Here is a 57,671-nt window from a genome sequence, read left to right on the forward strand (position 1 = left end):
TGGTGTCCCCAAGGGGATTCGAACCCCTGTACTCACCGTGAAAGGGTGATGTCCTAGGCCTCTAGACGATGGGGACATAAACTGTCCGTACTGGCCGTTACTGCTTACTACCTGACTACTCTGTGCGCTGACCCGACATCATCAAGATGCTGGTGGAGGTAAACGGGATCGAACCGATGACCTCTTGCATGCCATGCAAGCGCTCTCCCAGCTGAGCTATACCCCCGTACGACAGAGGCCGAATTATAGCCGAGGAATTCGGCACCTGTAAATCCCATTCGGGAAATTATTCCAAGCCATTCAGAAGCCGCTTTTGCACCAGCGACCGACCAAACAATTCGATCACGGCGTCGATCGCCGGCGTCTGCAACTGACCGGTCAGCAACAGACGCAATGGCATCGCCAGTTGCGGCATCTTCAAGCCATGGCTGGTCAGGACTTCCTTGATCATGGCGGCAATCGCTGCCTTGCTCCATTCAACCGTCTCGCACCGGGTAGCAAACTCCGCCAACGCCGGCTTGACTGCCTCTGTCAGGTGCTGCGTCAGCAACGCTGCATCCGGTTGCGGCTGACGATAGAACAGCATCGTCGCACTGGCTACTTCAATGAGCGTGTTCGCACGTTCCTTCATCAGACCAATGGCGCGCGCCAGATCGGGACTGCCGTCGAATTGCGCGTCGACCATCAGCGGACGCACCAGCCCGGCCAGTTGCGCGTCGTCGGTGTGCTTGATGTAATGGTTGTTGACCCAGGCCAGTTTTTCGGGATTGAACTGGGCCGGCGATTTCGACAGGTGATCGAGGTCGAACCATTCGATGAATTGCGCCATCGAAAAAATCTCTTCGTCGCCATGACTCCAGCCCAGCCGCGCCAGATAGTTCAGCATCGCTTCAGGCAAAAATCCCTGCGCCGGATAATCCATCACGCTGACCGCGCCATGGCGCTTCGAGAGCTTCTCGCCGTCGGTGCCAAGAATCATCGGCAAGTGGCCGTATTCCGGCAACTTGGCACCGAGCGCGTGCAGGATGTTGATCTGGCGCGGCGTGTTGTTGACATGGTCGTCGCCACGAATGACGTGGGTGATTTCCATGTCCGAATCATCGACGGCCACGCAAAAATTGTAGGTCGGCGTGCCGTCCGGACGGGCGATGACGAGGTCATCCATTTCGCGGTTGGCGATCGTGATCGGCCCCTTGACCAGATCGATCCAGGTCACTTCGCCATCGAGCGGATTGCAAAAGCGGACCACCGGCTGACGGTCGGCCGGTACAGGCGGCAAGGTCTTGCCGGGCGCGGGCCGCCAGGCGCCGTCGTAGCGCGGCTTGTCCCCGGCCAGACGCTGGCGTTCACGCATCGCCTCGACTTCGGCCGGCGATGAATAACAGTGATAGGCGCTACCATTGGCAAGCAACTGGGCCACCACTTCGCGATAGCGATCCATGCGCTGCATCTGATAGAACGGGCCTTCGTCGTGCTGCAACCCCAGCCAGGCCATGCCGTCGAGAATGGCTTGCACTGCTTGCGGCGTCGAGCGTTCGAGATCGGTATCTTCGATGCGCAGGATGAAGGTGCCACCAAAGTGGCGCGCATAGGCCCAGGCGAACAAGGCAGTGCGGGCACCACCGAGATGAAGGTAACCGGTCGGGCTGGGAGCAAAGCGGGTGCGAACAATCATGGCGAGCAGGGTCGACGCCGGGCTGCGGCGTCGCCAATGAGGGAAAGACGCATTTTACCGCGCCGGCTTCACCGGGCAATGCGCAGCAGAAGCGACGGTGATCGCAACGGAAGCAATTGGTCAAGCAGCAAGAGGTGCACAACCGTCGCATTGACGTACGCAACTGTCCGGTGTATTTCGGTGCGACACGATAAAAGGCATATGCCAGACACACCGAATTCGACTAAGATAATTTGATGAACAGCACTGACTTGTCTGCCCAGCCGACCGTTCGCCAGCAACTTGATGCCATCAACGAGCGCAGGCGCACCAAACACTTGCCGGTCGCGCGCGCACTGCGCGACCCTGCCTCGGCACAGGCAGTAATCGTCGCAGCCAAAATACAAATCCATCTTTGGCGCGAAAAAAATCTGTGCAGCAATGACTACATTTCAGCATGGGAATGTCTTTTACTACATCCCGAACAAGCGGCCGACATGCTCGAAGCATGCTCTCTCGAGGCCATCCAGTTACGCCAGAACTCGCCCTTTGTGGCATCCGTTCGCTATTTCAGAGAGATAGACAATGCGGCTTGAAGAAATTCAGGTGGCGCTCGAAGCTGCAGCGGACATCAGTAATCATCACGAGTTTGTGATTGCTGGCAGCCTGTCCGTACTTGGCTATGTTGACCCACCGCCAGAAATGATGTCGATGTCGATCGATATCGATTTCTACCCGCTTCGGGACCCGGGGCGGGCACTGGAAATCTCCACTGCACTGGGTGAAGACTCCGACTTTCACGAACGCAATGGGTACTACCTCGATCCGATTCATCCGGAACTTCCGGTTTTGCCGCAAGGCTGGCGCGAGAGACTGGTAGAAGTCCGGCTTGGCAAAGTCACCGCCTATTTCCTCAACGTCAATGACACCGCCATTTCCAAGTACGCACGTAGCGCTGATCACGACTTCCGTTGGCTGGAAGCAGGCTATGACGCCGGCATTCTGCGTATCGATATGATCGAGGCCAGTGCACGCTTTACCGTCGACTATCCCGAGGAAAAAGACAAGAAGAAAATAATAGCCGGCATTGCACTACATCGTGCCGCGATGAAGCCGGATGGAAAATTAGCCAAAGAGTTGCTAGCTTTCTTGCACCACGCGAAACCTGAAGAAATTGTTTCTGCAGATATCGATGACACGATTTATTCCGGCAAGATCATATGGACTGGCGAACAGCGCGCCGTCCAACGCATGGACAACGGCACTTTGGTCATTCACGCCACAGAAGCATGGACGACGATGCCTGAATTATCGCAGTACCACCACATTCGCTACACAGATGGCGAGATGACGCTGGAATAAAGCATCGCTCCGGAAAGATCGACCCATCAGTCATGGTGGGTGCAATAACCAAAGGGCATTGCACCGATTCACCCCACGGTTAGCCGCCACAAGGCCGCACTGCTAGAATCACGACTTTACTTATTTCACTGTGCATTGCTCATGAGCGCCACTTCGCCCCGCCAGCTGTTCGTCACCACCGCTCTGCCCTACGCCAATGCCGCCTTTCACATCGGCCACATCATGGAATACATCCAGGCCGATATCTGGGTCCGCTTTCAGCGCATGCAGGGCCATGAAGTGCATTTTGTCTGCGCCGACGATGCGCATGGCGCGCCGATCATGATCGCGGCCGACAATGCCGGCGTGACGCCGCAGGAATTTGTGGCCCGCATCGCGGCTGGCCGGCAGGCTCCGCTCGAAGGTTTCCATATCGCCTTCGATAACTGGCATTCGACCGATGGCGCAGAAAACCACGAACTGTCCAAGGAAATTTATTGCAGCCTGCGCGACAACGCCGAGCTGATCACGACCAAGACCATCGAGCAGTTTTTCGATCCGGTCAAGAACATGTTCCTGGCCGACCGCTACATCAAGGGCGAATGTCCGAAATGCGGTGCCAAGGACCAGTACGGCGATTCCTGCGAAGTCTGCGGTGCGGTGTATGCCCCGACCGAACTGAAGAATCCGTATTCGGCCTTGTCAGGCGCGGTACCGGTGATGAAATCGTCGGAGCATTTTTTCTTCAAGCTATCCGACCAGAAATGCGTCGACTTCCTGCGCGAATGGGCCTTCAAGGAAGGTCGCTTGCAACCCGAAGTCGCCAACAAGGCGCGCGAGTGGCTCGAAGGCAAGGACGACAAGGAAAGCGGACTGGGCGACTGGGATATCAGCCGCGACGCACCGTATTTCGGCATCGAAATTCCTGACGCGCCCGGCAAATATTTTTATGTCTGGCTGGACGCACCGATCGGCTACCTGGCCTCGCTGAAAAATTACTTCGACAATACCGGCCGCGACTTCGATGCCTTCATGGCCAATCCCGCGACCGAGCAGTATCACTTCATCGGCAAGGACATCACCTATTTCCATACGCTGTTCTGGCCGGCGATGCTTCACTTTGCCGGACGCAAGGTGCCCAACAATGTGTTCGTACACGGCTTCATCACGGTCAGCGGCGAGAAGATGTCGAAGTCGCGCGGCACCGGCATTTCACCATTGCGCTACCTCGACATCGGCATGAACCCGGAATGGATGCGCTATTACATCGCCGCCAAACTGAGCGCCAAGGTCGAGGACGTCGACTTCAATCCGGATGACTTTGTCGCCCGCGTCAACAGCGACCTGATCGGCAAATACGTCAATATCGCCAGCCGTTCGGCCGGCTTCATTGCCAAGCGTTTCGACGGTCATGTGGTGACCGACTGGGCCACCACGTCCGACACGTTCCTGTTCAGTCTGCGTGATGTGGCCGACGAGATTCACGCGCTCTACGACGGCCGCGAATACGGCAAGGCGCTGCGCCTGATCATGGAACAAGCCGACCGCATCAATGCGTATGTCGATGCCAACAAGCCGTGGGAACTGGCCAAGAACACGGACAACGATGACCGCTTGCAGGAAGTCTGCAGTCGCCTGCTCGAAGCCTTCCGGCTCCTGACGCTGTATTTGAAACCGGTGCTGCCTGCGCTGGCAAAACAAGTCGAGGCCATGCTCAATATCGCGCCGCTCACCTGGTCCGATGTCAGCACGTCGCTGCCGCATCAGCACCAGATCAATCCGTTCGTGCACCTGATGCAGCGGGTCGATCCGAAGATGCTCGATGCACTGTTCGAGCCGCCGGTACCGCTGACCGTCGCCGCGCCGGTGACGACACCGGCTCCCGTCGTCGCCGCCACTGCGGACGTCACCGGTAATGAAATCAAGATCGACGACTTTGCCAAGGTCGACCTGCGCATTGCCCGCATCGTCCATTGTGAAGCCGTCGATGGTTCCGACAAACTGCTGCGACTGACACTCGATGTCGGCGAAGGCCGCCTGCGCAATGTCTTTTCCGGCATCAAATCGTCGTACCAGCCCGAAGAATTGATCGGCAAGCTGACTGTGATGGTGGCCAACCTTGCGCCACGCAAAATGAAGTTCGGCATTTCCGAAGGCATGGTACTGGCCGCGTCGGCTGCCGACGAAAAAGCCAGCCCCGGCATTTACATCCTGCAGCCGTGGCCGGGTGCCGAACCGGGCATGCGTGTGAGCTAAAGCGTCAACGTCAACATCAACGACGCGATCCGATTGTGCACAATTGGATCGCGTTGCACGCTACTTTTCGACCTTTCTCTTGAACCCAGGCACAACTCCCGTGCACAATGGCCTGACCTGCAGGCACCACCTGTCGCCTGCTTTTCAAGGGACATGGCATGGCATCCTTCCACTTCCGGTTTCATCCTGTCCTGCTCGATACCCTCGCCGACTATAGCCCGCAGCGCCTGCGCAATGACATTCTTGCCGGCATCGCTGTCAGCGTTGTCGCACTACCGCTGGCAATGGCGTTTGCGATCGCCTCCGGGGTCAAGCCGGAAGCCGGCCTGTTCACCGCCATCGTCGCCGGCTTCCTGATTTCGGCACTGGGCGGATCGCGCGTGCAGATCGGCGGACCGGCCGGTGCTTTCATTGTCGTCATCTACGGCATCATCGAAAAATACGGCCTGGCCAATCTGCTGATTTCAACCAGTTGCGCCGGCATCCTGCTCTTTGCGATGGGCACCTTCCGGCTCGGTTCGCTGATTCGCTACATTCCGCTGCCGATCGTGATCGGTTTTACCAACGGCATTGCGGTTCTGATCGCGCTGTCGCAGCTGAAGGATTTTTTCGGCCTCAGTATTGCCCGCATGCCGGGTGATTTTTTTGCCCAGGTGCAGATGCTGGCGCAACATGCGCCGACCACCCACTGGCCATCGCTGGGTTTGGCGCTGCTCTCGTTAATACTGCTGATCGCCTGGTCGCGGCTGGGACGTTCGTCGCTGGACGCGAGCCTGTCGCATCCTCACTGGCACCGACGCTGCAGCATTATTCCCGGCAGCGTCGTGGTGCTGTTGCTGGCCACGCTAGCCAGCGCGCTGCTGGCATTGCCGGTCGACACCATCGGCAGCCGCTTCGGTGGTATCCCGCAAGGCTTGCCGGCATTCGTGTTACCCGAATTCAGCTGGACACTGGTCAAGCAACTGTTCGCGCCGACACTCACCATTGCCCTGCTGGGAGCCATCGAATCGCTGTTGTGCGCGCGCATCGCCGATGGCCTGATCGATACCCGCCACGACCCGAACCAGGAATTGATGGCGCAGGGTGTCGCCAACTTCATCACGCCCTTTTTTGGCGGCATCCCGGCCACCGGCACCATCGCCCGCACCGTCACCAATATCCGCAGCGGCGCTACCACGCCCGTCTCCGGCATCGTGCATGCGCTGACGCTGTTGCTGCTGATCCTGTTCGCAGCACCACTGGCTTACGATGTGCCACTGCCGACACTGGCCGCGATCCTGCTTTACATGGCCTGGAACATGGGCGAATGGCACGAGTTCGTGCGCTTGCGGCGACTGTCGCTGCCGTACCGCATCCTGATGCTGGCGACGTTTTTGCTCACTGTCGTCGTCGACCTGACCACCGCCGTCGAAGTCGGGCTGGTACTGGCCTGCGTGTTTTTCATCTACCGGATCTCCGACCTGACGCAGATCGTGCCGATCACCGATAGCCGCCAACTACCCGGCGTACGCGCCTACGCAATTTATGGCTCGCTGTTTTTTGGCGCGGTGGGCAAACTCGAACTGCTGATCGAACCGCGCGCGGTACCGGAGCGGGTGCTGATCCTCGAACTGCATCAGCTCATCAGTATCGATTCGACCGGTCTTGATGCGCTCGATACGGTGCGCCGGGCGCTGCACCGGCATGACGGACAATTGATCCTGTGCGGTGCCAACCGGCAACCGCGCGCGCAGATGGAACGCTCCGGTTTCCTCGACCGGCTGGGCGAAACCCATTGCGTCGACAGCCTTGATGCGGCGTTTCACCTGGCCAGCATTTTCAGCGCTGCCAGTGACGAACAAGGTAAAATGCCCGCTGCCGCCAACCAGTCGCAAAGAGCCCCATGAAATTCACCAAGCAATTCCAGCGCTACGAATCCGAGATCACGCTCCTCATCGCCGACCTCAAAAAGAAAAATCCGCAACTCGAAGAGCAGCAACGTGCCGGCCGGGCACTGCTGTGGGACAAGGCACCACGCGACCTCGATAGTCAGGACCGCACCAGCGACTCGAAAGTCGCGCAACAACCGTACGTGTACCAGAACAAGCTGTAACGATGCGGGCAGCAAGTCCTGCGCTGGCGCTTGCTCCGGAAGAAGGCAACGGCTATGCACGCCTGTATGGCGAACCGCTATTCAAGCTGCCCACTGACCTCTACATCCCGCCGGACGCGCTGGAAGTTTTTCTGGAAGCGTTCGAAGGTCCGCTCGACTTGCTGCTGTACCTGATCCGCAAGCAAAACTTCAACATCCTCGATATTCCGATGGCGCAAGTAACGCGCCAATACCTGGCCTATGTCGACCAGATCCGCCTGAGCAACCTCGAACTCGCAGCCGAATACCTGCTGATGGCCGCGATGCTTATCGAAATCAAATCGCGCATGCTGCTGCCGCCCCGCAAAGCCGATAACGACGAGACCGGCGACCCGCGCGCCGAACTGGTCCGTCGCCTGCTCGAATACGAACAGATGAAGCTGGCTGCGTACCAGCTCGATGCCGTACCGCAGGTCGGTCGCGACTATTTCGTGCCAGAGATTTTTATCGAGCAGGCACTGGTCACGCGCTGGCCCGATGTCGCCGTAATCGACCTGCAATCGGCCTGGGCCGATGTCATCAAGCGCACCCGACTCAACGAACATCACAAGATCAGCCGCGAAGAACTCTCCGTGCGCGAGCACATGAGCGCGATCCTGCGCCGCCTGCAAAGCCAGCGCTTCGTCGAATTCGCCGATCTGTTCGACACCGCGCGCGGCATCCCGGTGCTGGTGGTGAACTTTGTCGCGCTGCTGGAACTGGCCAAGGAAAGCCTGATCGAGATTACCCAGGCCGAACCGTTTGCGCCTATCTATGTCCGGCTGGCCTACTCGCCAAGCTGATGCTTTTTCTACCCACTCCCTTGTTTTTGGATACCCATGAAAATCATTTCCTCGATCGACGATTTGCGCGACCAGTTGCGCGGCCAGTTGCGCACCGCCTTCGTCCCCACGATGGGCAATCTGCATGACGGCCATCTGTCGCTGATCAAGCTGGCCAAAAAACATGGTGATCCGGTGGTCGCCTCGATCTTTGTCAACCGCTTGCAGTTCGGACCGAACGAAGACTTCGACACCTATCCGCGCACGTTCCAGTCGGATGTCGAGAAACTTGAAAAGGAAGGCGTCTACGTCCTGTTTGCGCCAACCGAAAAAGACCTGTATCCGGAGCCGCAGGAATTCCGCGTGCAACCGCCCGATGATCTGGGCAATACGCTCGAAGGTGAATTCCGGCCGGGCTTTTTTACCGGCGTCACCACCGTCGTCCTCAAGCTGTTTTCGTGCGTGCAACCGAGCGTGGCCGTGTTCGGCAAAAAGGATTACCAGCAGCTGATGATCGTGCGCAATATGTCGCGTCAATTCGCGCTGCCCACCACCATCATCGCCGCCGAAACCTTTCGTGCCGACGACGGACTGGCGCTGTCGTCGCGCAATATGTACCTGTCGGAACAGGAACGCGCCACCGCGCCGCAGCTGTACCAGGCGCTCCATGCGATGGCCGCCGAAGTACGCGCCGGCCAGCATGACGTGGTTGCGCTGGAACGTCATGCGATGAGTTTGCTGACGGCTAACGGCTGGCAGCCGGACTACATGTCGGTGCGCCGACGCTCCGACCTGCAAACGCCGAGCATCGACGAGATCGTACGTGGCGAGCCGCTGGTCGTGCTGGCCGCCGCCAAACTCGGTGCGACGCGCCTGATCGACAACCTCGAAGTGTGACGACAGCGATGACCATGCGGCACTGGCGCAGCCTCATTGCGTGCCTGTTCTGCGCAATCGGGGCAGTCGCACAGGCCGCTCCGGTGTCGGCAACTGACGATGCCGGCCATCTCATCACGCTAACGACACCCGCCCGGCGCATTGTCAGCCTCGCGCCGCACGTGACCGAATTGCTGTTTGCAGCCGGTGCCGGCGAACGCCTCGTCGGGGTCAGCGACTACAGCGATTTTCCAGCGGCAGCCAAGGCCATCGGTTCGGTCGGCGGTGCCGCGGCGCTCGATATCGAACGTATCGTCCAGCTCAAGCCCGACCTGGTAGTAGCCTGGGGCAGTGGCAATTCGGCCTCGCAACTGGCACGTCTGCGTGCACTGGGCATGGCTGTTTTTGATAGCGAACCGCGCACGTTCGCGGCCATCGCCTCGTCGCTGGAACGACTGGCAACACTGGCCGGTAGCGAAGCCATCGGCCACGCTGCCGCCGACGATTTCCGGGCACGCCTGCGCATCCTGACCAGCACCTACCAGCAGCGCGCGCCGGTGCGCGTGTTCTACCAGATCTGGCGCGAACCGCTGATGACACTCAATGGCAAAAGCATGGTCTCGACGGCAATCGGACTGTGCGGCGGCCGCAATGTGTTTGCGCAGTTGCCACAGATCGCGCCGGTCGTCGGCACTGAAGCGGTACTGGAAGCCAATCCCGAAGTGATCCTGACAGGGGGCGACGACGAGGTCGCCGCGCTGGCTGGCTGGCGCCGCTTTGCGTCGTTGCTGGCAGTCCGGCGCGACAACCTGTTTATCATCAATGCCGACTGGCTGGCACGCAGCGGTCCGCGTCTGCTCGATGGCACCGAACTGCTGTGCCGCCAGCTTGACAGTGCGCGCCGCAAACGGCCATCCTGACTGCTCGACGACGAAAGGCTTGCGATGCTCATTGTCATTTACCTGTTACTGATGTTGCTCAGTCTGGTCCTGTGGATCTGGCTGACCCGGCGCATCTGGCGCGTCAGTCCGGTTGCCGCCGGAACCTCATTTTTTTTGTTATTGCCAGCTATTTACTGGAGCTGGAAACTCTGGAATGATCCTGCTGCGCGCATCCGGGTACCGGCCATCGCCAATGTCGTCATTACCGTGATCTTGCTGGTCATGAGCTATCGGATTGGCGACACGGCGGTGCAGGATTTTCTCCGGAAGACGGCGGCACAACCGGCGCAATCAGGGATGCCGCATATCGACATGAATGACTGGTGCCGGGACAAATACGGCACCTCGTTCGATCGTGACCGTGGCGCGTGCGTCGAGAAGACGCCGCCGGTGGCGAAGTAAGAACACTTTATAAAGCGGCTGCCGGCAAACAGTGCGCAGACATCGCAACGATGCTTTTACTACAGGAGATAACGCCACCATGAATTCCTCCCGAATGACCGTCGCGACCCGTCTTGCGCTGGCTTTTGCCACCATTCTGTTGCTGCTGCTGGGCGCAGCCGGCGTCGGCATCTGGTCGCTGCAAGGCGTCGACCAGATCGCTGGCAAGATGATTTCAACGACGATGCACAAGGCTGAACTGGTACAGGAATGGCATGCCGCGACCCATCTGAACGGTGCGCGCCTGATCAGCGTACTCAATGGCAATGACCTCGCCGTACAGAAAAAAACCGAGAGCGACATCAAGGCCACCTCGGCGCGCATCAGTGATATCCAGAAACAACTCGAGTCGCTGAAAAATGATGCCGAAGTACCGGTCTACACTGAGATCGGTGAACGCCGGGCTGCCTACATCAAGGCGCGTACTGCTGCCTTCAGTGCGAAAAAAGAAGGCAACGACAATGCCACCAAAAGCGCCATCACCGGCGAGCTTGAACCGGCGCTGGCCGCGTATCTCACCACGCTCGACAAACTCGCCGCGCAGCAACATGCCGCCATCGACAAGGCCGGAGATGCCGTCACCCAACGCAACCAGTCGGGACAACTACTCATTGCCATTTTCTCTGGCATTGCCTTGCTGGCCGGAATCGCCTTCGCAATAGGCATCACGCGTGGTTTGCTGCGGCAACTTGGCGGTGAGCCTGCTTATGCGATGCAAGTCACCGGCAACATCGCCGGCGGCGACCTGTACACCGACATCATCCTGCGTCCGGGCGACCAGACCAGCTTGCTGTTTGCATTAAAGTCGATGCGCGACCGACTCGGCGAGATCGTCGGCCAAGTGCGCATCGGTACGGACACGATCGCCCACGCATCCGGTGAAATCGCCAGTGGCAACATGGATCTGTCGGCACGCACGGAAGCGCAGGCCGGTTCGCTGGAACAGACCGCATCCTCGATGGAAGACCTGATTTCGACCGTGCGTCAGAATGCGGACAATGCACGCCAGGCCAACAGTCTTGCCGCCAGCGCATCGGCGGTGGCCGTGCAAGGTGGTGCAATCGTCACCGAAGTCGTGGGCACGATGGCGTCAATTAACGACTCGTCCAAGCGGATCGTCGACATCATCGGCGTCATCGACAGCATCGCGTTCCAGACCAACATCCTCGCGCTCAATGCCGCCGTCGAAGCCGCCCGCGCCGGCGAGCAAGGCCGTGGCTTTGCGGTCGTGGCGTCCGAAGTACGCAGCCTGGCGCAGCGCTCGGCCTCTGCCGCCAAAGAAATCAAAGAATTGATCAGCGATTCGGTCGACAAGGTTGATGCCGGTTCCCGGCTGGTCGATCAGGCCGGCGTGACAATGAATGACATCGTCACTAGCGTGCAGCGGGTGACCGACATCATGGGCGAAATTTCGTCGGCCAGCGCCGAACAGACGCGCGGTATCGAACAAATCAACATGGCCATCACCGAGATGGATGACGTCACCCAACAGAATGCGGCACTCGTTGAGCAAGCCGCCGCCGCCGCGCAAAGCATGCAGGATCAGGCGCATCACTTGTCCGGCGTGGTCAGCGTCTTCCGGTTGAATGCGACGAGTGTGGCAACGCCAGCCGTCACGACCAGGCCGACCGCAGTGGTGGCTAAGCGTGTGCCGGCAACCAGAAAAACGCTGGCCGTGCGGACAGCGCCCGCATCGGTATCAGCGGTAAAAAAGCCGGTGACCGGCAATGATGATTGGGAAGAGTTTTAGGCGACCGGAACGTGTTCGGTGCAATGCCCTTCGGTTATTGCACCCTACCCCGCCACAAAGCTGCGCATCCCTTGTCCCTCCAGCACCCGAAACGCGCAACCAAAAGCCGGCTCAAGCACCGCGGGCAGCAGCACCTCGTCAACCGGACCGCTCCAGCTGCAGCCGTCTCCCAGCACCAGCACATGAGTCGCAAAACGTGCGGCCAGATTGATGTCATGGCAGTTCATCACGACGGCATGCAGGGCGCTAAGCTGGCGAATCAGGCCCAGCATCGCCAGCTGGTGCGCAACATCCTGATGCGCGGTTGGCTCATCAAGCAACAGGATATCCGGTGCCTGCACCAGCAACGTCGCCAGCGCCACCCGCTGACGCTCGCCGCCGGATAACTGCAGTACATCGCTGCCAGCCCGATTGCCCAGATCGACACTGGCCAGCGCCGCGTGCGCGGTGGCGATATCTGCATCGGTATCCCAGCCGCGGCCCATGCGATACGGCGTGCGACCGATCAGCACGGTCTCGAGCACCGACATCGAAAACGCGTCGACATGCTGCTGTGGCATCAGCCCACGCAAACGGGCCAGCGCCAATGCCGGGATCGCCGGCAAGGCGACCTCATCGATGAGCACCCGCCCGGCGGATGGCCGCAGCAAGCCGGCGAGCGTATGCAGCAAACTGGTCTTGCCCACACCATTGCGACCGAGCACGCACCAGAACTGGCCCGGACTGACTTGCCAGTTCAAGTCGTGAATCAGGGCACGCCCGCCTCGCGTGATGCCGAGCTGGTCGGTGCGCAAACACTTCATGCGCGCCCCCGTTGCAGCAGGAACAGAAATACCGGCACACCGATCAGCGCAGTAATCACGCCGACCGGCAACTGGGTCGGTGCAACGACGGTGCGTGCCAGCAAATCGGCCAGCACCAGCGCCATCCCGCCACCGAGCGCGCAGGCCGGCAACAGCAAACGCTGGTCGTTGCCCAACAGCAGGCGCAACGCATGCGGCACGACCAGTCCGACAAAACCGATCGTGCCGGCCACCGCCACGGCAGCAGCAGTCGCGACCGAGGCCACCAGCAAGGTCACGGCGCGCAAGCGCAGCACCGGCACGCCAAGCAACTGTGCGGCGGCGTCGCCATGCGCAAGCACATTGAGCTGCGCCGCGTTGGACCACGCCCAGACCAGCGCCAGCAGCAGCGCGATACAGGCCGGCGCGTACAGCAAATTATTCTCGAGGTCGCCCATCAGCCAGAAGATCATCCCGCGCAAGCGGGCGTCCGGTGCCAGCGTCAGGATCAGAGTCATGCAGGCACCAAAACCGGCGGCGATCATCACGCCGGTCAGGATCAAACGAATTCCGGAAATACTGCCCGACAGGTGCAGCAATGCACCACGGGCCAGGCCAAACAACAAACCGGTCGCCAGCAGCGCACCGGCCAGCGCACCGAGATGCGCGCTCCAGGCCAGCAGCGCCGCCGGTGCCAGCAACATCGCCGTCATCGCGCCCGCCGCCGCGCCGCCGGAGACACCCAGCACATACGGATCGGCCAGCGGATTGCGCAGCAAGACTTGCATCAATGCACCAGCCAGCGCCAGCAAGCCCCCCACCGCGAACGCCGACAGCGCACGCGGCAGGCGCAAGGCCCACAGGATATCGGCCGAGCCGGAAAAGCAGCCCGTGCTGCCGCAGGCAACCGCCAACCCCAAGGCCAAGGCAGCCAGGGCTGCCATCGGCACCAGGATTAGCCAGGCACGCTGCGAGCCGTTACGCACTGAGCACTTTCACTGCGACCTCACTGCTGCCAGCGCAGGCCGGCGAACACACCGCGTGGTGGCTGGTTGTAGCCGTACGCGGTCTGGTAGTTGCGGTCAAACAGGTTGTCGACCCGGGCGAACAGCGAGACCGATTTCGACAACGCATACCGTGCGTTCAGGTTGGCCAGCACGTAGCCGCCCAGCGCGTTGCTGCCATCGTTGCGGTTGCCGCTGTACTGGACGTCGGCACCGACCCGCAGTGCGCCAAAGGCTTGTGCCGCAGAGACCGAAGCGAGCGTGCGGGCACGACGGATCAGAATCTGATGGGTCGCGTCGTTGACGGGCTCTTGCAACGTCAGGCTGGTTTTCAGATCAACGCTGGCCAGTTGGCCGCTGGCGCTGAGTTCAAACCCGCGATTGGTGGCCTGGGCGATGTTGAAGGTCGGGCAACCGAACAGGTAGGCACCGCTAAAGCAATTGTCCGGATCAATCCCGAACTGGTCTTTGGTACGGGTCTTGAAGACCGTGGCACGCACCAGCGTGCCGGCTACCGCATATTGCGCACCGGCCTCGACCGAGCGTGAGGTTTCGGGCTTCAGATTGATATTGCCGTTGTCGGGGTCATAGACTTGCGCCAGTGTCGGCGCATTGAATGCCGTCGACGCGCTGGCCACCAGTTTCAATGCTGGCGTCAGCACATAACCATAGCCAAGATAACCGGTGGTCTTCGAGCCGGAGCCGTCGACCTGATCGTGACGTGCATTGACCTGCAACTGATGCGCATCGATCTTGCCACTGACGCCGGCGAAGACGCTGGCGGTCGAGCGCGATGGCGCATTGCGCATGATGCTGAAACCATCGTTGTTGGTGACGTTGGCTTTTTCGTGGCCGAAGTCGGCACCGGCGGTCAGGGTCCAGTCCGGCGCGAGCGCAAATTCATTGTTCCATTGCAGCAGGTTGGCGGTGCTGTCGTACAGGCTGTCGTAACCGTAAGCACTGATCGAGATATCGCGATTGCTGGTGCGGGTTTGCGATACCGTCAGGTTGGAGGTCCAGGCTGACGTCAGCTTGTCACGCGAAAACAGCGCCAGCGATTGCTGCCTGGAAGTGCCCTTGTTGAGGTCAGTTGGTGCGCCGAAGCCGCCACCGTCGTAGGTGAAATTGCCTTCGTTGGCATACAGGCGGATACCCGCTTCGTGCCCTTTGGCCCATTGCTGCGACAGCGAGACCGACGCGCTGGTGTTGTCGTAGCCATTCTTGTTCGGATTTTCGTTCGGAAATTGCGTCGTGTTCATCGCCGAAAAACCATCGGTCCTGAAACGCGACGCCGACACTGCATAGCGCGTGCCGTCACTCTGTCCGGCGAGGTCACCGGTGACCTTGATGGTGCCACGCGAACCGGCTTCGACGGACGCGCCGATAACCGGCGTGCGATTGCCTTGCCGGGTAAAAATCTGGATCACGCCGCCGATGGCACCGGAGCCATAAATCGCCGACACGTTGCCACGGACGATTTCGATGTGGTCGATCTGTTCCGGCAGGATGTGCTCGAGCGCAGCCGAACCGGAGAATCCTTCGCGCCGAACTGGCACGCCATCAATCAGGATCAGGGTCTGGCTAGGCGAGGCACCGCGCAGAAAAAAAGACGCCAGCTGACCCGGCCCGCCACTCTGGGTAAATTGCAAGCCGGCCTCATTGCGCAGCAGCGTCGGCACATCGATGGCCTGGCTGTTGCGGATGGTGTCGCTGGAAATGACCGTGGTGTGTGGCAAGGCATCAGCCTGGCTTTGTTCGATGCGGGCAGCAGTGACGACGACAGGTGGCATCGTGTTTTCAGCCAGCGCGTTGCCAGCAACGGAAGCTAGCGAAACGAACGAAACAGCCGTCAGCGCCCGAGCGGAGACGCGGGAATGGGAACGAATAAAAATAGACATGGAAGACAATCAGGCAAGGGAGCACCACGCCAGCTTCCCCGCAGGCGCGGTTAATCAGCAGCACAAAGCCGGATTATCCGGGCATCACACCACCACCTGTCCTGGCCGGTATCCGGGCTCACAAGTCGAACCGCATCACCTTCCCATGCTTGTTGCACAGTGGCGTAACATGCGGCCGGCAGAAATCAATCTGCGCTTGTTTACCGTTGCGGGGGCAGCACACGCCTGTTCGTGATGAACGCGTGTTTCCCGTTTAACTGCGCGTCGGAGACGACGCGCGGGCACCAAAACGTCGCCAGTGTAGTCGTTTGAGAAGAACAACGTCAATCGAGGCCTTACAGATTGGCAATGTGGACAAAAGCACGAAATTACCCTCGTGTAATTGTTTTGTGTCCAATCCATGGCTTTCCCTCACAGATATTGGGTATCATCAGGGCATCCATGTGCATGGCGACTGCGCCACTGCCGCGCATGATGGTCCGGATACCGGCAGCACCATCGGCTGCCGCACACTATTGAATGCATCACTAATCAGGGAAGTACCAGCCATGTCAGATGATTTCGATGCGCTGTTCGAAGAAGTAGCCGCACAGAGGACTGCCACCTTTGCAGAACCAGATACCGCCGCCAGGCCACCGGCCACGCCGGAAAGCACCCCTCCAGAGCAGGAACACACAGAACGGCGACAGCCGCATGACGCAGCAACAGCCAGGACTTCCGACAACCCGATGTTCGAGCGACTGGGCGGCATTGTCCGTCTGCTGCACGACTCGCTGCGCGAACTGGGCTACGACCGCACGCTGCACGCTGCCACGTCGCAGATTACCGACGCCCAGGACCGTCTCGAATACATCGCGACACTGACCGAACAGGCCGCCAATAAAGTCCTCAACACGATCGACGAAGGCATGCCTGCGCAAGACGAACTGGCCAAGCAAGCCAGAGACATGGACAGCCGCTGGACCCAGCTGTATGACGGCAAGCTCAGCGTCGACGAGTTCAAGGTGCTGGCCGCCGACTCGCGCAGCTTCGCCGGCATCGTGCTAACCAATACCGACACTGAAAAAGCCCGCCTGCTGGAAATCATGATGGCGCAGGACTTCCAGGACATCACCGGTCAGCTGATCAAAAAAATCGTGATCATCACCCAGAAAGTCGAAATCGAGCTGGCGCAACTGCTGCGTGACAACGCCCCGCCCGAACTGCTCAAGGAACGCAACGAAGAAAAAGAAAGTGACCTGATGCAAGGCCCGGCGGCAGTCGGTATCGCGATGCAACAGGACGATGTCGACAGCCTCCTGGATGGGTTGGGCTTCTGATGGAAGAGATGCTGAGGGATTTCGTGATCGAGGCGCTGGAACTGGCGACTAACGTGGAAGAGCACCTGCTGACACTGGAGCGACGACCGAACGACAAGGAAACGCTCAACGCCGTATTCCGCTCGTTCCATACAATCAAGGGTGGTGCCGGATTCATGAGTCTGCCGGCAATGGTATCGGCCTGTCACCTGACCGAAAACCTATTCGACGCCTTGCGTACCGGCGCGGCACCGGTCACGCCGCTGGCCATCGAAGCAGCGTTACAGGCCAGCGGCTTCGTCGCCGACCAATTGACCGAACTGGCCAATGGCGCGAGCCCGGAAAGCCTGTCGGCGATGCCGGCGGCACTCGAAGACATCCTCACTCAGGCAATTGAAGGAAAAGTGACCGAGGTCGCTGTCCCTGCCGCTGCTGCCACTGCCGCCGTCACCATCGTCGTTGCGGCAACAACGGAAGCCGCCGCCACAACAGGTAGCGATGGCATGCTGGACTGGGATGCGCTGTACGCGGCAATCGTCCCCGGCGCGGCACCGGCTGTCGCCAGCTTGTCCGTGCAGGCGCACGCTGCAGCGGTCGCATCGGCGGCGGCGATCGCCCCCTTGACCAGCGCCGCTACCGGCGAAAGAGCGCCGGTAGTGTCGATCAAGGAAGACAGCATCCGCGTCGACGCCGTCAAGCTTGATGCGCTGCTGGAAGTGGCGGGCGAGTCGGTGCAGGCAGCCAACCAGGCCAGTGTGCTGCTGGAAAAACTGCAGCAATTCAAATTCGATGGGGCTGCCACGGCGTTAATGGCCAGCCTGACCGAAACCCTCACCCGGGCTTCACGTTACTCGACCGAATTGCAACGGGCAACCCTGTCGACGCGGATGCAACCGGTCGGCCGACTGTTCCAGAAATTTCCACGACTGGTGCGCGAACTGGCCAAGGACCTTGGCAAGGATGTCGAACTGGTCATCGAAGGCGCGGAAACCGAAGTCGACCGGGTGGTGGTTGATAGTCTTTACGACCCGCTGGTCCACATGTTGCGCAACGCGCTTGACCACGGTATCGAAAGTGCGGGCGACCGGGCTGCGCTGGGCAAATCGGCGCGCGCCATCATTTCATTGAAAGCCTGGCAGGAAGCCAACAGCGTGATGATCGTGCTGGGCGATGACGGCAAAGGCCTCAACGCGGCCGAACTGCGTCGCAAGGCGATTTCGAAAGGTCTGATTACCGAGAGCGCTGCGCAAACCGATCAGGAAGCCTACCAATTGGTTTTCCTGCCGGGCTTCTCGACCAAGGATGTTGCCTCCAGTGTGTCGGGGCGCGGCGTCGGTATGGATGTCGTCAAGACGGCGGTCGAAAAACATCGTGGCGCGATCAGCATTGATTCGGCACTCGGCAACGGCACACGGTTTTCGATTCGCCTGCCGATCGAGTTATCGATTGTGCCTACCATGCTGGTACGCACCGCCGATGCTGCGCTGGCCATGCCGATGGCGGTGGTGCAACGTGTCGTTGAATTGCCGGAAACCTACATGGAAGTCGGCGGAGCACCGGTGCTGCGCGACCAGGGACAACCGCTACCAGTGCGTTCGCTGGCCGCCATCCTCGGCTACACGCCGGGCCCGGAACGGGTCGGTATCGTGATCGCCGCGCCAAGCCCGTACATTCTCGCCGTAGAGAAAGTCGAGGGCACGGCAGAGATGGTCATCAAGCCGTTGACTGCGCTATCGGTCCAAGGCATCACAGGTACTGCGCGTTCGGCAGAAGGAGAACTGGTCCTCGTGGTCGGGCTATCCTTCCTGCTTGATGGCTGCAAGACCGGCGGCAGACTCGCCGCCTGAGGGCAGGCGGAGCGGGTTCGGCAACCAACCCGCTCCGCACCATTGGCTAGACGCTCCCTGTCAGGCTTTCACTTCGGCACGACTAGCCGCGCCAGCATTCTGACGCTGAGGCTGCGGTGGCTGGGACTGCGACAGCGGCAACTCGCGGCGTGATGCGGCGTGTTCACCCTGCTCTTCTTCGCTCCTGTCGCGTATCTCCAGCTTCACACCTTGCTCCCGATGTTTCAGCGGCACAGTGATTTCCAGCACACCATCGCGCATGCTGGCATGGACGGAGGGCGCATCAATCCCGTCAGGCAACGGAATCGAACGGAAAAAACGCCCCTGCACCCGCTCGACCCGATGATAGCCTTCCCCTTGCTGCCTGCTTTCCGCGTGTCGCTCGCCTTCGATGGTCAGGCTGTCGTCGTGCAACTGCAATTTGACATCGGAACGGGTTAATCCTGGCAAATCGGCACGGATCACGATCTCGTTCGCGAGTTGTGACATATCGACTGTCGGGGTCCATTGATGCTTTCCGATCAGGTGCTTCTGGCCCGATTCAGCAAACGGTCCCTGCATTAATCGACTAACGAACTGATCCATATCTTCCGACAGCTTGCGCAACATCACGAACGGCTCTTCCCACACGTTCAATACATTCGGCAACCAGTTGTTCGATGACACGAACGATCTTTGCATCATGCTCGCCTCCTGTTCAAGCATACGCACCGGCATCTGTCCGAACGCGCTCGACAGTTGCGACAGCATGCGTGCCGGTTGCGCCCACGTTTGTGCAAACGGGACCGGCGGCAAGCCACCAGAGGAGGAGCCGGAAGAAGATGACCGGGACTGTCCAAGATCACCACTAAGTTGCATCGAACCATTTTGCTCTGACATAGTGCTCTCCAAAATGAAAAAGAAATAAACAAAAATGCCGGGGACGGCTGCTTGCATGGAACACACGTCCTCAGCGCGACAGCTGGCCCATCAGCGCCCTACGCCCTAAATTGAACCCACTGATCGCACGAAGTTCCGATTAAATTCACTTCCGTTGACATCACGCGAATGCAAGCGACTTGAAGTGTGCAGCGGGAACGCGACAGACGGTGCGAGCAACTTGCACAACGATTGCGCCAACACAAACAACGTGATCGGTATCGCTCTAAGCTCCCGGATTCTGACTTCAACTTCGCCACGTTTGAGAAAGCGTCTTCCGCATGCGTCCACTGCGTATTCTTACCTGGCAGGCACATGGCCACTATCTGCATGCGCTAAGCCAGCTACCCCATCAGTTTTATCTGATGACGGATTCGGCAATGCCATGTGCCGACTGGCCGTATGGCAGCAACATCCATCCTTTACCCGCAGAACAGGCCCGTACAACCCAATTCGACTGCATCCTGTTTCATCGGCGCGATCAGTATCTGGAAGAGCAGCACCGCTACCTGAGCCCCACGCAGCGCCGCCTGCCGCGTATCTATGTCGAACATGCTGCGCCCGCCAACGACGAGGCCGGTGCGCGCCATCCGGTGGAAGACCCGGATGTCCTGCTGGTGCATGTCACTTCCTACAATGCCTTGATGTGGGACAACGGCCGACAAACAATCCGTGTGATCAACCACGGCGTGGCGGCCTCTGCCGATCTCGACTACAGCGGCGAACGCCAATGCGGCGTGGTACTCGGCACGATGCAGTGGTCACAATCCGGCAGCGAGTCGAAGCACCAACCGGGCAGCGATATTTACCAGCAACTATGCCAGCGCATACCGCTCGAAGTCGTGCCAACCCTCACCCCGGCCACGCTGGAACATGCGCACTGCGCGCCGCTGCAACTCCCTGCCAAGGCAGTCCACTACCGCTTCCTGTTCCATCCGGCACGCAGTCACACGCTTGATCCCGGTGTGATCGCTGCCATGATGAGCGGCATACCGGTAATCGGACTGGCGACCGGCGAAATGGCGAGCCTGATCCAGAACGGCGTATCGGGTTACGTCGAGACAGATCTCGACAAACTCGCCGCGCACATGCAGGAGCTGCTGGACAATCCCCACTATGCCTTCGCGCTCGGACGCGGCGCGCAGCGACGTGCCCGCCAACGCTTCGGCATGCCGCGCTTTCTGGCCGACTGGAATGCCGCATTGCAATCAGTGACCGGTTTGCGGGCCGTGCCAGGCATGGACTGAGTACAATGGAAAACTTGTCGACCACTCATTGAATGCGCTCATGAACCAACTCGAACAACTCAAGCAGTTCACCACCATCGTTGCCGACACGGGCGACTTTCAGAGCATCGCCAGCTTTGCGCCACAAGACGCCACGACCAATCCGTCGCTCATCCTCAAAGCAGTACAAAAAGACTCCTACCGTCACCTGCTCGAACAGGCCGTTCGCGACCATGCCGGCAAGTCCACTGCCGACATCGTCGATCATCTGCTGGTCGCTTTTGGCGGCGAAATCCTCAAGCTCATTCCCGGTCGCGTCTCTACCGAAACCGACGCCCGCTTGTCATTCGACACCGCCGCCATCGTCGCCAAGGGCCGCCACCTGATCGCGCTGTACGAAGCGGCCGGCATTGCGCGCGAACGTGTGCTGATCAAGATTGCCTCGACCTGGGAAGGCATACGCGCCGCCGAAATCCTCGAGCGCGATCAGATACGCTGCAACATGACACTACTGTTCGCGTTGCCGCAAGCAATCGCCTGTGCCGACGCCGGCGCACGCCTGATCTCGCCATTTGTCGGGCGCATCTATGACTGGTACAAAAAATCCACAGGACTCGAATACAGCGGTGCCGACGACCCCGGCGTGCAATCGGTGCAGCGCATCTACAACTACTATCGCAAGTTCGGCTATGCCACCGAAGTCATGGGCGCGAGCTTTCGCAATACGTCGCAGATCCGCGAACTGGCCGGCTGCGACTTGCTGACGATAAGCCCCGAACTGCTGCAACAACTGGCCGACAGCAACGAACCCATCGTGCGCAAGCTCAGCCCGGAGCGGGCACAGAGCGCCGACCTGCACAAGCTCATGCTCGATGAAAAAACTTTCCGTTTATTGTTCAACGACGAGGCCATGGCCACTGAAAAACTGGCCGAAGGAATCCGTGCGTTCTGCGCGGATTCGGTCAAGCTTGATGGGATGGTCGAGGCCTTGCGTAACGCGTAGGGTCTCGACCCGCCGTATGGTCAAGCTGCGTTCAGGGCTTGCTGAACTTGAGGATGAAGTCGTCTTTCGGTTGCAGCGGTTCCGGGGTATTGCGATCACGCGGATCGGCTGGATTGCGCAAGAAGCCAGCCTCGGCAACAAACACGAAACCGGCCGCTTCGATTTCGCGGCGCAAGAACTGTTCGTCGATCCGGTGCAAGGTGCCGGCTTCCGAAATGCCGGTTCCGGGACGACCGGCATGATCGGCTACCACGTAAGTCCCGCCTGATTTGAGCGCATTGAACAGGGCCCGGTTCATTGCGGCGCGATCGACGCCCATGTGGCCGAGGTCGTGATAGTTGAACATCAGCGTCACCAGATCAAGTTGCCGCTCGGCCGCTGCAGGAACCGGGTTATCGAACGGCTGCACTACCGCCACCAGATTACCCAGCCCCGGTTTTTTGGCCCGTTCAGCCAATGCCACCGGTGACGGCACGGGTGCCGGCCGCGGCGCACTGACAGCTGCCGGCGCACTACTACCTTCTGCCGCAGCAGGTGCCACCGCAGCAGGATTGCGTGGTGCGCTCTGGCCATAGACCCGACCAGCCGGACCCACCGCACGCGTGAGCAATTCGGACGTGTACCCACCGCCGGCACTGAGGTCCAGCGCCACCATCCCCGGACGAACCTCCAGAAACTCCAGCAACTGCGCTGGCTTGCGCCGACCATCATTGGAACGATCGGCCGCACTGCGATCCGGACTGGCCAGCAACGTGGCGATCTGATCAGCGGAGAGCGCCGGTGTGGCGCGCACCACCGGCGCGGTGCCGGCACATCCGGACAGAGTCAGTACGGCAGCGCAAAGGAGGACAGCGGCGCGGCGCGCAGTCGTTTTCATGGAGGTCGGTGCGGATCGATACATGGGTTTCTCCCGAATGAAGTGGAGTTCAATGTAACGCAGATTGGCGTGGGTCGTTTTCTTGGGTGTGAATAAACAGTTTGCAAACAGTTGGCCCAAAACCCCTGATTTTTATGCGACTTAGCCGAAAGCCGGTCCTGCCGGTTTGCTTCACGGATGGACGGTGGGCAGTCAGGCCAAAGTGTCTACAGGCTCCCTACGAAAGAAGCACTCCGGCAAGATGGCCTGACCGATGTACTCAATCGAGCGCTCTTCCACACCGTACCGGAAGAAAAATTCTTTCCAGCCGCGCACTACCTGCTCCATCTGGGCAATGACCGTTTCAGCTTCCTCACGGGATAGTCCGAAAGCGCCGCAGTCCGACAGGATGTTGTACAGGCTCGCGACACGTCCGAACTTGCCCACCTCCAGCGCGAGGTCGCGCCGCTCCAGCGAGAGGAGCGGCACTGGCACGATGTCATAGGCGGGTGACAGGCGCCAGGATGCAGTCGTACGCAACATCGCATGGTTGCGAGGATGGTCGTCGTTGTTGGTGACCATGGCGTTGAAAACCATGCGCTTGAAAAGCTCCAACCGGTCAGCATCAGGCTTGACGGACCAGCGCCGGATCTCGTCTGCAAGCAGCAAGTAGGACCAGCGCTCGCGCCCACGGATGCCGTCTTCGGCGTTGAGTACCGTCAGTCCTGAGGCGAGTCCATGACGTATGTAAGCGCTGGCGTCCGGATTCCATTCGCGGTCGAAACGAAGCAGCATCAGCGCCTCGGCTTTGCCGACAGATTCGATGCGCGTGCCACACACATGTAGTCCTGCAGCGCGGGCAAGCTCGAGCGTCGCATACTCGATGCGCTGCATGTTGTGCTTGTCGCGCTTTTCCGGCAGCTTGGCCAGGTAGATGCAATGGTCGTCCTCGATGGTCACCTTTGGCCGCGCGCCGCCCATGCTCGTACCGGGCTCCAGCTGCTCCAGCACCTCATAAGGTAGCTTGCCAGTCTCCTCGAGCTGCTCAGCCGCCTGGACCAGCGCATCGAGCTGATGGGTACGGTTGAAGGGCTTTGCCGGACCGGGCGGCTGCACTGAAAGTCCGAAGCGCAAGTTGCCCGCGCCATCATCCGGTCCGTTGAGCAGGTACTCCATCTCGGCAATTTCGCTCTCTTCTTTCTCCAGCCGCGCTTGAATGACGCGCCGCCCCCAGGCATCCGGGCTGGCGTCGCGCAGCACTCCCGGGATGCCTTTGAGCATCGTGAACTTCATTGGTTTGGCTGTGAGCTTGAGGTGGTACGGGTCAAGCTCCATCACATTAGCGCGCTCAAGGTAGCGCTTACCGTAGGTGAAGGTGCCCTCGAACGCATCGGCGGCGACCTTCTTGACCTTTAGCGACGCGCAAGGCACCCACTCATAAGTGCCAGGCAATTGGACATAGACGTAGCAAAGGTTCTCGGACACGGACCGCCTCCCTTAAAAATCGTTGTCTTGCGGTGCGCGGGCGCGCACCCGCTCTGGCCGACGAGCGGCTTCGAGAATCTTGCCGTGTTCGTCACCGTCCGGATTGGCAACGCCCTGCATGGTGTCAAGCAGCCCAAGCTTCCACAGGACGGTCAGAAACGTGCCCAGGGCGACACCAGATTCACCGGACTCGATGCGGTAGAGCGAGCGCCGACCGATGCCGCACTCTTGCGCAAATTCCTGGGTCCCCATGCCGCGGCGTACGCGTGCGATTCGGACGTGTTCGCCAAGCGACTCAAGACGCTTGAGCACCTCGCGAGGTGGCGTGCTGTTCGACAAATGGGTCATATCCTGCCCGATAAATTGTTTATTGGGCCAGACTAGGCCCAAAGATCAATAGCGTCAAGGTGATGAGCCATATTTGGCTCCTAATTATTATTAGCGAGCCATAAAAGGCCCAACATACGGATATATCGACAAGGCCATGACTCGGCGGTCTGTAACGGCGCGCGCTGCTCATCGCCACTTGAAGCAAAACATCACATGTGCGCAATACGCTCCATGTCAGTTCAGCGGGGGTTCCCATAACTCTTTTCCGAGCCGATTCAAACGGCAAGAGAAACTTGCTTTTGTGGAGGCACGTGACGGAAGCAAGCGGTGATGGTGTCAGGCGCGACGGCTAAACGATACCGATAGTTGGACAGTAAATTATAGCTACCGCAAGGTAGTGCCATACTGCTGTGCATCACCCTAGTCTGTCCTGGTGACGACACCCCTGCCGGTTACCTCAACATCCCATCCACTTGTCTCAAGGAGAGTCTCGCCCATGTCCCATTTCAACGCCAGCCGTCTGATCATCGCCACCGTTCTCGCCATCGGCATACCTGTAGCTGCCCTGGCGCAGTATGTTGGTCCCTCCAGCCAGAAAGTCACCACGACTGTTGCCGATATTTTGAAAAACCCGGTTGACGACCAGGAAGTCATGTTGCGGGGCGTAATACTGAAGAAAATCAGCAAGGAAAAATATCTGTTTTCCGACGGGAAAAATGAGATTCGCATCGAAATCGACGACCGCGATTTTCCTGCCCAAGCCATCGATGAAACTACCCGCGTCGAAATCCGCGGTGAAGTCGAAAAGGAATTCATGGAGTCGCCGGAAATCGACGTGAAGATGGTCAGCATCTTGCGCTAGAAGGAAGAGCGCAGGCGGCAACAAAAAAGGGTTGTTCGCCTAAGCGAACAACCCTTTTTTTCCCTGCCAATTCTTGGTGCTGATGAGGCGAATCGAACACCCGACCTACTGATTACGAATCAGTTGCTCTACCAACTGAGCTACATCAGCGAAGTGCCGTATTCTAGCAAAGTTTCACTGCGAAATACCAGCCCACTTTGCATTTACTCAGAGAACACCCGATGAATTGCGCCATCGTGCGCTCTGTGCAGCGCAATTACTGCTTGTGATACGCAGTCACCCGCTCGACTTCGTTCTTTGAACCCAAAAAAACCGGAACCCGCTGATGCAGTTTTTCCGGCTGGATGTCCATGATGCGACCATGACCGTCGGTGGCAGCACCGCCGGCTTGCTCGACGATGAAGGCCATCGGGTTGGCTTCGTACATCAACCGCAATTTGCCCGGCTTGCTCGGATCGCGGATATCGGCCGGGTACATGAAGATACCGCCACGGCACAGGATGCGATGCACGTCAGCGACCATCGAGGCGATCCAGCGCATGTTGAAATCTGCTTCGCGCGGACCAGTGGTCCCTGCCTGCATTTCATTGACGTAACGGGTCACAGGTGGATGCCAGTGACGCGCGTTCGAGGCGTTGATCGCGTATTCACGGGTATCCGCCGGGATCTGGATATTGCGCTGGGTGAGCACCCATGAACCCATTTCGCGATCGAGCGTGAAGCAGTTGACACCGTTGCCGGTAGTCAGTACCAGCACGGTCTGCGGACCATACACGGCATAACCGGCCGCGACTTGCCTGGTGCCAGGCTGCAGGAAATCCTGCTCGGTCGGCGTGGTCATGCCATCGGGTGCCTTCAGCACCGAGAAAATCGTGCCGATCGAGACGTTCACATCGATGTTGCTGGAGCCGTCCAGCGGATCGAACAACAGCATGTACTCGCCCATCGGATAGCGGTTCGGAATCAGGTGAATGGTTTCCATTTCTTCGGAAGCCATCGCTGCCAGATGACCGCCCCACTCGTTGGCTTCAAGCAGGATTTCATTGCTGATGATGTCGAGCTTTTTTTGTACTTCGCCCTGGACGTTTTCGATGTTGGCGCTACCGAGCACGTCGCCCAGCGCACCCTTGCCGACCGCATGGCTAATGGTCTTGCAAGCGCGGGCGACGACTTCGATCAACAACCGCAATTCGGCCGGGATGGTGTTGTTGTTGCGTTGTTCTTCGACCAGGTGCTGGGTCAGGCTGATACGTTTCATGGTGGTCTCTTCGCTTTCGTTTCAGTTGGAAATTGCCTTGCTGATCACTTCCTGTACATCCGTAGAGAGGGCTGGCGCAGCGGCAATCTGCTGGAGCGCTTGCTGCATCAGTTCCTGGCGGGCCGGGGCATATTTGCGCCACCGATCCAGCGAGCGTGCGAGGCGGGCCGCAACTTGCGCATTGATGCTGTTGAGGGCAATCACCTGCTCGGCCCAGAACGCATATCCGCTGCCATCGCTGGCGTGAAATTGCGCCGGATTGCCATTGCAAAAACTGAATATCAGGCTGCGTGCACGGTTCGGATTTTTCAATGTGAAGGCCGGGTGCTGCATCAATGTGCGCACGGCGGCAACATCGGTGTCACGCGCCATCGCTTGCAGCGTGAACCACTTGTCGATGACCAGCGGATCGGCCTCGAACTCCTGATAGAAACCGGCCAGCGCCGCATCCCGGCCCGGCGCGCTGGTATTGATCAGCACTGCCAGCGCGGCCAGCCGGTCGGTCATGTTACTGGCGTCGTCGTACTGCTTTTGCGCCAGTGCGTGGACCGATGCATCATCCAGTTCGGCCAGCATCGCCAGCGCGACATTTTTCAAGGCCCGCTTACCCGATGAGATGGCGTCGGGCTGGTAGGTGCCAGGGGTCTGGTTGTCCGCGTAAGCCGCCTCGAGATCGGTGCGCAATGTGGTCGCCAAGGCGAGACGCAAAGCCTGACGCGCGCTGCGAATCGCTTGCGGTTCGACCACGGTCATTGCTTCGGCGATCATGGTTTCGGACGGCAAGGTCAGAATCACTTCGCGAAACGAGGTGCCAAGCCGCCTGTCATTGAGCGTCTCGCGCAAGGCGCGCGCCAGCAAGGTGTCAGCAGCGGTCAGCACGACGGGCTTGCCGTCGGTGACCACCTCGACCAGCGCCAGCAAACTGCGCGTCGCCAGACGCTGGCCAGCTTCCCAGCGATTGAATGCATCACTGTCGTTGGCCATCAGGAAGGCCAGCTCTTCATCGCTGTAATCGATGGACAGGATCACCGGCGCAGAAAAATCTCGCAGTATCGATGGCACCGGCTGTTCGGTCACGCCAGTGAACACAAAGGTCTGCTCGGCCTCGGTCAGTTCGAGCACGATGGTGTGTTGTGGCGCGGTGCTCGCTGCTGTTTTTCCCTGCAAGACCAGCGCCATGTCGTTGCCCTGCCGATCGAGCAGGCCAACCGCGACCGGAATATGGAACGGCAATTTATCCGGCTGACCCGGCGTGGCCGCGCAATGCTGGGCCAGCGTGATCGCATACGTGCCGGCGGCACTGTCGTAGACCGATGTCGCGCGGACCTGCGGCGTACCGGCCTGGCTGTACCAGCGCTCGAACTGGCTCAGATCGCGCCCGTTGGCATCGACCATCGCGGCACGGAAATCATTGCAGGTGACCGCCTGGCCATCATGGCGTTCAAAGTACAGGTCCATGCCTTTGCGAAAACCGTCCCGACCGAACAGGGTCTGGTACATGCGAACGACTTCCGCGCCCTTTTCGTAAATCGTGACGGTGTAAAAATTATTGATTTCAAGGTAGGAGTCAGGCCGTACCGAGTGGGCCATCGGACCGGCATCTTCCGGGAACTGGGCCTGGCGCAACACGCGCACATCCTCGATCCGTTTGACTGCGCGACCGGACTCCGAGCCGACCAGATCGGCCGAAAATTCCTGATCGCGAAAGACGGTCAGTCCTTCTTTGAGAGAAAGCTGAAACCAGTCGCGGCAGGTCACGCGGTTGCCGGTCCAGTTATGAAAATACTCGTGGCCGACCACCGACTCGATGTTGGCGTAATCGACATCGGTCGCGATGCGCGGATTGGCCAGCACGAACTTGGTATTGAAGACGTTGAGGCCCTTGTTCTCCATCGCGCCCATGTTGAAGTCGCCGACGGCAACAATCATGAACCGGTCCAGATCAAGTTCCAGCCCGAAGCGTTCTTCATCCCACGTGATGCTGTTCTTGAGCGACTCCATCGCGTGCTGGGTCTTGTCCAGATTGCCGGGTTCGACCCACACTTGCAGCAGGACGTCGCGGCCGGACTTGAGCCGCATGGTTTCTTCCTGACAGACCAGCTTGCCGGCCACCAGCGCGAACAGATACGACGGCTTCTTGAACGGGTCTTCCCACAGCGCAAAGTGGCGGCCATTGGCAAGCTCGCCCTGATCGATCAGGTTGCCGTTCGAGAGCAGGACCGGATACGCTGCTTTGTCAGCGCGCAGCATCACGGTATATTTCGCCATCACGTCAGGACGATCAGGGAAGAAGGTAATTTTGCGGAAGCCTTCGGCTTCGCACTGGGTAAAGAAATTCCCGCTTGATACGTACAAGCCCATCAGCGATGTATTGTGCTGCGGCGCGAGGGCTGTTTCGATCTCGAGAGTGACCTGATCCGGCGCATTGGCGATGAGCAGGTTGCCGTCGACGAGCTGGAATGCCTGCTCGTCCAATGGCTTGTCGTTCATGCTGACGCTGATCAGCCGGAGCTCGTCGCCGGACAGCGTGATAGTGTGGTCATCGCTGGCAACGTTGCGGGTGAGCACGATGCGGGTGATGACGCGGGTCTCGATTGGATCGAGATCAAATCCCATGTCGACGGTATCGACAAAATACGCGGGCGGTGTGTACTGCTCGCGAAAGATGGTGGGGGGATTTTCAGTACGCATAGGGATGGGGTTTTCTCGACGTTTAAAACAAGATGGCATTTTACAAGGATCGGAGTCAAGCATGAAGATTGTGTCAACAGCAGTACTGTGTGCACTGGTATTACTCACCGTTGCCTGCACAAAAGAACAGCAAAATAAAATTAGCCGGTCGGTCCAAAACTGGACCGGCACCAACGGCGTGCTGGAATTCTACGCCGGCGACAAACTGGTCCGTCGCTTCATCGGCATCGACAAGATCACGACTGCGATGGGTACCGACGACAATAAGCCGCGCACCTATCGGTTCGGCTATGGCGTACTGGACGAGAACTTGAACATGATCGTCGACCCGGGCGAGAAAAAAGTGTATTTCGAGATCAGTGATTTCGGTTCCAATTACATTTTCTTCGAGAACCCGCACTAACAAGCTCGACAAAGCGTCAACAGACGCGCTGGCGCGGGCGGCGTTTCCGAAAACACGCTAGGCTGGAACACATTGTCCAAGGAGATCACCATGAAACGCCTTACCGTGCCCCTGCTGGCAGCGCTGCTTGTCCTGCTGGCTGGCTGCGCCAGTACTGTACGCAGCAATGTCACCGTGTTCAGTGACTGGCCAGCCGCCCTGCCTGACCAAACCTATGTCTTCGAGCGCTCCGAAGTCCAGAACAAGGACCTCGAATACCTGAACTACGAAAACCTGGTGCGCAACGAAGTGCGCCGGCTCGGCTTGACCGAAGCCGAAACCGGCAAGTCGCCCACGCTGAAAATCGTCCTGTCCTACAACGTCAATGTGGCTGACGTGCGCACCGTGCAGCCGGTCTATGTCGATCCATTCTTTTATGGCGGCGGCTTTTACGGAGGCGGGTTCTATTCGCGCCGTCACTTCGGTTTCGGCTACGATCCGTTTTTCCGCGGGCCGCCTGTCGTCGATTATCAGGAACTCGTCTATCAAGTCTACAAGCGCCAGCTGCATGTGCTGATCAGTCGCCATGCCGATGGCAAGAGTCTGTATGACGTGCGCGTCAACAGTCAGGGCGAGAATCCGGCGCTGACCGTCGTCATGCCCTACATGGTGCGCAGCGCATTCGCCGAATTTCCCGGCAAAAATGGCACGGCACGCATCATCGACATGAAGATCACGGATTGAACTGCCCCTCCTGAGATAACGGCGGGCTAACGCGCCGCAGGCTCGCTTTTAAGCGAGCGCGGGCGCGGTTTTAAGCAAACCCATCAGCATCAGATCAACAGACACTGACCTCGGCAGCACGCCAGACGGTCAGGAAAAATACGCCTGCGATCCTATCGTGATGCCGACGATCATCATCACCGCAATGGCCAGCACGATCAGCAACCGCCCGAACTTGGGCGAGCCGTCAGAACCATCCGGGTGCAGTTCATCAGGATGGTCCATCGGATTGGGCAGCGGGTCTTTCGGGGGTAAAGCGTTCATGCTGACCTCATGGAATCAGAATGGTGGAGCCGGTGGTCTTGCGCGCTTCCAGATCGCGGTGGGCACTGGCGGCCTCGGCTAACGGGTAGCGCTGATTGATCTCGATGGTGACCTTGCCGCTCTCGACCATGCCGAACAGTTCGTTGGCCATCGCTTCGAGGTCTTCGCGCTTGGCCGCATGCGAAAACAAAGTCGGGCGCGTGATGAACAGCGAACCGCGCGAGACCAGTTCATTGAGCGTGAACGGTGGTACCGGACCGGACGCACTACCGTAGCTGACCATCAGCCCCAGTGGGGACAGGCAGTCAAGTGACTGGGTAAACGTATCGGCACCGATCGAGTCATAGACCACCGGCACGCCGGCACCGTTGGTCAGTTCCTTGACGCGCTCGACAAAATTTTCGGTGTTGTAATTGATGACGTGGGTACAGCCGTGGGCTTTGGCCAGTGCGCCTTTTTCATCCGAGCCGACCGTGCCGATCATCGTCACGCCGAGTGCCTTGGCCCATTGGCAGGCGATCAATCCGACGCCACCGGCAGCAGCATGGAACAGGATGGTTTCGCCGCCGCGCAGCGGGAAAGTACGACGGAACAAGTATTGCACCGTCATGCCCTGCAACATCATCGCGGCAGCGGTATCGAGACCGATGGCATCCGGCACGCGAACCAGAATGGCCGCCGGCATCACGCGCACATCAGCATAGGCACCCGTCGGTCGCCCGGCATACGCGACGCGGTCACCGACCTTCAGGTGGGTGACGCCCTCACCGAGGGCTTCAATCACGCCACCGCCTTCCATGCCGATACCGGCCGGTAGCGGTTGCGGATACAAGCCGGTACGAAAGTACACATCAATGAAGTTCAGACCACAGGCTTCCTGGCGTACGCGGGCTTCGCCCGGACCCGGATCGCCGACTTCGACATCAACGTATTCCAGCACTTCCGGTCCGCCAGTTTTGAAAATGCGAATTGCTTTTGCCATGCTGATGCTCCTGATTGTTTTTATGTTGGTGAGGGATTGAAACAGAACGCCCGTTACCGTATCACGCTTTTTTACGTGACAGCAGATAGATACCGGCCAGCACCAGTCCAGTACCTGCCAGCTGGAAACCGGTGATCGGCTCATCAAGAATCATCGCGCCCAGAAACAGTGTCGATACCGGACCGACCATGCCAGCCTGCGAAGCCGTACCGGCACCGATGCGCGCCACCGCGATCATCGTCATCAGCACCGGCAGCACCGTACAAAAGAACGCATTGAACAGCGACAGCCAGTAGACTTCCATCGGCTGCACCAGCATGCCGACCGGACGCAGCAGGAAAAACTGGCCGATGCAAGCGGCGCTCGAAACGCACATCGCATACGACACCAGCCGCAGCACGCCGACCCGCCGTACCATTTCACCCGACGCCAGCAAATACAGCGAGTACGACACCGCCGCACCCAGTACCAGCGACGCACCAAGCAGCACGTTGGCACCACCGGTGCGGGCATCGTGGACAAACACCAGCAGCATGCCGACGTACGAGATCAGCAGTGCGCCCCATTCGACCGGGGTAATTTTTTTCTTCAGGAACAGTGCTGAAATAAGCAGCACGAACGACGGCGTCAAAAACAGGATCAGCCGTTCGAGGCCGGCGCTGATGTATTGCAAACCGAGAAAATCAAGAAAGCTCGACAGGTAATAACCCAGCAAGCCAAGGATCACGATGCGGCCCCGCTCGGCGTTCGACAGTGCCGGCTCGGTGCGCATTTTCCAGAACGCGATGACCAGAAAAAACGGCAGCGAGAACAGCATCCGGAAAGCGATCAGCGTGACTGCATCGACGTGGTAGCGATAAATCAGCTTGGCCACAATGGCCTTGGTCGAAAACAGGATGGCACCGACCACGGCGATGGCCAGGCCAATCAGGAAGGTCTTGCGGGCTGTCGTTTCCGGCGTGGGGATCATCCTACGGTGCGATCAGATGACCGAGCTTGGCGGCCTTCGTGTCGAGGTAGCGGGTATTGAAAGCGGTCCGTTCGACCAGCAGCGCAATGCGTTCGGTCACGTTGACACCGAGCACCGTCAGCGCATTGATCTTGCGCGGATTATTCGTCATCAGGCGCAGTGACGAGATCCCGAGATGCGCGAGCATCGGCACGACCAGACTGTAATTGCGCTGATCCGGCAAGAAGCCCAGCGCCTGATTGGCTTCGACGGTGTCGGCACCGCCATCCTGCAAGTGATAGGCCCGCAGCTTGTTGACCAGGCCGATACCGCGCCCTTCCTGACGCAGATACAGCAACACGCCGCGACCTTCTTCGGCAATTTTTTTCAGCGCAGCTTCAAGCTGGGCACCGCAATCGCAACGCTGGCTGAACAACGCATCGCCGGTCAGACATTCCGAATGCATGCGTGCCAGCACCGGAGAACCATCACCGACCTCGCCCAGCGTCATCGCCAGATGTTCCTTGCCGGTAGCGGCTTCGGTGAACGCATGCAAACGAAATGTCGCCCAGGGCGTTGGCAGGTCGCAGGTAGTGGCGTATTCCAGCACGGCTTGCGGTAAGGAGCTGGTGGACTGGTCGAACTGATTTTGCGACATGGCACTTCTCACGGGAGGGCAACTTCAATCAAAAAGCAAAGGTATCCGGCAGCCGTTTCAGGTCGCACCGGATATTTAACAGCCAGCAAGGATATCAGGCCAGCGCAAGATTGTTGCAGCCCGCCTTAACGGACCTCTTGAAACTGTGCGTGATCGAAGCGCAAATCGACGGCGCACCCGGCAGCCAGCACGCTGGCCGGGTTGCGATTGAGGGTGTCGACCATCAGTGCGCAACCGTGCGCGGTGACGTGATAGCGGATCACGTTGCCGAGCAACTGGTGATGCCGGACGATGGCAGAACAGGCGCCTGCACCACCGCTGCCGGCCGCTTCCAGCACAATCGATTCGGGCCGGATCGCCAGATGGCCATCAATCTGCAAGCCCAGCACCGCCTGTGCCTGCGACACGTCGAGCAAATTGACGTTGCCGATGAAGCGCGCGACAAAGGCCGTAGCCGGCCGCGCATAAATCGTCTCGGCGGCACCCTGCTGGACGATGCGACCGCCATCCATGACCACGATGCGGTCGGACAGGATCAGCGCTTCTTCCTGATCGTGCGTGACAAACACCGTGGTCAGTTTCAGTTGCTGCTGGATGCGGCGGATTTCTTCCTGCAGCATTTTGCGGATGCGCGCGTCGAGTGCTGACAACGGCTCGTCGAGCAGCAAAATGCTTGGCCGCACGACCAGCGCACGGGCCAATGCCACGCGCTGGCGCTGACCGCCGGACAACTGATGCACCAGCTTGTGTTCGTGGCCACCGAGTTCGACCAGCGCAATGATGGCTTCGACCCGCTCGGCAATCTCGTCGGCCGGCAAGCGCTGCATTTTCAGGCCGAAAGCGATATTGCCTAGCACCGTCAGATTCGGGAATAGCGCGTAACTCTGGAACACCATGCCGATGCCGCGCCGTTGCGGCGCAACCGCCGTGATGTCGCTGCCTGCCACATGAATCTGGCCATGGTCGGGCGCGGTCAGTCCGGCGATGCAACGCAGCAGCGTCGACTTGCCGCAGCCGCTGGGACCGAGCAACGTGACCAGTTCGCCTTCGGCGACGTCGAGGTCGATCTGGTCCAGCACGGTGGTCTTGCCAAATGTTTTGGAGAGTCCGGTGACACGTAAATAATCCACTACAACTCCTATCGGCCAAGCCGGGTGGCAATCCAGGTCACGACCAGCGTGAACAGGAAATACGTCATCACGACCGCGCTGGTGAAGTGGCCGCTGGTCGAACGCATCGTGTACAGGTAAACATTGAGGGTCTCGAAACGGCCACCAACGAGCATGTTGGCAAACACGAATTCACCCAGCAAAAACGAAAACGACAGGAACAGCGCGGCCATCAATGCCTTGCGCAGATTGGGCAGCACCACGCGCAAAAAAGCCTGCGGCGTGCTTGCGCCGAGCAGGTGGGCGGCATCCATCAGGTCACGCACATTGAGTCCCTGCAAACTGCTGGCCAGCGCCCGGTAAATGAACGGCAGCACGATCGTGAAGTAACAACCGACCAGCACCCACGGCGTGCCGATCAGCGGCAACGGCCCGTCCGCATACAGTTGCAGCAGGCCGACCGACGACACCACCGGCGGCACCGCAAATTGCAGCAGGATCAGCAGATTCATCCAGCGGTCAAGTTGCGGAAAATAATAGAACACCACAAACGCCGCCGGCACGATCAGCACGGTGGCCAGCACCAGCGTGGCCACCGACACCAGCAGCGAATGGCCGAACGCGACCAGAAAACGTGGCTCGCGCAGCAGCGCCAGATACCAGTCAAACGTCAACCCATCGGGCAGCACGGTCGCGCCCCAGCGCTGCGACAGCGAATACAGCAGCGTCGCCAGAATCGGCAATCCGAGCAGGATCACCAGACTCGCCACGACCGTGCGGTGATAGGTGCTAGCGCGCATGGTGACTCCGTTTCAGCAGCCACTGGTTGACGCTGACCATCAAGACCATCAGCGCAATGAGTAGCACCGCCAGCGCCGCCGCCAGATTCGGCTCGAGAAAAATATCCCCGGCGACCAGGCTGGCAATGCGGATCGTGACGAGGTTGTAGTTCGAGGTCATCAGCGCATAGGCGCTGGCGTACGCACCCATCGCATTGGCAAACAGCAGGATGAAGGTGCCCAGCACCGCTGGCAGCAGCACCGGCAAGCCGATCAGTTGCCAGTAGCGCAGCCGTGAAGCGCCTAGCAGTGCGGCACTGGCCTGCCAGTCATCATCGAGCGCATCGAAGGCCGGATAGAGCAGCAGGATCGCCAGCGGGATCTGGAAATAGGTATAAATCAACGTCAGTCCGGCACGTGAATACAGGCTGAAATCTCCGAGCCAGCCCCACTCGCGCAGCAGCAGCGTAGCCGCACCATTGGCACCGAGGATGATGATGAAGGCGAACGCCAGCGGCACGCCGCTGAGGTTGCTGGCCATGTTGGTGAAGGCCACCGTAAGATCGCGCACACTGCCATCCACGCGCCGGATCGAGGCTGCGCCAACCAGTCCGATCAGCAAGCCGGCCAGGCTGGCACCGGTGGCAATCCACAGGCTGTTGCCGAACGCTTGCCGGTAAAAACTCGCGCCAAGAATCTCGATGAAATTTCCCAGCGACCAGGCATCGTCGACCCGTACGCTGTTAAACAGCACCCACCCTGCCGGGGCCAGCGAAAACAGACCGGATACCAGCAGCAGCGGCAACAACAGCAAGGCAGCGCGCCAGTGCCTGCCCCAGCCGGACACAATCATGCAGCCAGCAACGCCGGGTTATGCGCCTTGTCATGCGCCGCACCGAGCAGGTCGGCCAGCACGCCGCACAATTCGACCTGACGCGGTTGCGCCAGCGGATCATGACTGAAGCCGCTGCCCATCACGAACAGCGGCACTTGCCGCTCTTCGGGCAAGACACCGCGATGGGTGTGGTCGCGGTTCATGCCGTGGTCGCTGGTGACCATGACCTGATAACCGGCCGCCAGCCAGCCCGGCAGTTGCGTCGACAACGCATTGTCGAAACTGCGCGCCGCGTTGCGGTATTGGCCGCTGTCGCCACCGTGACGATGACCGGCGTCATCGGTATTCATCGGATGGATCAGCAGAAAATCCGGATCATGCCGACGGCGCAGGATCTCGGCATCGAGCAACAGGTGATCATCCGGATAGCTGTCGGCGTGATAGAACACGCCGTGCTGGATAGCCAGACTATCGTTGTCGGTAAAGCGGTCGCGCACCGGCTCGTACGGTGAGCGGTTGTAGAGCTCGCTGATCCAGTGATACGCCGCTGCAGCGGTCGTACCGCCGGCTGCACGGGTCAGATGGAAGATGCTGTCATGGTGCGACAGGCGCGTGACCTGGTTGTGCACCACGCCGCTGTCGACCGGTCGCACGCCGGTCAGGATGCATTCGTAGAGCGGGCGCGACAGCGACGGCAGTTCGCATTCCATCCGGTACAGGCTGGCCTGCCCGGCTTCGCACAGACCCTGCAAAAAGCCCATGCCATCATGGGCCGATTGCCAGGCCAGGCCGTCAATGAGGACGAGGATGACTTTGTTTTTCATGGCAGGTTCGCGCTTTACTTGTTGAACATCATGACTTGCTCTTGCCATTGGCGCGGCAACGCACGGGTGGTTTTTTCCCATGCAGCGAAGTCCTGAATCGGCTTGGCGTTCTGGTATTGCGTCGCCGGCAGCATTTTGTCCTGCACCTCTTTCGGCATCACGACATTGCTGCGGATAGGACGGGCATGACCACGCGCCAGATTGATCTGACCTTCGTCACTGAAAATGAATTCGCGCATCAGCTTGGCCGCGTTCGGATGTTTGGCGTACTTGTTGATGATGGTCGTGTAGCCAGCCACCAGCGAACCATCCTGCGGAATCGAGACCGTGAACTGGCTGGCGTCGATCTTGTCACGGTAGCTGAGCGCATTGAAATCCCACAGCAAGGCGACTTCGACTTCGCCCTTTTCCATGTTGGCGATGCTCGGATTGGTCAGCGACAAACGTCCCTGACGCGCCAGTTCGGCGAACAGCTTGTAGGCCGGTGCGAGATTTTTTTCATTGCCGCCAAACGCCAGCGCGGCGGCCAGCACCGCGCTGTTGGCTTGCGAGGCGACACCGACCTCACCGACCGTCACGCGGTAGGTGCCCGCCAGCAGGTCTTTCCAGTTTTTCGGCGGATTTTTCACCAGCTTGTTATTGCTGATGAACGCCATCGTGCCGGTGTAGGCCAGCATCCAGTGGCCATCCGCATCCTTGGCCCAGGCCGGGATGGCGTTCCAGGTTGAAGGCTTGTACGGTTGCGTGACGCCCTTGACCAGCGCGATCGGTCCGAACGAATGACCGACATCACCGATGTCGGCCGAGGCATTGCTTTTCTCGGCGTCGAACTTGGCGATTTCCTGCGCCGAACTCATGTCGGTGTCCTGATGCGTGATGCCGTATCTGGACTCCATCGCGGCCCACGACTGCTTCCAGTTGGCCCAGTCGGGCGGCATGCCGACGCTGTTGACGGTGCCTTCTTTTTTGGCAGCGGCAATGAGCGCATCGAGTGATTGCTGGGCCGACGCGGTGCCGGTGGCGACCAGCAACGCGGTCGCCATCAGCATCGATCGTAATGGTCGTTTCATGTCATTTCTCCTTGCGCACAGCGTGCACCGTGCGCGTGAAATCGAACAGATTCATCAGGTCGCCAAGCGCTGGCTGATTCATCGGCACGTACGGATTACGCGGATCGCTGATCGGGTTCGGCAAGTTGTCGCGGCTGCGTGACGACAGCGGCGGCATGTTCCAGTTGCGCTCGATGAATTTGAGAATTGAAGCGTGACTATAGTACGTGTGATCGACATGGCCGCGTTTTGAAAACGGCGACACCGCGATCAGCGGGATACGCGTGCCATCGCCAAAAAAGTCCACCGCCTGCACGTAACCGGAATCGTAATAGCCGCCGCCTTCATCGAAGGTCACCAGCACGACGGTGTTTTTCCACAGCGCCGGATTGGCCTTGACGCGCGTGATGACGTCCTGCGCCAGCGCATCGAAACTGGTTTCCATCGCATAGCCGGGATGACCCGAGATGCTGTCGTACGGCGCGATGTAGGTCACCGCCGGGAAGGTCTTGGCATCTTTGACGTCGACATAAAACTGCTGCAAGTCATGCAGCTTGTGGCGATCCGGACCAGTCATCGTCGACGTGAAAAAAGTCGGCGTATCGCACATCGCGCAGTATTCCTTGTCGGTCTTGACGCCATCGTTGCGCCCGCCCGAATACCATTTCCAGGACACGCCGGCCGCCGTCAGGCCATCGCCGATATGCGGGATGGTTTGCGGCGGCAGCAGGAACTTGTCCGGTGCGACCGGCAGCAAGTCACCGGCTGGAGAATACGCCGGGTCCATGTTGTTGACCATGTAGTAGGTCTCGGGTGCGCAGTTGCCGTCGTTGAAGGCTTTGTATGGCAGCGCTTTCAGGTGATTGCGGATACCGGCCACGCCGGGCAGCGCGACATCATCGCAGCGGATATAGGTGCCGCCGCGATAGCCGTCTTCGGTGTACCAGTTGTTGGTCCCGGGCTGGGCATCGGGATTTTCGATCAGCTTGGCCGCCGGCATGGCGGGCTTGCCATCGGCGGTGAAGAAGCTCACGTCACCAGTGGCCAGCGCCAGATAATTGACGGTGGTGCCACCCATGATCGGCTGATGGTAATTGTCGGCAATCGCATAGGTATCGGCCAGGTGCTTGAAGTACGGCGCGTCGCCGGTCGACATGTTGTAGAAGCCCATCGCCACGCCGCCCTGGAAGGTCGGCTTGCCCGGACCCAGCGGCAGCCACGGATTGCTCGGGCCAAGGCCGGTGGTTTCGGCGACCCAGACGAACAAGTCGTTCTTGCCGCCATTGGTCTGCTGCCACATCTGGTAAAAACGGTGGATCGGATCGCCGGTATGGGCGCCGTAACCGGTATGTTTGGTGATCTGGAACGGGCCGTTCGGCATCGCTGCCGGAAAGCGCGCATCCGGGACATCATGACGCTGGCCGAATGCACCGAGGGCATAGGGTTGCGGTAGCGTCGGATAAGTGCCGACGGTTTTTGGTGTCGGGGTGTAGGCACCAAAATTCTCGGCGGTCTTCTGAGCGGCATCGGCATAGTGCGGACCCGGCGAACCATCGGCCTTAATGATGCCTTTTGACAGCAGGTTCGCGATGGTCTGGCCGCGCTTTGGCTGATAGGCACCGAACATGTTGTCGAAGGTGCGGTTTTCACCGACCAGCACGATCACGTGCTCGATCGGGGTGGTGGTTTGCGCGAACACGACTGCGGGATAACCCAGCGCGCATAGCAATAAAGTCGGTACGGTCAATTTCATCGGAACACCTTCGGAAAAAACTGCGGGGAGCCGCGTCCTCCGCAATACGGATGACGTGCCCCCCTGATCAATCAAGCCTGCCGGAGCGTTGCCGCTCCGGGGCGAATGCACTGCTTAGATCTTGCCGCCAATCGTCAGGAACATTTGACGTGGTGCGCCTACCAGCAAGGTCTGACTGGTACCCGTCGGATCGGACTTCGAGAAGCCGTTGCTGCCGATCGTGCTGAAGTAATCCTTGTTGAGCAGGTTGTCGACGTTGAACTGGATCGTCACATCCTTGAGACCACCAACCGATTTCAGCTTGTAGCCAGCCGACAGATTCATCAGCCAGAAATGCGGTACCGAAGCGTCATTGAGGTAGGTGTAATAACGCTTGTCGGTGAACTTGGCATTGGTACGTGCAAACCAGTGATCGTTCTCGTAGGACAGTTCGGTGTTGAACATCAGGCGCGGTGCATCAACAACTTGCTTGCCGCTCGTGGCGACCACGGTGCCGTCCAGATAGTCCGATTTGTACTTCGAATCGTTGTAGGTCAGCGAATTGAACAGCGACCATTGCGGTGCCAGTTTCAGTTCGGCAGCAGCCTCGATACCGTTGGTCACGACTTTGCCGACGTTGGCAAATGTTGGTGCGCAACCGACGATTCCAGGGCAATTCTGAATACCCAGCTGACGATCCTTGAACTCGGTATGGTATGCCGCGACCGAACCGCTGAGCTGGGCGCGCTTGAAGCGATAACCGGCTTCCAGCGAGGTGGATGTTTCCGGCTTCAATGACGCACTGCTGGCATTGAACGATGCCTGTGTTTGCGAGAACACGCCGCCGATACCTGGCGAGAATGCACGCATGTTTTCTGCCAGCGAGGTGAACAGCTCGTCATCGCGGGTCAGGGCATAGTTCAAACCGATTTGCGGCAGGAAGGTTTTTTCAGCAACAACCGAACCGGCTGCACGGGTACCTACGACCGAGGCTGAATTGATCGCCACTTTCGGTGACTTGAAGCCGAAGTTCAGCTTGAGCTTGTCATCCATCATCGAGACCGTATCCTGCGCGTAGAACTGGGTCGTGGTGGTGACGTAGTTTTGCTTGAATTGCGTGAAGAACGGATTCGACAGATACGAATTCGTGTCACGGTTATCAACGACCGCGTAGAAATTGCGGGTCACGTCATGCAGGCTGCGCTCGGCCCAGAAACCGCCGTTGATGGTGTGCTGACCAAAGTCCCAGGTCAGATCGCTGATGACACCGTCGCGACCAATCGAGTACTCGGTGGTGCGGATCGAAATCGGCATCGTTGCCGAAGTCGGTGTGTATGGCGTGTACCAGTGGCCCTGGCCGACATTGTGATGATGATAGATCGTGGTCTTGAGGACGGTCGACTCGGACAATTTCACGTCCAGTGTGGCACCGGCCAGATCATCCTTGCGCAAGCCGCTGGCCTGGTAGTACGCGTCGTCGATACTGGTTTCGCCGGCTGTGTAGACACCACGTGCAGCATTGACTGCTTGCTGGAAGTTCGGTGCGTAGTTGTCCCACTTGTAGCCCAGGCGCTTGGTCATCTCGAGCGACATGTCCTGATAGTCGATTTCCTTGCGGTCCGAGTGATTGTAGAAAACCGACAGCTTGTTATCGCCAAAACGCTGCACAAGTTTGCTGTTGAACTGGTCGAGGTCTTGCGAGCCCTGACCTTTCCATTTATCCGAACGATGGCGCGTGACGCTGACGGCAATTTTGGTGTCCGATGGCAGCATGCCGGTATCGAAACGGGCAAAAGTGCGGTAGGTGCTGTCGCTGCCAAAGGTCTGGGCGAAGGTGCCGCCCATGGTGTCGCTCGGGTCCATCGACAGGAATTGTACCGTGCCGCCGAGGTTGCTGGTGGAAGCTGTGCCGACTGCGCCGGAACCTTGTGACAGGTTCACCGTGCGGATGTTTTCGGACGAGATCGCGCGGCTGATGTGCAAGCCGTTGTTGTTACCGTAGCTCATGTCGCCGAGTGGAATGCCGTCGAGCGTGAAGCCCATCTGGTTCTGGTTGAAACCACGCACACTGAAGCGGGTTGACCACTCGTAGGCACCGAACGGATCGGCTGACTGAAAGCTCACGCCCGGCAGTTTTTCCAGGGACTTCAGCGGGCTCGTGCCCGGAAGCGCCATGGCCAGATCGGCGCTGGTCAATTTTTGCAGCTGACGGGTTTGACCCTGGCCGAACACGGTGACGACTTCGGGAGCAGGAGCGACTTCTTGGGCATGTGCCGACAAGGCCAGGGCTTGCAAGACCAGTAAGGTCAGAGGTTTGAATCGGAAGGAATGGGCCACGGTAGTTCTCTCGTAAAAATAATGCATCAGGTCGTTGCGAACAACGTCGGGGAGCTTTATTTCCATTACCCCAACAGGAAATGGAAACATTGCGGCGCAGTTTAGCCACCACTTATTACCGCAAGATGACAACATTACTTACCAAAAATAAGTATTTTCCATGCTTCTTCCACGCAAAAAAAAGCGGCAGCGACGAGTCCGATTCGTCGCTGCCGCTGACTGCCTGCGGACCTCAATCCCGACGCATCAGACCGGGATCAGTGCCGCCATCGTGCTGCGGGTTTGTGTCAATGCCCTGGTCACGGCTTCCTCTCCCATGGCCAATCCTTCGCTGTGGACGAAGGTGATGTCGTCAAGTCCCATGAAGCCAAGTACGGCACGCAAATAGGTTTCATGAAAGTCCATGCCTTGCGCCGGACCGCTGCTGTAGACCCCGCCGCGTGCCGTGAATACGAAAACTTTCTTGCCAGTCAATAAACCTACCGGGCCTTTTTCGGTGTACTGGAAAGTCTGGCCGGCGCGGGCAACATGGTCGATCCACGCCTTGAGCGACGAGGTCACCGAAAAGTTATACATCGGCGCGCCGATGACGATGATGTCGGCGGCCTTCAGCTCGCTCACCAGCGTGTCCGACAAGCGGGCATCGGCGCTTTGCTGCGCGCTGCGATTTTCGACCGACGTGAAAAATGCGCCCAGCACCTGTTCCGTCAGATGCGGCAACGGCGTGCTGGCGACATCGCGCTCGACCACCACGGCGGCCGGATCGGCAGCCTGCAATCGCGTGATGAATTCAGCCGTGACATCGCGGGAGATCGAACCGTTGGTGCGGGCGCTGCTATTGATATGAAGAATGGTCGTCATGAGTATTTTCCTGAAATTTGAGTAAGTGAGGACGGGTACGAACCTTAGTGAGCAATGCGGCCCATGCGACCCTGCTGGTAATCGTTCAGCGCCTGCTGCAACTGCTGCTGCGTATTCATTACGAACGGGCCGTACCGGACAATCGGCGCATCGAGCGGGTCACCGCCCAGTAGCAGCACATCGAGCGTGGCATCGCCTGCTTCCAGCGAGAACTTGCCGGTGGTGTCGAACTGGATCAACTGGCCTGCCGCGCCAGCCTGCCGCTCGCGGCCAAACACACCCGCGCCGGCGACAACGTAGGCAGCGGCTTCAGCGACGCCATCCAGTGCCATCTCGCAGCGCGCACCGGCCTGCAAGGTCAGGTGCATCAGCCACGGATTGCCAAAGCTGGCGACCGGTCCGGTGCGCTCGCCGTGTATGCCGGCGATGAGCCGGTATTGCACGCTGTCGTCGGCTTCGGTCCAGTTCGGAATCTGCGCGGCATCGAAGGCCTTGTATTGCGGTTCGTCCATCTTGTGATCGGCCGGCAAATTGATCCATAACTGCGTGCCGTGAACCAGACCGCCATCGCGCAGCAGCGTCTCATCGGGACTTTCATCATGGACGATGCCGCGTCCGGCACGCATCCATTGCGCACCACCGGCCTGCATCGTGCTGACATTGCCAAGACTGTCGCGGTGGCGCATGCCGCCGCCGGCAAAAAAATACGTCAGTGTTTCGATCCCGGCATGCGGATGGTCCGGTGCGCCCATGGCCTTGCCGGGGGCGTACTCGACCGGACCGAAATGGTCGACAAAAATGAAGGGGCCGACGGCATCGAGACCGCTGGCCGGGATCGCACGCTGGACTTCAAACCCGGCACCTTCAATGACGTGCTGGGCCTGGGTGATGCGACTGACTTGATGAAGTGGGAGTGACATGGCGGTTTCCTGTCAAATTGAACTGGCCTTCATCATAGGCACGAACACCTATCGATGAAACCCCGATAATATGCATCATTAGCATCGATAAAATCACCATGCGCGACCCCGGCTCACCGACTCTTGATCAATTGCGTGTCTTCGTCGCCATCATCGACGCCGGCAGTTTTTCCCGTGCTGCGCTCGAACTGCACCGCACCCAGTCGGTGGTCAGTTACACCATCGCCAACCTCGAGGCGCAATTAAATTGCGCGCTATTTGATCGCACCAAACGCAAACCGGTACTGACCGAAGCCGGTCAGTTGCTGCTGGCCGACGCGCGCAGCGTGGCGCTCAAAGTCGATGCGATGCGGGCGCGTGCCAAGACCTTGTCCGAAGGACTGGAAGGCGAGGTATCGCTGGCGGTCGACGTGATGTTTCCGACCGCCACGCTGGTGCGCATCCTCGACTGCTTTCAATCCCACTTCCCGACCGTTGCGTTGCGCTTGCGCATAGAAGCACTGGGCGCAGTTACGCAACTGGTGCTCGATGGTGTCACGCGGCTGGGGGTGTCGGGCTGGATGGTCGGTTCGCCCGATGCGATCGAACGCCATGCACTGGGCAGCGTGCGACTCATTGCGGTAGTCGCCCCCGGCCATCCGCTGGCGCAAGCGAACGCGCCGATCCCGACCGCGCTGGCGCGCGAGCATACGCAACTGGTGCTGACCGACCGCAGCGCGCTGACCGCCGGCCAGGATTTCGGCGTGTTCGCCATGCGCGACTGGCGTCTGGGCGACCTCGGTGCCAAGCATGCGCTGCTGCGTGGCGGACTCGGCTGGGGTCACATGCCCGAAGCAATGGTCGAGGCCGATCTCGCCAGCGGGCAGCTGGTGCGGCTGACACTGGCTGAAATGCATCCGCCCATCTATCCGCTCTACCTGATCCACCGCGCGGACCATCCACCCGGCCAGGCCACGCGCTGGCTGATGCAGCAATTGCGCGAGCAGGCACCGGACGTGGCGATGGCACCGTAGGCACGGCGCTCGTGCCTGGCCGGATTTTGGTATAGTCCGGTCCCGTACCCGTCCGATTCCCCTCATTCCCATGTCCAACTTCACCCTCCTGCTGCAGCAATATGGCTTGCTGCTGGTGTTCGCCAACGTCCTGCTCGAACAGATGGGTTTGCCGATCCCGGCCTATCCGATCCTGATTGTCGCGGGCGCGCTGGCGATGCTGGGCGATGTCAGCTGGCAGGCCTGCCTGCTCGTCAGTGTCGCTGCCTGCCTGATCACGGACCTGAGCTGGCATACCATCGGCAGGCATTTTGGCAAGCGCATCCTCGGCTTGCTGTGTCGCATTTCGCTGTCGCCGGACAACTGCGTGAGCCATACCGAAGATATTTTCAGGCGCTGGGGACCGAAGTCGCTGCTGGTCAGCAAATTCATCCCGGGGTTCAATACGATTGCACCGCCGCTGGCTGGCGCGATGGGTACGCCGCGCGGCAAGTTTCTGTTTTTCAGTGTTAGTGGTACGTTGTTGTGGGCCGGCAGCGGACTGGCGCTCGGCGCGATTTTTTACAAGAGCATCGACCAGATTCTCGCCGTGCTCAGCACGATGGGTGTGATGGCGCTGCTGGTGATCGGCTCGCTGCTGGGCTTGTTCATGCTCTACAAATATATCGAGCGACGCCGCCTGATGCGCTCGCTGTACATGGCGCGGATTTCAGTGGATCAGCTGCGCACGCTGATCAATGACGGACTCGAACCCGTCATCGTGGATGCCCGCAGCAAAACCGCACAGGCACTGGAAGCCGCCATCCCCGGCGCAATCCTGTACGGCCATGACGACCACGCCGCGACCTTCGCCAGCGTGCCACGCGACCGCGACATCATCATCTACTGCAGCTGTCCGAACGAGGCATCGGCTGCAGCCGTTGCGCGCAAATTGATCAATCATGGTTTCATCAAGGTGCGTCCGCTGGTCGGCGGGCTTGATGCGTGGAATGCGTGGGATACCCCTGACGACAAGATCGTACTGACTGCGGTGTTGCCCGGGCAGGCTTGACCTCACGCGACGTGATGCGGTATTGGCGGCGGTGACCGGGCCGCCCGGTGCAATGCCCGTTGGTTATTGCGCACCACCAAACTCAGCCCGGCAACCAGGTCAATTCAAGAACGTCGACGATCGCCCAAGGACAATTCTCGGGAAACGTGTCAAAGCCGATTCCGGTTTCCTTGCTGGCCAATGTTTTGGCACGGCCCCAGACCATTCCCATCCAGCGCGCATCATCAAACTTGGTACGCAGGCTGGGCACATCCTCGAGATGGAATGCCACCTGGCGCTTTTGCTCCCTGATCGTTGCCGACCAGCTGGAACTGCGGAAATCGGCCTGAAATTCCCATTTCAACAAATGGGCAAACAGCACCGCAAGACGACTGGCCAGCTCGCGCTGTTCGCTTTTACCCACGTCTTCAATCTCCTCTGCAATGTGTTCCAGATCAAGCTTGTCGAATTGACCGGAGCGAATCAACTGCGCCTGCTCGACCGACCAGGCCGCGACGTCCGTCGTGTAGGAAGTGTTGTTCACGGTAACTCCCGAGGTGTCATCAAAAAAACAGGCTAGCATGAAATCCCACGCGCATCATCCCTAGTCTGGCGCTCCTGGCGCATCCCCACTTGAGAAAGAATAAGACGGCATTAGATGAACAACGGATTAAAAGTCCGCTGCTCTTCCAGCTGAGCTAACGACCCGAAAACTGGCAATGCTGGGACGGGAAGTGCAAACAGCGGCGTCGGTAGTTAGTTTTCGGATGCAGGCCGAAAGCGCTGTCATCAAGATAGCCGCGCCCGCCTCGATGCGGGCAAGCCCCGCACAGTGCGTGGGTTGCGCTATGCTGAAGAACTTTCATTAAAACAACTAAAAGGAGTTCCCCCCATGAATATTGTGAAGTCTCTGTCCCTGACTTCGTCAGCACTGCGGTGGTTACCGGTGTTGATAGCGAGTCTGGTGATCGCGCTGTCGCACGCATCCGTGGCGCACGCGCAGGACCAAGCAAGAGGCCAGATTCCTGCCCGCACCGAGTTGCACACTTTCCAGAGCGTGACGATCTCCGACGCTGACTTTTTAAAAGGCGAGGGACAGGCAACGCCGGTCACGCTTGCCGGCGAATTGCGGGTTGCGCAAGGCACGGGGCGCATGCCGGTCGTAATTCTGGTACACGGTTCCAGCGGCATCGGATCGAATACCGACGTGTGGGCACGGCAGTTCAACCAGATGGGCGTGTCCGCGTTCATCCTCGACAGTTTCACCGGGCGCGGCCTGACCGTGGTCGGCCCGGACCAGTCGCAGCTTGGACGGCTGAACCTTTCGCTGGACGCCTATCGCGCCCTCGAGGTGCTGGCAAGCCATCCGCGCGTCGACCCGAAGCGCATCGTGCTGATGGGGTTTTCGCGCGGCGGGCAGGCGACGCTGTATGCGAGCGAGAAGCGCTTTTTGAAGGCGTGGAACCGTTCCGGGCTTGAGTTCGCAGCCTACCTGCCGTTCTATCCCGATTGCCACACCGTCTATCAAAATGATACCGATGTGGTAGACCGTCCGATCCGCATTTTCCACGGCACTGGCGACGACTACAATCCGATGCCGCCGTGCCAAGCCTTTGTGGAACGGCTGCGATCGGCAGGCCACAACGTCGAGCTTATCGACTATCCCGGGGCACAACACAGCTTCGATTCACCGCTGGGATCGACCACGCCGACGGTGTCGAAAAATGCGCAGACGGTGCGTAACTGCCGTATCCGCGAGGAACCTGTCGGCCAATTGATCAATGCCGTCTCCGGTGCGCCTTTCACCTATGCCGATCCGTGCGTGCAGCGCGATCCGCATGTCGGATACGATCCCGTCGCAGCGGACGCAGCGCATCGCACCATCGGCGAATTTCTGAAGCAATTGTTCGAGCTGAAATAAGACGGGATCGGCGGCGCAGTCCGCCGGGGACATTGACGGTCAGCGCCTCGGCATGACGCCCGTCAGCCCGGCGACCTTGGTCTTCGACAACTGGTGCAGCCAGAATGTGCTGTGCAATAACCGAAAGGCATTGCACTCTACGCAAAGAACCGCAAAAGCCCGCCAAACCGTAGGGTGCAATAACCGCAGGGCATTGCACCGAATCCGCACCGACAGAACACGGATCGACACCCGCAAAAACAAAAAGCCCACGAACACGGTCCGTGGGCTTGTTGCGTATTCGTGGTAGGCCGTGCGGGATTCGAACCTGCGACCAACGGATTAAAAGTCCGCTGCTCTACCAGCTGAGCTAACGACCCGAAAACCGGCAATGAATGCCGAGCCGAATTCTAACGCCTATCGGGAAGATAAAACAACCTAACTGCAAGATTGATTGCAGTTCAACGTTTGCCGCTTTTCAGCAGGGAGCCCAGTACGCCGCGGATAATTTCGCGACCCACCTGCGAACCGATCGCCCGTACTGCCGATTTCATCATTGATTCGACCAGACTGTCGTTGCGTCGTGCCGCGCCGCTGCCTGCCGCGCCACCGAACACGTCGCGCAATTGGTCGCCAACTGACCGTCCCGCTGGAGGAACAGGGGCGGCAGTTTCGCCCGGAACCGGAACCGATGCCGTCGGGCTGGCCAGCACCCGCCCCTTGATTTTTTCGTAGGCCGATTCACGATCAACGGTTTTTTCGTAGACCCCGGCGACCAACGACCCGGCCATCAAGGCGCATCGCTCGTCGTCGCTGACCGGCCCGATTTGTGATGCGGGCGGCACGACAAAGCCGCGTTCGACCATGGTCGGCCGGCCTTTTTCATCAAGAAATGAAATCAGCGCCTCGCCGACTTCGAGCTCGCCGATCACCGTGGCGACATCGAGCGCAGGATTGGCACGAAAGGTGTCGGCCGCCGCCTGCACGGCTTTCTGGTCGCGCGGCGTGTAGGCGCGCAGCGCATGCTGGACCCGGTTGCCGAGCTGGCCGAGCACGCTGTCCGGAATATCGAGCGGGTTCTGCGAGACGAAATACACGCCGACGCCTTTCGAGCGGATCAGTCGCACGACCTGCTCGATCTTCTGCAACAGTACTTTCGGTGCATCGGCAAACAGCAGGTGCGCCTCATCAAAAAAGAAAACCAGCTTCGGCTTGTCGAGGTCACCCACTTCGGGCAAGTGCTCGTAAAGCTCGGACAACATCCACAACAGGAACGTCGAGTACAGCTGAGGCGCATTCATTAACTGGTCGGCGGCGAGGATGTTGACGATGCCTTTGCCGGCGGCATCAGTTTGCAGCAGGTCGTCGATATTGAGCATCGGCTCGCCAAAAAAACGATCACCACCCTGCTCGCCGATACCAATCAGGCCACGCTGAATCGCGCCGATACTGGCCGCCGAGATGTTGCCGTATTCCGTCTGAAAACTCGCCGCACTATCGCCAACATGCTGCAGCATGGCCCGCAGGTCCTTGATATCGAGTAGCAGCAGACCCTGGTCATCGGCGATCTTGAACACGAGTTGCAGCACACCTTGCTGGGTCTCGTTGAGATTGAGCATGCGTGAGAGCAGCAACGGTCCGAGGTCGGACACCGTGGCCCGCACCGGATGGCCTTTTTCACCATAGACATCCCAGAAGGTCACCGGCACCGCCGCCCAGGTCGGCTCGGGCAAACCCAGCACGTGCATGCGCGCGCTGATGCGCTCGCTGGCCGTGCCTGCCTTGGCCATGCCGGACAAGTCACCCTTGACGTCGGCCATAAAAACCGGCACGCCGATATCGGATAAGGCTTGAGCCATGGCTTGCAGCGTGACCGTCTTGCCGGTGCCGGTAGCGCCAGTAATACAACCATGGCGGTTGGCGAGACGCGGCAACAGACAGAGTTCAAGCGTTTGATTCTTGGCAATGAGCAGGGGATTTGGCATGGGCATGAAGCTTTCGCGAGGGTTTCAGGCAGGGTCAGCGTGCTAAAATTGTAGATTGATTTTGCGACCACGATGCGGAAATTTTATGTCGATCGCACTCTCCAACCAATCTATTCGCAAGGAAATACTGTCATGGCAGGACACAGCAAATGGGCCAACATCAAACACAAGAAGGCCGCCACCGATGCCAAGCGCGGCAAAGTCTGGACCCGTCTGATCAAGGAAATTACCGTCGGCTCACGTTTGGGCGGCGGCGACATCGCCACCAATCCACGCCTGCGCCTCGCCGTTGAAAAAGCTGCCGATGCCAATATGCCGAAAGACAACGTGCAGCGCGCCATCGCACGCGGCACCGGCGGCCTCGATGGTGCCAACTACGAAGAAGTCCGCTACGAAGGCTATGGCATCCATGGCGCCGCCGTCATCGTCGAATGCCTGACCGATAACCGGGTCCGGACGGTTGCCGAAGTGCGCCACGCTTTTTCCAAGTTTGGCGGCAACATGGGTGCCGAAGGCTCGGTGGCTTTCCTGTTCCAGCATTGCGGCCAGTTCCTGTTTGCTCCCGGCACCAGCGAAGACAAGTTAATGGAAGCGGCCCTCGAAGCCGGTGCCGAAGACGTGCTGACCGACGACGAAGGTGGCCTCGAAGTGCTGTGCGCCGTGCATGATTACAGTAGCGTCAAGCAGGCGCTGGAAGCGGCCGGTTTCAAGGCCGAGGTAGCCGACGTGGTGATGAAATCCGAAACCGAAACCGTGTTCAGTGGCGACGATGCAATCCGCATGCAAAAACTGCTCGATGCGCTCGAAGACCTCGACGATGTCCAGCAGGTCTATACCAACGCGGTCATCGACGCCTGATTTCCGGATCAGGGTATCCGCCCTTTTTTAGCAAACACTTTTACGGCAGCAAAGTCTCTCATGAAAATTCTGGTAGTTGGCTCAGGTGGCCGCGAACATGCACTGGCATGGAAACTTGCCCAGTCCGAACGACTGCAACTGGTCTACGTTGCACCCGGCAACGGTGGCACGGCGCAAGATGGGCGGCTGGTCAACCTGCCGATCACTGATCCGGCCGCGCTGGCGCAATTTGCGATTGACGAACATATCGCGTTGACCGTGGTGGGACCTGAAGTCCCGCTGGCGGCGGGTATCGTCAACCTGTTCCGCGCCCGTGGCCTGAAAATTTTTGGCCCGACCAAAGAAGCTGCCCAGCTCGAAAGCTCGAAGGATTTCGCCAAGACCTTCATGCAGCGCCACGGTATTCCGACTGCGCGCAGCCAGACTTTTTCGGATAGCGACGAGGCCCATGCGTTCATCGCTGCGCAAGGTGCACCGATCGTCATCAAGGCCGATGGTCTGGCCGCCGGCAAGGGTGTCGTGGTGGCCATGGAGATCGCCGAAGCCCATGCCGCCATCGACATGATGCTGTCTGATAACAAGCTCGGCGATGCCGGTGCCCGCGTTGTCATCGAGGAATTCCTTAGCGGCGAAGAAGCCAGTTTCATCGTCATGGTCGACGGCAAAAACATTCTGGCACTGGCCACCAGCCAGGACCACAAGCGTCTGCAAGATCACGATGCCGGCCCGAACACCGGCGGCATGGGCGCTTATTCGCCCGCACCGATCGTGACCCCGGAACTGCATGCGCGCGTGATGCGCGAAATCATCGTCCCGACCGTGCAAGGCATGGCCAAAGATGGCATCCCGTTCACCGGCTTTTTGTATGCTGGCCTGATGATCGATGACCACGGCGGCGTCAAGACGCTGGAATTCAATTGCCGTATGGGCGATCCGGAAACCCAGCCGATCATGGCGCGCCTGAAAACCGATCTGGTCGGCGTGATGGAGCATGCCGTCAACGGCACGCTCGATACCGTCGAACTCGAATGGGACAGGCGTACCGCGCTGGGTGTGGTGATGGCCGCCGCCGGGTATCCGGATGCGCCGCGCAAAGGCGACATCATCAGCGGCATCCCCGCCGAAACTCCCGACTGCGTCACCTTCCATGCTGGCACCGCACTCGAGAACGGCCAACTGACCGTTACCGGCGGACGCGTGCTCTGTGTGGTCGGACTTGGTGACAGCGTCAAGATGGCGCACCGTCAGGCTTACCTCGCACTCGACCAGATCCATTTCGATGGAGCCCAATTCCGCCGCGATATTGGCTGGCGGGCACTCAAGCGGCACGGCTAAGGTAGGACAGCGGGGTACAATCCGTCCTCGCTGACTTATTTTTCACGGAATGTCCTCCACCATCACACCCACCACCACCGCGGCCACCATCAAGGCCTACCTGCTCGGTTTGCAGGAACGCATCGTCACCGAACTGGCGGCGATTGACGGCCAGCCGTTTTCTACTGATGCGTGGCAGCGTCCGGAAGGCGGCGGCGGCATCTCGCGCATCATTGAAGAGGGCAACGTCTTCGAGCGTGGCGGCGTCGGTTTTTCGCATGTGACCGGCAAAAATCTGCCGCCGTCTGCTGCCGCGAATCGCCCCGAGATCGCCGGTCGCGAATGGGAGGCGATGGGCGTCTCGCTGGTGCTGCATCCGCGCAATCCGCACGCGCCGACGGTGCACATGAACGTACGCTTCTTCATGGCGACGGCAGCCGGCGAAGCGCCGGTCTGGTGGTTCGGCGGCGGCATGGATCTGACGCCGTACTATGGTAACGAAGACGATGCGCGGCATTTTCATCAGACTTGTTTCGATGCCCTGGCACCGTTTGGCGACGACCTGCATCCGCGTTTCAAGAAATGGTGCGACGACTATTTTTTCCTGAAACACCGGCAAGAACCCCGCGGTATCGGCGGGATTTTCTTTGATGACTTCCATGCGCTCGGACTCGACTTGAGCAGTGCGATGATGCAGAGCGTCGGCGACGCCTTCCTCACGGCCTACCTGCCGATCCTGCTGCGACGCAAGGACTTGCCGTACGAAGAATCCCAACGCGATTTTCAGGCTTATCGACGCGGACGGTATGTCGAGTTCAACCTGGTGTATGATCGCGGCACTTTATTTGGTCTGCAATCGGGTGGTCGTACCGAATCGATCCTGATGTCGATGCCGCCGGTAGTCAAATGGCGTTACAACTGGACCCCGCTTCCCGACTCGGCCGAAGCGGCGTTATATGAAAAATTTCTGGTGCAGCGGGACTGGCTGGCGTGACGCGCCACTGCATCGCCATCCTCGGAGGCAGTTTCGATCCGGTACACAGTGGTCATGTCGCGCTGGCGCGCCATTTTGTCGACCTGCTCAAACCGGATGAGTTACGCATTCTGCCTGCTGGCAATCCCTGGCAAAAACATGGTCTTGAAGCCACCGGCGCGCAGCGTGTTGCGATGCTGGAGCAGGCGTTTCATCAGCAAGCCGTTCCGGTTGTCATCGACCAGCGCGAACTGCAAGTCGATGAGTCGACGTTCACCATCAATACCCTGCGGGCACTGCGTGCCGAACTGGGACCGGAGGTGTCGCTGGTTTTTTTGATGGGGGCTGATCAGTTGCAGCACCTCGATACCTGGCAGGGCTGGCGCCAGTTATTCGACTATGCCCACGTGTGCGCGGCAGCGCGTCCGGGGTTTGCCCTCGATGGGCCGAAGGTGCCGGTCGAGGTCCGGCAAGTATTCGAACAACGCGCTGACACGCCAGCGCACATCCGTAGTACGCCGCAAGGCAAGACGTTTCTGGCCCCGAACCTGGCGGTGGATATTTCCGCTACTGAAATTCGTGCCGCCCTGCGTCAGGGGGAACAACCCGACACGCTGGTCCCGCACGCGGTGCTGGACTATATTCAACAACATCATCTTTATAAAAGCTAAATGGATATCAAACAATTACAAGCCCTCGTCATCGATGCACTGGAAGACGTCAAGGCGCAGGAAATCAAGGTTTTCGACACGGTCCACCTGACCAGCCTGTTCGACCGCATCGTCGTCGCCTCAGGAACCTCGAACCGTCAAACCAAGGCACTGGCTGCCTCGGTCCGTGACAAGGTCAAGGAAAACGGCGGCACCATTCTCAGCGTCGAAGGCGAGACCACCGGCGAATGGGTACTGGTCGATCTGGGCGACATGATCGTCCACATCATGCAGCCAGCAATCCGCGCCTATTATCGTCTGGAAGAAATCTGGGGCGAAAAGGAAGTCAAGTTCGGCTCGGCTGTTCGCGTCTCGAAGCGTACTGCGTCGGAACCGGAAGACGAAGCACCGAAAAAAGCTGGCCGCCACCTGACCGCTAGCCAGACCACGCTCGACGATGCGCCTAAAAAGACGACCCGCAAACCTGCTGCCAAAGCAGAAGACGGTTCGGTCCGCGCGAAGAAGGTTCCTGCTGCCAAGAAGCCAGTCGGCAAAACCATCAAGATCGCCGAGACCAAGAGCGCCACGGCAGCAGCAGCGGTCAAGAAAGATCGCATCATCAAGGAAAAGAAAATCGTTGCCGAGCGCGGTATTCCGGTCAAACGCGCACGCGCTCCTGCCAAACCAAAAGCTGCCGAATAACGGCTGCGCGCGATGCAACTGATCATCGCGGCAGTCGGGCACAAGATGCCAGCATGGATAGAAACCGGTTTCGGCGAGTATGCCAAGCGCATGCCGCCGGAATGCCGGTTGCAACTCAAGGAAATCAAACCGGTCGAACGCTCCGGCAGCAAGACCGCCGAAACCGCAATGGCGCTCGAACGCACCCGCATCGAAGCCGTGCTTCCAAAAGGCACGCGCATCATTGCGCTCGATGAACACGGGCGCGACCTCACTTCTGTACAACTTTCACAACAATTAATTACTTGGCAACAAGATGGCCGCGATGTAGCCTTCATTATCGGCGGTGCCGACGGTCTCGACCCGCAATTCAAAGCCAATGCAGACATGCTGTTACGCATTTCCAGCCTGACACTGCCGCACGGCATGGTGCGCGTGCTACTGGCTGAACAACTTTACCGGGCCTGGTCGATCACACAAAATCATCCTTATCATCGGGCCTGAATGCGATGCACGCACACGATCAGAAAATATATCTCGCCTCAAAAAGTCCGCGCCGCCGTGAACTGCTACGGCAGATTGGCGTCGACTTTGAACTTCTTCTGCTGCGCGACCAGAGCGGTCGCGTCGCCGACGTCACGGAACTGGTCTTGCCCGGGGAAGCAGCGGTCGACTACGTCCAACGCGTGACGCGTGAAAAAGTCGATGCGGCGATGCAGATAATCCTGACGCGCCACTTGCCGCTACGCGTCGTCTTGAGTGCCGATACTACCGTTGTGCTGGACCAGGATATCCTCGGCAAGCCGACCAGCCAGGCCGAGGCCAGCGCGATGCTGCACCGGTTGTCGGGCCGCACACACCAGGTGCTCACCAGTGTTGCCCTGCGAAGCGCGGACGCGACCTGGCAAATCACACAGCGCTCCGATGTCACGTTCGCTTCGTTGACGGCAGAAACAATCCGGGCATACTGTGCTGGCGCGGAACCCTATGACAAAGCCGGTGGCTACGGCATTCAGGGCTATGCCGCCAGTTTTGTGACACACATGGCAGGCAGCTACACCGGCATCATGGGGTTGCCACTTTTTGAAACAGCACAATTACTCAGACAGGCCGGATTGCGAGTGCCATGAACGAAGACATACTGATCAACATCACACCGCAGGAAACCCGTGTCGCACTGGTCTTGCAAGGTGCCGTGCAAGAGCTGCATATCGAACGCACGTTATCGCGCGGCATGGCCGGCAATATTTATCTGGGCAAGGTCGCACGGGTACTGCCCGGCATGCAATCGGCCTTCATCGACATCGGACTGGAGCGCGCTGCGTTCCTGCACGTCGCCGATATCTGGGAAGCGCGTAATCATGAAGGGCCCGTCACTCCGGCGCTGCCGATTGAAAAACTGCTGTTCGATGGCATGGCCATTACGGTACAGGTGATCAAGGATCCGATCGGCACCAAAGGTGCGCGCCTGTCGACACAGATTTCGATTGCCGGTCGCATGCTGGTGTATTTGCCGCAGGATTCGCATATCGGCATTTCGCAGCGCATCGAAAAGGAAAGCGAACGCGAGGCGCTGCGTGGCAAAGTGCAAAAGCTGTTGCCGCCGGACGAAAAAGGCGGCTTCATCATCCGCACCATGGCCGAAGATGCATCCGAAGCCGACCTGCAAATGGACATCGACTACCTGCGCAAGACCTGGTCCACCATTGCGGCCAGCGCAAAAAGCAAACCGCCCACCTCGCTGCTTCATCAGGACCTGAGTCTGGCGCAACGCGTATTGCGTGACTTCGTCGGCGACAACACCTCGACGATCCAGGTCGATTCGCGCGAAAACTTTTTGATGCTGCAGCAATTCGGCACCAACTACACGCCGTCGGTACTGAACCGTCTGTCCCACTATACCGGCGAGCGCCCGCTATTTGATCTGTACGGTGTCGAAGAAGAAATCCAGCGTGCGCTGGGCCGGCGCGTCGACCTGAAATCCGGCGGCTACCTGATCGTTGACCAGACCGAAGCGATGACCACCATCGACGTCAATACCGGCAGCTATGTCAATGGACGCAACTTCGACGACACCATCTTCAAGACCAACCTCGAAGCCGCGCAAGCGATCGCACGCCAATTGCGCCTGCGCAACCTGGGCGGCATCATCATTCTCGATTTCATCGACATGGAAAACGCCGAACACCGCGGCAACGTGCTTAGCGAATTGCACAAGGCGCTGGCGCGCGACCGCACCAAGATGTCGGTGTCGGGGTTCTCCGCGCTGGGCTTGGTCGAGATGACGCGCAAGCGCACCTGCGAATCGCTGGCGCACATTCTGTGCGAAACCTGCCCGGCCTGCAGCGGTCGCGGTCAGGTCAAGACCGCACGGACCATTTGCTACGAAATCCTGCGTGAACTGCTGCGCGAAGCCAAGCAATTCAACCCGCGTGAATTCCGTATCCTGGCCTCGCAAATCGTGGTCGACATGTTTCTCGAAGAAGAATCCCAGCATCTGGCGATGCTGGGCGATTTCATTGGCAAACCGATTTCGCTGCAAGTCGAATCGGTGTACCAGCAAGAGCAATACGACATAATTTTAATGTAGGGCAACATTGGGACTGACAGTTACCGCACGGTAATACATAATGCTGAATCGTCAGTTCCATGCTTCAGGTAACCACCTTCAGGATTCCCCCATGTCAGCATCAAGCACACCTTTCAGCAAACTCGGCATCGGCATCAAGCTGTCTCTTGCCGCCTTCGTCCTGACCGCCGTGGTCTTTGCGCTCTATGCCTGGTCCATCGGCGCCGCGAACTCACGATTGACCGAGCAGCGCGCGACGCAGGAAGTGAGTATCCAGACCAAAGCGGTCATCGACATGATCGACATGTTTGATCATGCGGTGACGGATGAAGCGGTACGCGCCGGCAAACTATTTGCCAGTAATTTTCCCGCCGCCTTCGCACTCGATACCAGTCGCACCATTGACGTGGTGGGCACAGCGACTCCCGCGCTGAAAAACGGCGAAACCGACCTCAATCTGGATTTTGCGATCCCGGATAAATTCACCACCACCAGCGGCGTGCCGGCGACCATTTTCGTCAAAAGCGGCAGCGACTTTGTCCGCATCTCGACTTCATTGAAAAAAGAAAACGGCGATCGTGCCATCGGCACCGTACTCGACCGCGCTCATCCCGCTTATGCACGGCTGATGGCCGGGCAATCGTAC

At 59.3% G+C, this 57,671-nt stretch carries 54 protein-coding genes, 4 tRNA genes and 1 riboswitch (1 of these 59 running past the window's edge); of the genes, 29 read left to right on the top strand and 29 right to left on the bottom strand.

Annotated elements, in window-relative coordinates:
* The 3 genes from QN370_RS16505 to gltX form a co-directional block, all read right to left on the bottom strand.
* Nucleotides 1-76 (bottom strand) — tRNA-Glu (locus QN370_RS16505).
* Between the two features lie 74 nt (nt 77-150).
* A tRNA-Ala gene (locus QN370_RS16510) sits at nt 151-226 on the bottom strand.
* Between the two features lie 60 nt (nt 227-286).
* Nucleotides 287-1,675: a glutamate--tRNA ligase gene (gene gltX, locus QN370_RS16515; protein WP_322126594.1), complete on the bottom strand. Its 1,389-nt coding sequence runs from the start codon at nt 1,673-1,675 to the stop codon at nt 287-289.
* Between the two features lie 236 nt (nt 1,676-1,911).
* Here gltX and QN370_RS16520 point away from each other — a divergent pair, with 236 nt between their 5' ends.
* The 10 genes from QN370_RS16520 to QN370_RS16565 all read left to right on the top strand — a co-directional run bounded on the left by QN370_RS16520 (nt 1,912) and on the right by QN370_RS16565 (nt 12,151).
* On the top strand, nt 1,912-2,250 hold the full coding sequence (locus tag QN370_RS16520; RefSeq protein ID WP_322126593.1) for a hypothetical protein: 339 nt from the start codon (nt 1,912-1,914) through the stop codon (nt 2,248-2,250).
* A complete protein-coding gene (locus tag QN370_RS16525) occupies nt 2,240-3,016 on the top strand; it encodes a DUF6036 family nucleotidyltransferase (RefSeq protein WP_322126592.1) in 777 nt (258 codons plus the stop codon). The genes QN370_RS16520 and QN370_RS16525 overlap by 11 nt, the downstream gene beginning before the upstream one ends.
* Before the next feature lie 141 nt (nt 3,017-3,157).
* Nucleotides 3,158-5,251, top strand: a complete 2,094-nt coding sequence (gene metG / locus QN370_RS16530) for a methionine--tRNA ligase (RefSeq protein ID WP_322126591.1) — start codon at nt 3,158-3,160, stop codon at nt 5,249-5,251.
* A gap of 158 nt (nt 5,252-5,409) precedes the next feature.
* Entirely contained in the window at nt 5,410-7,137 is a 1,728-nt protein-coding gene (locus QN370_RS16535) for a SulP family inorganic anion transporter (RefSeq protein ID WP_322126590.1), read from the top strand.
* Complete coding sequence (locus tag QN370_RS16540) at nt 7,134-7,343, top strand: DUF3460 family protein (protein ID WP_322126589.1); 210 nt, start codon at nt 7,134-7,136, stop codon at nt 7,341-7,343. The genes QN370_RS16535 and QN370_RS16540 overlap by 4 nt, the downstream gene beginning before the upstream one ends.
* 2 nt (nt 7,344-7,345) lie before the next feature.
* The gene (locus QN370_RS16545) at nt 7,346-8,164 is read left to right on the top strand and encodes a ScpA family protein (RefSeq protein ID WP_322126588.1); all 819 of its coding nucleotides are present in this window, start codon (nt 7,346-7,348) and stop codon (nt 8,162-8,164) included.
* Between the two features lie 36 nt (nt 8,165-8,200).
* The gene (panC, locus tag QN370_RS16550; protein WP_322126587.1) at nt 8,201-9,040 is read left to right on the top strand and encodes a pantoate--beta-alanine ligase; all 840 of its coding nucleotides are present in this window, start codon (nt 8,201-8,203) and stop codon (nt 9,038-9,040) included.
* Nucleotides 9,041-9,054: 14 nt separating this feature from the next.
* Nucleotides 9,055-9,939 (top strand): cobalamin-binding protein, encoded by an 885-nt coding sequence (locus QN370_RS16555; RefSeq protein ID WP_322127219.1) that lies wholly within the window; start codon nt 9,055-9,057, stop codon nt 9,937-9,939.
* A 24-nt stretch (nt 9,940-9,963) separates the two neighbouring features.
* Complete coding sequence (locus QN370_RS16560; RefSeq protein ID WP_322126586.1) at nt 9,964-10,362, top strand: hypothetical protein; 399 nt, start codon at nt 9,964-9,966, stop codon at nt 10,360-10,362.
* 79 nt (nt 10,363-10,441) lie between these two features.
* Nucleotides 10,442-12,151: a methyl-accepting chemotaxis protein gene (locus QN370_RS16565; RefSeq protein WP_322126585.1), complete on the top strand. Its 1,710-nt coding sequence runs from the start codon at nt 10,442-10,444 to the stop codon at nt 12,149-12,151.
* Between the two features lie 44 nt (nt 12,152-12,195).
* Here QN370_RS16565 and QN370_RS16570 read toward each other — a convergent pair whose 3' ends face one another.
* Genes QN370_RS16570 through QN370_RS16580 form a run of 3 tightly spaced genes read right to left on the bottom strand, consistent with a single transcriptional unit; the run spans nt 12,196 to nt 15,835 of the window.
* Nucleotides 12,196-12,954 carry an ABC transporter ATP-binding protein gene (locus QN370_RS16570; RefSeq protein WP_322126584.1) on the bottom strand — a complete coding sequence of 253 codons (759 nt, stop codon included), beginning with the start codon at nt 12,952-12,954 and terminating at the stop codon, nt 12,196-12,198.
* On the bottom strand, nt 12,951-13,919 hold the full coding sequence (locus tag QN370_RS16575; protein WP_416172115.1) for a FecCD family ABC transporter permease: 969 nt from the start codon (nt 13,917-13,919) through the stop codon (nt 12,951-12,953). Before QN370_RS16575 ends, QN370_RS16570 begins: the two co-directional genes overlap by 4 nt.
* A 20-nt stretch (nt 13,920-13,939) precedes the next feature.
* Entirely contained in the window at nt 13,940-15,835 is a 1,896-nt protein-coding gene (locus tag QN370_RS16580) for a TonB-dependent receptor plug domain-containing protein (protein WP_322126583.1), read from the bottom strand.
* An 85-nt stretch (nt 15,836-15,920) separates the two neighbouring features.
* Nucleotides 15,921-16,139: riboswitch (cobalamin riboswitch) on the bottom strand.
* Between the two features lie 244 nt (nt 16,140-16,383).
* Here QN370_RS16580 and QN370_RS16585 point away from each other — a divergent pair.
* Nucleotides 16,384-17,154, top strand: a complete 771-nt coding sequence (locus QN370_RS16585; RefSeq protein WP_322126582.1) for a protein phosphatase CheZ — start codon at nt 16,384-16,386, stop codon at nt 17,152-17,154.
* Entirely contained in the window at nt 17,154-18,980 is a 1,827-nt protein-coding gene (locus tag QN370_RS16590) for a chemotaxis protein CheA (RefSeq protein WP_322126581.1), read from the top strand. The genes QN370_RS16585 and QN370_RS16590 overlap by 1 nt, the downstream gene beginning before the upstream one ends.
* Nucleotides 18,981-19,040: 60 nt before the next feature.
* Here the strand turns inward: QN370_RS16590 and QN370_RS16595 are convergent, their stop codons facing one another.
* Complete coding sequence (locus QN370_RS16595; RefSeq protein ID WP_322126580.1) at nt 19,041-19,859, bottom strand: Hsp20/alpha crystallin family protein; 819 nt, start codon at nt 19,857-19,859, stop codon at nt 19,041-19,043.
* 320 nt (nt 19,860-20,179) lie between these two features.
* Between QN370_RS16595 and QN370_RS16600 the strand changes: the two genes are divergently transcribed.
* The gene (locus QN370_RS16600) at nt 20,180-21,145 is read left to right on the top strand and encodes a glycosyltransferase (RefSeq protein WP_322126579.1); all 966 of its coding nucleotides are present in this window, start codon (nt 20,180-20,182) and stop codon (nt 21,143-21,145) included.
* 40 nt (nt 21,146-21,185) lie between these two features.
* Nucleotides 21,186-22,127 (top strand): transaldolase, encoded by a 942-nt coding sequence (tal, locus tag QN370_RS16605; RefSeq protein WP_322126578.1) that lies wholly within the window; start codon nt 21,186-21,188, stop codon nt 22,125-22,127.
* A gap of 31 nt (nt 22,128-22,158) precedes the next feature.
* Here tal and QN370_RS16610 read toward each other — a convergent pair whose 3' ends face one another.
* The 3 genes from QN370_RS16610 to QN370_RS16620 form a co-directional block, all read right to left on the bottom strand.
* Nucleotides 22,159-23,028: a hypothetical protein gene (locus QN370_RS16610; protein WP_322126577.1), complete on the bottom strand. Its 870-nt coding sequence runs from the start codon at nt 23,026-23,028 to the stop codon at nt 22,159-22,161.
* Nucleotides 23,029-23,196: 168 nt separating this feature from the next.
* The gene (locus QN370_RS16615; RefSeq protein WP_322126576.1) at nt 23,197-24,468 is read right to left on the bottom strand and encodes a HipA domain-containing protein; all 1,272 of its coding nucleotides are present in this window, start codon (nt 24,466-24,468) and stop codon (nt 23,197-23,199) included.
* Nucleotides 24,469-24,480: 12 nt separating this feature from the next.
* Nucleotides 24,481-24,816 carry a helix-turn-helix transcriptional regulator gene (locus QN370_RS16620; RefSeq protein WP_322126575.1) on the bottom strand — a complete coding sequence of 112 codons (336 nt, stop codon included), beginning with the start codon at nt 24,814-24,816 and terminating at the stop codon, nt 24,481-24,483.
* Nucleotides 24,817-25,294: 478 nt separating this feature from the next.
* Between QN370_RS16620 and QN370_RS16625 the strand changes: the two genes are divergently transcribed.
* Nucleotides 25,295-25,660: a NirD/YgiW/YdeI family stress tolerance protein gene (locus QN370_RS16625; protein WP_322126574.1), complete on the top strand. Its 366-nt coding sequence runs from the start codon at nt 25,295-25,297 to the stop codon at nt 25,658-25,660.
* Nucleotides 25,661-25,734: 74 nt separating this feature from the next.
* Here the strand turns inward: QN370_RS16625 and QN370_RS16630 are convergent.
* The 3 genes from QN370_RS16630 to pepN all read right to left on the bottom strand — a co-directional run bounded on the left by QN370_RS16630 (nt 25,735) and on the right by pepN (nt 29,609).
* Nucleotides 25,735-25,810: transfer RNA gene (locus QN370_RS16630), tRNA-Thr, on the bottom strand.
* Between the two features lie 106 nt (nt 25,811-25,916).
* Entirely contained in the window at nt 25,917-26,918 is a 1,002-nt protein-coding gene (locus QN370_RS16635) for a class 1 fructose-bisphosphatase (RefSeq protein ID WP_322126573.1), read from the bottom strand.
* A gap of 21 nt (nt 26,919-26,939) precedes the next feature.
* The gene (gene pepN / locus QN370_RS16640; RefSeq protein ID WP_322126572.1) at nt 26,940-29,609 is read right to left on the bottom strand and encodes an aminopeptidase N; all 2,670 of its coding nucleotides are present in this window, start codon (nt 29,607-29,609) and stop codon (nt 26,940-26,942) included.
* A gap of 61 nt (nt 29,610-29,670) precedes the next feature.
* Here pepN and QN370_RS16645 point away from each other — a divergent pair, with 61 nt between their 5' ends.
* Nucleotides 29,671-30,012, top strand: coding sequence for a hypothetical protein (locus tag QN370_RS16645; RefSeq protein ID WP_322126571.1), 342 nt, complete (start codon nt 29,671-29,673; stop codon nt 30,010-30,012).
* A 90-nt stretch (nt 30,013-30,102) separates the two neighbouring features.
* Nucleotides 30,103-30,735, top strand: coding sequence for a DUF4136 domain-containing protein (locus tag QN370_RS16650; RefSeq protein ID WP_322126570.1), 633 nt, complete (start codon nt 30,103-30,105; stop codon nt 30,733-30,735).
* Between the two features lie 129 nt (nt 30,736-30,864).
* Here QN370_RS16650 and QN370_RS16655 read toward each other — a convergent pair whose 3' ends face one another.
* The 13 genes from QN370_RS16655 to QN370_RS16715 all read right to left on the bottom strand — a co-directional run bounded on the left by QN370_RS16655 (nt 30,865) and on the right by QN370_RS16715 (nt 44,073).
* On the bottom strand, nt 30,865-31,038 hold the full coding sequence (locus tag QN370_RS16655) for a hypothetical protein (RefSeq protein WP_322126569.1): 174 nt from the start codon (nt 31,036-31,038) through the stop codon (nt 30,865-30,867).
* Between the two features lie 7 nt (nt 31,039-31,045).
* Nucleotides 31,046-32,020: a quinone oxidoreductase gene (locus QN370_RS16660; protein WP_322126568.1), complete on the bottom strand. Its 975-nt coding sequence runs from the start codon at nt 32,018-32,020 to the stop codon at nt 31,046-31,048.
* Between the two features lie 61 nt (nt 32,021-32,081).
* The gene (locus QN370_RS16665; RefSeq protein ID WP_322126567.1) at nt 32,082-32,990 is read right to left on the bottom strand and encodes a DMT family transporter; all 909 of its coding nucleotides are present in this window, start codon (nt 32,988-32,990) and stop codon (nt 32,082-32,084) included.
* Nucleotide 32,991: 1 nt separating this feature from the next.
* A complete protein-coding gene (gene ribA / locus QN370_RS16670; RefSeq protein WP_322126566.1) occupies nt 32,992-33,627 on the bottom strand; it encodes a GTP cyclohydrolase II in 636 nt (211 codons plus the stop codon).
* A 125-nt stretch (nt 33,628-33,752) separates the two neighbouring features.
* Complete coding sequence (locus QN370_RS16675) at nt 33,753-34,757, bottom strand: ABC transporter ATP-binding protein (protein ID WP_322126565.1); 1,005 nt, start codon at nt 34,755-34,757, stop codon at nt 33,753-33,755.
* Between the two features lie 8 nt (nt 34,758-34,765).
* A complete protein-coding gene (locus QN370_RS16680) occupies nt 34,766-35,536 on the bottom strand; it encodes an ABC transporter permease (RefSeq protein WP_322126564.1) in 771 nt (256 codons plus the stop codon).
* Nucleotides 35,526-36,368, bottom strand: coding sequence for an ABC transporter permease (locus QN370_RS16685; protein ID WP_322126563.1), 843 nt, complete (start codon nt 36,366-36,368; stop codon nt 35,526-35,528). The genes QN370_RS16680 and QN370_RS16685 overlap by 11 nt, the downstream gene beginning before the upstream one ends.
* Nucleotides 36,365-37,174, bottom strand: a complete 810-nt coding sequence (locus tag QN370_RS16690; RefSeq protein ID WP_322126562.1) for an alkaline phosphatase family protein — start codon at nt 37,172-37,174, stop codon at nt 36,365-36,367. Before QN370_RS16690 ends, QN370_RS16685 begins: the two co-directional genes overlap by 4 nt.
* A 14-nt stretch (nt 37,175-37,188) precedes the next feature.
* Nucleotides 37,189-38,244, bottom strand: a complete 1,056-nt coding sequence (locus tag QN370_RS16695; RefSeq protein WP_322126561.1) for an ABC transporter substrate-binding protein — start codon at nt 38,242-38,244, stop codon at nt 37,189-37,191.
* A 1-nt stretch (nt 38,245) separates the two neighbouring features.
* Nucleotides 38,246-39,976 (bottom strand): alkaline phosphatase family protein, encoded by a 1,731-nt coding sequence (locus tag QN370_RS16700; protein ID WP_322126560.1) that lies wholly within the window; start codon nt 39,974-39,976, stop codon nt 38,246-38,248.
* A 114-nt stretch (nt 39,977-40,090) separates the two neighbouring features.
* Nucleotides 40,091-42,292 carry a TonB-dependent receptor gene (locus QN370_RS16705; protein ID WP_323581752.1) on the bottom strand — a complete coding sequence of 734 codons (2,202 nt, stop codon included), beginning with the start codon at nt 42,290-42,292 and terminating at the stop codon, nt 40,091-40,093.
* 246 nt (nt 42,293-42,538) lie between these two features.
* Nucleotides 42,539-43,153: an FMN-dependent NADH-azoreductase gene (locus QN370_RS16710; protein WP_322126558.1), complete on the bottom strand. Its 615-nt coding sequence runs from the start codon at nt 43,151-43,153 to the stop codon at nt 42,539-42,541.
* A gap of 44 nt (nt 43,154-43,197) precedes the next feature.
* Complete coding sequence (locus QN370_RS16715) at nt 43,198-44,073, bottom strand: pirin family protein (RefSeq protein WP_322126557.1); 876 nt, start codon at nt 44,071-44,073, stop codon at nt 43,198-43,200.
* A 98-nt stretch (nt 44,074-44,171) separates the two neighbouring features.
* Here QN370_RS16715 and QN370_RS16720 point away from each other — a divergent pair, with 98 nt between their 5' ends.
* Both QN370_RS16720 and QN370_RS16725 read left to right on the top strand, forming a co-directional pair.
* Nucleotides 44,172-45,086 (top strand): LysR family transcriptional regulator, encoded by a 915-nt coding sequence (locus QN370_RS16720; protein ID WP_322126556.1) that lies wholly within the window; start codon nt 44,172-44,174, stop codon nt 45,084-45,086.
* A gap of 70 nt (nt 45,087-45,156) precedes the next feature.
* Nucleotides 45,157-46,116 (top strand): DedA family protein/thiosulfate sulfurtransferase GlpE, encoded by a 960-nt coding sequence (locus tag QN370_RS16725; protein ID WP_322126555.1) that lies wholly within the window; start codon nt 45,157-45,159, stop codon nt 46,114-46,116.
* Nucleotides 46,117-46,198: 82 nt separating this feature from the next.
* On the opposite strand, the gene QN370_RS16730 is transcribed toward QN370_RS16725, so the two are convergent.
* Nucleotides 46,199-46,639: a DUF29 domain-containing protein gene (locus tag QN370_RS16730; protein WP_322126554.1), complete on the bottom strand. Its 441-nt coding sequence runs from the start codon at nt 46,637-46,639 to the stop codon at nt 46,199-46,201.
* A gap of 348 nt (nt 46,640-46,987) precedes the next feature.
* Between QN370_RS16730 and QN370_RS16735 the strand changes: the two genes are divergently transcribed.
* Nucleotides 46,988-48,016 (top strand): dienelactone hydrolase family protein, encoded by a 1,029-nt coding sequence (locus QN370_RS16735; RefSeq protein WP_322126553.1) that lies wholly within the window; start codon nt 46,988-46,990, stop codon nt 48,014-48,016.
* Nucleotides 48,017-48,299: 283 nt separating this feature from the next.
* On the opposite strand, the gene QN370_RS16740 is transcribed toward QN370_RS16735, so the two are convergent.
* Nucleotides 48,300-48,375: transfer RNA gene (locus tag QN370_RS16740), tRNA-Lys, on the bottom strand.
* A gap of 81 nt (nt 48,376-48,456) precedes the next feature.
* Entirely contained in the window at nt 48,457-49,980 is a 1,524-nt protein-coding gene (locus QN370_RS16745) for a DUF853 domain-containing protein (RefSeq protein ID WP_322126552.1), read from the bottom strand.
* Nucleotides 49,981-50,112: 132 nt separating this feature from the next.
* Between QN370_RS16745 and QN370_RS16750 the strand changes: the two genes are divergently transcribed.
* The 9 genes from QN370_RS16750 to QN370_RS16790 all read left to right on the top strand — a co-directional run.
* Complete coding sequence (locus QN370_RS16750) at nt 50,113-50,838, top strand: YebC/PmpR family DNA-binding transcriptional regulator (protein ID WP_322126551.1); 726 nt, start codon at nt 50,113-50,115, stop codon at nt 50,836-50,838.
* Between the two features lie 60 nt (nt 50,839-50,898).
* The gene (gene purD / locus QN370_RS16755) at nt 50,899-52,173 is read left to right on the top strand and encodes a phosphoribosylamine--glycine ligase (protein WP_322126550.1); all 1,275 of its coding nucleotides are present in this window, start codon (nt 50,899-50,901) and stop codon (nt 52,171-52,173) included.
* A gap of 49 nt (nt 52,174-52,222) precedes the next feature.
* Entirely contained in the window at nt 52,223-53,146 is a 924-nt protein-coding gene (gene hemF / locus QN370_RS16760) for an oxygen-dependent coproporphyrinogen oxidase (RefSeq protein ID WP_322126549.1), read from the top strand.
* The gene (locus tag QN370_RS16765) at nt 53,134-53,796 is read left to right on the top strand and encodes a nicotinate-nucleotide adenylyltransferase (RefSeq protein ID WP_322127217.1); all 663 of its coding nucleotides are present in this window, start codon (nt 53,134-53,136) and stop codon (nt 53,794-53,796) included. Before hemF ends, QN370_RS16765 begins: the two co-directional genes overlap by 13 nt.
* Nucleotides 53,797-54,477, top strand: a complete 681-nt coding sequence (gene rsfS / locus QN370_RS16770; protein ID WP_322126548.1) for a ribosome silencing factor — start codon at nt 53,797-53,799, stop codon at nt 54,475-54,477.
* A 12-nt stretch (nt 54,478-54,489) separates the two neighbouring features.
* Entirely contained in the window at nt 54,490-54,960 is a 471-nt protein-coding gene (gene rlmH, locus QN370_RS16775; RefSeq protein ID WP_322126547.1) for a 23S rRNA (pseudouridine(1915)-N(3))-methyltransferase RlmH, read from the top strand.
* Nucleotides 54,961-54,965: 5 nt separating this feature from the next.
* Nucleotides 54,966-55,586: a Maf family protein gene (locus tag QN370_RS16780; protein WP_322126546.1), complete on the top strand. Its 621-nt coding sequence runs from the start codon at nt 54,966-54,968 to the stop codon at nt 55,584-55,586.
* Entirely contained in the window at nt 55,583-57,046 is a 1,464-nt protein-coding gene (gene rng / locus QN370_RS16785; RefSeq protein ID WP_322126545.1) for a ribonuclease G, read from the top strand. The genes QN370_RS16780 and rng overlap by 4 nt, the downstream gene beginning before the upstream one ends.
* A 91-nt stretch (nt 57,047-57,137) precedes the next feature.
* A protein-coding gene (locus tag QN370_RS16790; protein WP_322126544.1) for a Cache 3/Cache 2 fusion domain-containing protein crosses the window boundary here: on the top strand, nt 57,138-57,671 show its beginning. 1,602 nt of this gene lie beyond the right edge of the window; 534 of the gene's 2,136 nt are visible here — the first part of the coding sequence; the start codon lies at nt 57,138-57,140; its stop codon lies off the right edge, out of view.

It is taken from the genome of Actimicrobium sp. CCI2.3 (genome assembly GCF_035019065.1).
GTDB lineage: Bacteria > Pseudomonadota > Gammaproteobacteria > Burkholderiales > Burkholderiaceae_D > Actimicrobium.

Bases quoted from the DNA above. Each gene is read 5' to 3' on its own strand.
- QN370_RS16580 (WP_322126583.1), bottom strand. From the start codon at position 15,835: ATGTCTATTTTTATTCGTTCCCATTCCCGCGTCTCCGCTCGGGCGCTG.
- gltX (WP_322126594.1), bottom strand. From the start codon at position 1,675: ATGATTGTTCGCACCCGCTTTGCTCCCAGCCCGACCGGTTACCTTCAT.
- QN370_RS16520 (WP_322126593.1), top strand. From the start codon at position 1,912: ATGAACAGCACTGACTTGTCTGCCCAGCCGACCGTTCGCCAGCAACTT.
- QN370_RS16735 (WP_322126553.1), top strand. From the start codon at position 46,988: ATGAATATTGTGAAGTCTCTGTCCCTGACTTCGTCAGCACTGCGGTGG.
- QN370_RS16570 (WP_322126584.1), bottom strand. From the start codon at position 12,954: ATGAAGTGTTTGCGCACCGACCAGCTCGGCATCACGCGAGGCGGGCGT.
- QN370_RS16540 (WP_322126589.1), top strand. From the start codon at position 7,134: ATGAAATTCACCAAGCAATTCCAGCGCTACGAATCCGAGATCACGCTC.
- QN370_RS16645 (WP_322126571.1), top strand. From the start codon at position 29,671: ATGAAGATTGTGTCAACAGCAGTACTGTGTGCACTGGTATTACTCACC.
- QN370_RS16535 (WP_322126590.1), top strand. From the start codon at position 5,410: ATGGCATCCTTCCACTTCCGGTTTCATCCTGTCCTGCTCGATACCCTC.
- QN370_RS16715 (WP_322126557.1), bottom strand. From the start codon at position 44,073: ATGTCACTCCCACTTCATCAAGTCAGTCGCATCACCCAGGCCCAGCAC.
- QN370_RS16750 (WP_322126551.1), top strand. From the start codon at position 50,113: ATGGCAGGACACAGCAAATGGGCCAACATCAAACACAAGAAGGCCGCC.
- QN370_RS16725 (WP_322126555.1), top strand. From the start codon at position 45,157: ATGTCCAACTTCACCCTCCTGCTGCAGCAATATGGCTTGCTGCTGGTG.
- QN370_RS16745 (WP_322126552.1), bottom strand. From the start codon at position 49,980: ATGCCAAATCCCCTGCTCATTGCCAAGAATCAAACGCTTGAACTCTGT.
- metG (WP_322126591.1), top strand. From the start codon at position 3,158: ATGAGCGCCACTTCGCCCCGCCAGCTGTTCGTCACCACCGCTCTGCCC.
- QN370_RS16595 (WP_322126580.1), bottom strand. From the start codon at position 19,859: ATGTCAGAGCAAAATGGTTCGATGCAACTTAGTGGTGATCTTGGACAG.
- rng (WP_322126545.1), top strand. From the start codon at position 55,583: ATGAACGAAGACATACTGATCAACATCACACCGCAGGAAACCCGTGTC.
- QN370_RS16600 (WP_322126579.1), top strand. From the start codon at position 20,180: ATGCGTCCACTGCGTATTCTTACCTGGCAGGCACATGGCCACTATCTG.
- QN370_RS16625 (WP_322126574.1), top strand. From the start codon at position 25,295: ATGTCCCATTTCAACGCCAGCCGTCTGATCATCGCCACCGTTCTCGCC.
- QN370_RS16690 (WP_322126562.1), bottom strand. From the start codon at position 37,174: ATGAAAAACAAAGTCATCCTCGTCCTCATTGACGGCCTGGCCTGGCAA.
- QN370_RS16565 (WP_322126585.1), top strand. From the start codon at position 10,442: ATGAATTCCTCCCGAATGACCGTCGCGACCCGTCTTGCGCTGGCTTTT.
- QN370_RS16660 (WP_322126568.1), bottom strand. From the start codon at position 32,020: ATGGCAAAAGCAATTCGCATTTTCAAAACTGGCGGACCGGAAGTGCTG.
- QN370_RS16665 (WP_322126567.1), bottom strand. From the start codon at position 32,990: ATGATCCCCACGCCGGAAACGACAGCCCGCAAGACCTTCCTGATTGGC.
- QN370_RS16590 (WP_322126581.1), top strand. From the start codon at position 17,154: ATGGAAGAGATGCTGAGGGATTTCGTGATCGAGGCGCTGGAACTGGCG.
- QN370_RS16620 (WP_322126575.1), bottom strand. From the start codon at position 24,816: ATGACCCATTTGTCGAACAGCACGCCACCTCGCGAGGTGCTCAAGCGT.
- purD (WP_322126550.1), top strand. From the start codon at position 50,899: ATGAAAATTCTGGTAGTTGGCTCAGGTGGCCGCGAACATGCACTGGCA.
- pepN (WP_322126572.1), bottom strand. From the start codon at position 29,609: ATGCGTACTGAAAATCCCCCCACCATCTTTCGCGAGCAGTACACACCG.
- QN370_RS16685 (WP_322126563.1), bottom strand. From the start codon at position 36,368: ATGATTGTGTCCGGCTGGGGCAGGCACTGGCGCGCTGCCTTGCTGTTG.
- QN370_RS16560 (WP_322126586.1), top strand. From the start codon at position 9,964: ATGCTCATTGTCATTTACCTGTTACTGATGTTGCTCAGTCTGGTCCTG.
- rsfS (WP_322126548.1), top strand. From the start codon at position 53,797: ATGGATATCAAACAATTACAAGCCCTCGTCATCGATGCACTGGAAGAC.
- QN370_RS16780 (WP_322126546.1), top strand. From the start codon at position 54,966: ATGCACGCACACGATCAGAAAATATATCTCGCCTCAAAAAGTCCGCGC.
- QN370_RS16555 (WP_322127219.1), top strand. From the start codon at position 9,055: ATGCGGCACTGGCGCAGCCTCATTGCGTGCCTGTTCTGCGCAATCGGG.
- QN370_RS16525 (WP_322126592.1), top strand. From the start codon at position 2,240: ATGCGGCTTGAAGAAATTCAGGTGGCGCTCGAAGCTGCAGCGGACATC.
- QN370_RS16650 (WP_322126570.1), top strand. From the start codon at position 30,103: ATGAAACGCCTTACCGTGCCCCTGCTGGCAGCGCTGCTTGTCCTGCTG.
- QN370_RS16545 (WP_322126588.1), top strand. From the start codon at position 7,346: ATGCGGGCAGCAAGTCCTGCGCTGGCGCTTGCTCCGGAAGAAGGCAAC.
- QN370_RS16695 (WP_322126561.1), bottom strand. From the start codon at position 38,244: ATGAAACGACCATTACGATCGATGCTGATGGCGACCGCGTTGCTGGTC.
- rlmH (WP_322126547.1), top strand. From the start codon at position 54,490: ATGCAACTGATCATCGCGGCAGTCGGGCACAAGATGCCAGCATGGATA.
- QN370_RS16635 (WP_322126573.1), bottom strand. From the start codon at position 26,918: ATGAAACGTATCAGCCTGACCCAGCACCTGGTCGAAGAACAACGCAAC.
- QN370_RS16655 (WP_322126569.1), bottom strand. From the start codon at position 31,038: ATGAACGCTTTACCCCCGAAAGACCCGCTGCCCAATCCGATGGACCAT.
- QN370_RS16710 (WP_322126558.1), bottom strand. From the start codon at position 43,153: ATGACGACCATTCTTCATATCAATAGCAGCGCCCGCACCAACGGTTCG.
- QN370_RS16700 (WP_322126560.1), bottom strand. From the start codon at position 39,976: ATGAAATTGACCGTACCGACTTTATTGCTATGCGCGCTGGGTTATCCC.
- QN370_RS16720 (WP_322126556.1), top strand. From the start codon at position 44,172: ATGCGCGACCCCGGCTCACCGACTCTTGATCAATTGCGTGTCTTCGTC.
- panC (WP_322126587.1), top strand. From the start codon at position 8,201: ATGAAAATCATTTCCTCGATCGACGATTTGCGCGACCAGTTGCGCGGC.
- ribA (WP_322126566.1), bottom strand. From the start codon at position 33,627: ATGTCGCAAAATCAGTTCGACCAGTCCACCAGCTCCTTACCGCAAGCC.
- QN370_RS16610 (WP_322126577.1), bottom strand. From the start codon at position 23,028: ATGTATCGATCCGCACCGACCTCCATGAAAACGACTGCGCGCCGCGCC.
- QN370_RS16585 (WP_322126582.1), top strand. From the start codon at position 16,384: ATGTCAGATGATTTCGATGCGCTGTTCGAAGAAGTAGCCGCACAGAGG.
- tal (WP_322126578.1), top strand. From the start codon at position 21,186: ATGAACCAACTCGAACAACTCAAGCAGTTCACCACCATCGTTGCCGAC.
- hemF (WP_322126549.1), top strand. From the start codon at position 52,223: ATGTCCTCCACCATCACACCCACCACCACCGCGGCCACCATCAAGGCC.
- QN370_RS16680 (WP_322126564.1), bottom strand. From the start codon at position 35,536: ATGCGCGCTAGCACCTATCACCGCACGGTCGTGGCGAGTCTGGTGATC.